We start from the raw sequence: 41,132 nt of genomic DNA on the forward strand, positions 1-41,132 counted from the left end.
AAATTGAAGGCATTACATCATTAGGTGGTAATGATCTTAATAAAACCCAATATAAGTATATATTATTACCCGAGTTTTGTTGTCCTATTGTTATTGGTAAACTAAATGAGCCAGGTATTGTTGTAGTACTCAATATTTGAGTATAATTTACTAAGAAATATGTATAACTACTAGAAAATCCAATTTCATATATTGTTGGAGCATAATTATATGTTGTACTTCCTACATTAGAAGTCCCTACGTATAAATTAAATTTACCAGTATTTCCTGAATTGGGATATGTAAATGCAGCACCATTATTATTACCACCAGCTATAAGCCCACCTCCGCCACCAATGAAGTATGTATTTTTATTATTTGCTGCACCTACACCTAAACTTATATAATCCCAACTTGTACCGCTTGTAGTTGGAACAGAAGCATAAATTTGTAATATATTATTTTGTATATTAAAGTTTACTGTTGTAGTAATACCTTCATTACCAGAAGATGAATATGGGATAATTGTATAATTTGTAGAAAAAGAAACACTATTTTGATTATTATATACATAAGTCCATGGTGAAGGTAATGAACTTAGATTTCCAAAGTTTTGATAATAATTAAATACTTTTTGTCCATTATCATATTGAGAAGTACCTAAAACTTGTATAGGTGCACCAACATATGGATAATATTGAGAATAATAATTGGCACTACTATTTCCTACATACATATATATTGTTACATTACTATTAGCAGGAATTCCTTGAGGTATGTTAACCCACCAAACATCACATGTAACTCCATTATAATTTAATTGTCCTTCATACCATGAATATAAAATATTTCCAGAACTATTTACAAAATAAACATTTTGTCCATTTGGATTTATTTGATTAAATAATGTTGCATTATTTATATATGCGAAATTAGGACCTATATTTATATTTCCATTACATATTGCTATATCTTGTTGAAATGAGGAAGGAGTTGGAATGTTTTGTGTATTTGATATCAATATAGGATATACTCCAGAATCTGATGCAGCAACACAATAATATATATTTCCTTGAGGTAATGTTATACTATTTGTTTGAGCACTATTACTTCCAACAACATTTCCTCCTATCTGTGAATATATACTAAATGTAGAAATTAATAATGGAAAACTTATTATAGTAAAGTATATTCTTTTCTTTATATCCATAAGATATTAGAAAATATTGTCCAATATAAAATTATGATTATTAATAACCTTAATCATTTATAATAATCGAACCCGGGCCCGGGGGGATTCGAACCCCCGATCTTCGGGTTAAGAGCCCGACGCTTTACCAACTAAGCTACGGGCCCAATATAAATTTTATGATAAAAAGAAATTATAAATTATTCTATATTATAATCTTTTATTTCTGGTATGAAATTTTTTATGATCTCTTTCTGTTCTTTACTTAAATTCAAATCTTTAATATTTATAGATATTTTCTTATTATTCTCATCAATATTTACATCAATATTATTTTTAGAGATATTATATGTTATACTTAATATTCCCAAAATTTTTTCTTTTAAATCTGTAACTTCTCTATTTAATTTTATTACATATAACAGATCTTTACCAGCATATGGATGGTTAAAATCTACAATAACCCTTCCACTATTTACAGATCTTATAATACCAACCATATTATCTACATTTACAACCAAATTTGGTATTGGATTTATATTTCTTTTATAAAATTCACTAATAGGTATTATTTTAATTAAACTTGGGTCTCTTTCTCCAAAAGGTCTTTTTAATAAAAAGCTATATTCTTTACCATATTCTGCATTAACCAACTTTTCTTCAATTTCTTTATTCAATATATTATATCCTAAAGGTATTATTACCGGTTCATTTGTTTTTTCTAATAATCTATTATCTTGATCATATATTGAATACTCAATCTCAACCCACTTTACCATTGATGAAAAATCTAAATAAAGTTTATATAAATTATTTAAAATTTTTGATTATCTAAAAAAGATAATTTTATTAATTTTATTTTCAAAAAAATTTAATGGTTAATGATACGGAGATTTTTGATAAAGAACTAGAAGAATATCTAGCACAAGCAACAAAGAGAATAAAAGTTATCGGATGTGGCGGTGGTGGAAGTAATACAATTTCTACATTATATAGTATGGGAATTGAAGGCCCAGAACTAATAGCAGTAAATACTGATGTTAGACATTTGTTAATAACAAAAGCACATAAAAAAATATTGGTAGGAAAACAATTAACAAAAGGTTTGGGTGCAGGAAAAGATCCTAAAGTTGGAGAGGAAGCTGCAAAAGAATCTGAGCAAGAATTGAAAAAAGCAATAGAAGGTTCTGATGTTGTATTTATAACCTGTGGTCTAGGTGGAGGAACTGGAGGTGGTGTAGCTCCAGTTGTTGCTGAAATTGCAAAAAAGATGGGAACATTGGTAATTGCTATATGTACATGGCCTTTCTCCGTAGAAGGTGCAAATATATGGGATAATGCTTTATATTCTTTAGAAAAAATGGAAAATAATGTTGATTTATTGGTAATTATTCCAAATGATAAATTACAAGCTTTATATCCAAATATTCCATTGATGCAGGCATTTAAAGTTGCAGATTCATTATTAGCAAATGCATTAAAAGATCTAACAGAATTATTAACGAAACCAGGATATATAAATGTAGATTTTGCAGATTTTAGATCAATTGTATCTGGTTCTGGATATGGTGTATTTGGAGTTGGAGAATCAAATTCAGAAAATAAAGCTACAGAAGCTGTTCAAAGAGCATTAAATAATCCATTAGTTGATGTAGATGCAACAGGAGCAAAAGCTGCATTGGTAAGAATTGTTGCATCACCAGATGTAACACCTACAGATATAAATAAAATATTAGATACAGTAAAATCTGTATTAGATCCAAAAGCAAAAATAATACAAGGTATTACATTTGAAGAAGATAAAAAGAACTATGTAAGAGTATCATTAACAATTACAAAATTAAAAGCTCCTCCATCATTTGTATTAGGAATAAAATCTGGTGAAAAAGAATTAAAACCTGAGGAACAGAAAAAGCTAGAAAGCGACCTTGGAATTGAAGTTATTTAGATTTTTCTATTAATTTTAAGCTATTTATAGGTACATTTAATTGTAAAGGAACTGGAACATCAATTAATTCTATTGTTACTTCCTTTTTCTTTTCATCTATATTTATTATTTTTCCTCTAGTTCCTTTAAATGCTCCAGATAATACTTCTACTATATCATTTATGTCATATTTAACTTTTTCTTCTTCAAAGTATTTCAATAAATCTTCTATTGGAATTTCTTGAGGTATTACTCTTTTAACATGTCTTATCCCCAATACAGCTCTCTGTAATTCTAAAGAATTCGTTGTTTCGACAAATAGATATCCTTTTACACCAGGTATTTGCATTATAGAATATATAGCATACTTTCCATTTTTTCCTTCACTTGCTAAAATATCTGCAACAAGTTCTTCTCTTCCAGATGTTACAACTATGGCGTATATTGGCATATCATTATACTATACTGTAAACTTATAAATATAGGCAATACAATAGCTGCAACTAATGCAAAGAATAATAATGTAACATAAACCAATTTCTTTACTTCATCCCAGGTAGGTTTATTAGCTGTTTCATATATTTCCTTCATTTCCCTTATACTATCAATAATACCCATCTATATAATCTTTAAAATATATTTTAAAAACAAATCTATATGGGCAAGGAAGTTATAGAATTATTAGTAGAAGGTGGAAATGCTAAACCAGGACCAAATATAGGACCAAAATTGAGTCAATTAAAATTAAACGTTGGAGAAGTAATAAGTAAGATAAATGAAGCAACGAAAGAATTCAAAGGTTTACAAGTACCTGTAAAAATAATAGTAGATACAGAAACAAGAAAATATGAAATAGAGGTAGGATTACCACCAACATCATCATTATTAAAAAGAGAAGCAAATATAGAAGTTGCAAAAAGAACAAAACCAGATGAAGTAGTTGGAAATGTTACAATGGAACAAATAATAAAAGTTGCAAAAATGAAAATGAAAGATTTAAATACTACTAATTTAAAATCTGCAGTAAAAATGGTTTTGGGGACAGCTTTATCTATGGGATTAACAGTAAATAATAGAAATCCAAAAGAATTAATAAAAGAAGTAGATCAGGGTTTGTATGATAATCTATTAAAATGATATGTTTGATATTTTAAGTTTTTTTATTGGTCTAATATCCGGGATAATTATATCATTTATTATAATCTTTTTGATTATAAGACATTATATAAAGAAATACTTCTCATCTAAAAAATCAATAAAGGATATTATAGAACTATTCGCTAAAAAATAATTTTTAAATATATTCTATATTTCTTTTTTCTATGGATGTTAAAAGTATCCAATCACTTATAGAAAAATCAAAAAAGAGAAGATTTAAACAAACAGTAGAGTTAATAATTAATTTAAAGAAAGAATATGATTTGAACAAAAGCGAAAATAGATTTACGGAATATGTTGAATTACCTAAAGGTAGAGGGAAGAAAATAAAAATTGCTGCAGTTGTTGGACCAGAATTAGAAAAACCTGCAAAAGAAATATTTGATTTTGTATTAGTTAAAGATAAAATAAAGGAAATTTCTGAAAATAAGAGGGAAGCAAAAAAATTGGTTAGAAGATATTATATTTTTGTAGCACAAGCATCAACCATGGCAGATCTAGGAAGATATTTGGGTAAATATCTATCTACAAAAAATAAAATGCCAAACCCAAAATATGGAATGATAATTCCAGATAATACAAATCAAGATTTCTTAAGATCAATTTATAATAGATTACAAAATATGGTTAGAATTGTTGTAAAGAATCATAAAACAATTGGTATACCAATTGGAACTGAAGATATGAAGTATGAAGATATATTGGAAAATGCCAATCATGTACTAGAATATTTTATTAATAGGGTTCCTGGAAATAAGAATAGTATAAAGAGTGTTTATATAAAGCTAACAATGAGCGATTCTATAAGAATAGTGTAAAATGGTATCCCAACAAAAGATATTATATGTAAACGATTTATATTCTAAATTATCAAATTCTAAGGTAATTGGAATAGCAAATATAATGGATATTCCAACAAATTCTTTACAGGTAATTAGAAAAAAGCTAAAAGAAATGGGTATTGATGTTAAAGTTGTTAAAAAGAACCTTTTCGTTAAAGCTTTAGAAAGAATTAATGATCCAAATATTAAAAAGATGATAGATATAATTGAAGAAAATAAAAGAATTACAGTTCTATTAATATTACCAAAAGAGGAAATAAATCCATTCTTATTAAACAAAATATTGGAAGAAAACAAGAGTTATAGATCAGCTAAAGAGGGAGATATATTGGAAGAGGATGTAATAATAAGAGCTGGGCCAACAAATTTAACACCTGGTCCTGTATTAACTGAATTAAAGAAATACAATATAAAAACAAAGGTTGAAAATGGAAAAATTGTTATAACTGAAGATACGGTAGTAGCAAAAAAAGGTCAAAAAGTCGATAGTGGATTGGTATCATTATTACAGAAATTTAATATAACTCCAATACCTGTAAAAATAAAATTATTATTAGTATATGATGGAAAAACATTATATACATATGATATATTATCAACTCCTTTAGAAGAATATATAAATCAATTAAGATCTGGATTTAGAAAAGCTATATTATTGGCAGTAGAAATTTCATTCCCAACAAAAGAAAATATAAAGATATTATTAACAAAAGCATATCAAAACTTAGTAAAATTATCATTAAATACTGGAATACCAACAAAAGATACAATAGAAGAACTATTAAAAATTGCAAACAGAAGATCTATAACATTAAAAGAAAAATTAAATATTAAAGAATAGTCTTTTTTAGTATTTTTTGGAATATTTGGGATTTATTTTTTAGTGGGTACATTATTAGTAAAATTCGTAAATATTTCCCTAATTATTATCATATATGATGTATATGAAACCACAAAAAAGTCGCAAATTATCTTATAAATTTACAATAAGAAACCTTGAAAGTATATTAGAACTGCTTGATGATGTAAAACCCGTATTAATAGGTAAAATAGCTATAGTTGTGTATGAACATTATTATAGTTTACCTTATAATAGAAAATTCAAATATATAGAGCTTGCAATAAGCAAACGTAAAAAGAAACATATAAAAGAAATATTATATACGCAAAAAACAAAATATAATGAATATGGCGATAATATTGAAATCGAATATAAAGAGGGTCCTAGCGTAATTATATTATTTAAAGACAAGAAAATACCGTATAATGAAATAGAAATAGAACGAAAGATAATAAAAAAGAAGAAAATAAAATTATATGTAGCTAAACTTGAATATCTATATGTAGACAAAATATTTACATATTTAAATGAAAAAAAGGACTTCTATAGTATAAAAGTACTAGGCTATTTAATGAACGAATATGGTTATGATAAAGAATTGCTTGAAAATATATTCAACGAATATTCTAAAAAATATCCAGAATACTCTTTGGAAGCTAGGAATATTATGGAAAAAATATTAAAAGAGGTAAAAAAGTCAGATATATTAGATATATTATAAAAAATATTGCAGAATTTTTATCAGCGTAGCCGTATTCATCATTTTTCAGTTTCAAGCCAACCACATCATTATTCTTCCCTACCTGGAGGAACTGGTTCATATATCCCCAGTGCATGGCAGGTAGGGATAAAATTATAATATTTTTATGATTTAAAATTTTTATATCACAAAGTTTTTGAAATATAAATGAATGAAATCATTGAGGAATATAAAGTATGGTTAGAAATACAGGGAAAATCTAAAAATACAATAAAAACATATTCTGGTGTAATAAAGAAATTTTTAGAATTTCTGATAAATAATGGAATAATTATTACAGATACAAGATCTATTAATGATTCATTAGATAAAAATCTAATTCTAAAATTTTTAGCTGAAATAAAGGTTAAGAAAAAATTGGATTCCAATTCATTAAGATTATATGTTAGAGCTATATCTTCATTCTTAAAATTCTTAGACAATGAAAGTTTAGCAAAGCAAATAAAAGCTCCAAAGGTAGATAAAAGATTGCCAAAATTTATTACATATGATGAACTAAATAAATTACTAGAAAATGCAGAAAATTATAGAGACAAACTAATTATTAAGTTTCTATTTTATACTGGAGTAAGAGTTTCTGAATTGATAAAAATAAAAAAGAATGATATAATTTTTGAAGAGGGTTTTGTAAAAGTATATGGAAAGGGTGGAAAAGAAAGGATAGTACCAATACCAAAAGATTTATTAAATGAATTGAAAGATTATATAAATAAAATAAATACTGAAAATATATTTCCATTATCATCAAGGCAAGTTGAAAGAATTATAAAAAATGTTGCAAAGAAAGCTGGGATAAATAAAAAAGTAACTCCGCATGTATTAAGACATTCTCTTGCAACAACATTATTATCAAAAGGTGTTGATATAAGATATATACAAGAAATACTAGGTCATAGTTCATTAAATATTACACAAATATATACTCACGTTGTTCCAAACCAATTAAAAGAAATATATAATAAAGTTTTTGAAAACCAGCTAGCTTAAAATTGTTTTTATTTCAAAATAATATATTCCAATTACTACTATTGTTATTATAATTGATACTATAAATTCTGCGGATAATAATGGTAAACTTTGAGATAATAATGAATTTATATTAATTGTTCCGAATATATATGGAAATAACAATGTTGCCAATATCAATGCATTTAAATAATGAGAAATTATGAATAATATTCTTTGTACAATATCCTTTAAATTCACAAATGTTAATATTAGTAATACTATTAGTGGAAAGATAAATAAATAAGATATTATATTTTCATACAAATATATATCTAATAATACTAACAAATATCCTATTAATCCATATATTTTAAACTTCTTTACATTAAATATATATCCAAGGATACCCAAAACAAATAATATTGTTGATAACAATAATAATAATGTAAAATAATTAAATATAATGGAAGGTCCCCAAACAATATTTCCATTTATAATTTTAATACCATAACCAGTAATAGCTGTAGATAATATAGAAACCAATAATATTGCCATTATTAAAGTTCCAAATATATATATCAATATATCTCTTTTACTATATTCCTTATTTATACTTTTCCCTTCAAAAAATCCTATTCCAATATTTCTAAATATGAATAAAAATAATATAATAAATATTAATGGGTAAAATGAATATGCGACTGGAATTAATAATGATGGTAATAAAGCTTCATATTGTACTACAAAGAAAACAATTGATGTACCTGTTATTTCCCACATTGATAAGAACAAATTTTCATATTTTTTGTATAAATCATTATTTATAAAGAATGATAATGCCAAGGCTATTTCTATTCCTATAAGTAATAAAATTGTTGCTGCAATTAAAAATATATATGTATAAAAGTAAAATGAATAGATCATCATAATTTATTAATAAAATATCTTTTTATAGCCCATATAGATAAAACAAATAATGCTATATATATTAATTCAAAAGTTATTGCAATAGGAACAACTCCTGGATTTAAATTTGCAGCATCAATTGTTAATAATATTCCATATATTGTCCATGGTTGTCTTCCAACTTCTGCAGCAACCCATCCAGTTTCCAAAGAAATTAAAGATAACACTGATAATAATATCAATCCATATAATAATAATTTATTCATATAAAATGTATATTTTGGATTTAAAGTAAATTTTTTATCTTTTTTATCCTCTTTTGAAATTATTAAAGAGATTAATCCATATAATGATATAAAGAATATTAAGAATCCAAATATTGCCATTATATCAAAAGAATTATGTGCTATAGTAATATCATTTGGTGAAGGTATATAGGATTCATTTGCATATATTCCAGGAACAATTGTATTTGGATTAAAACTCTCATATAACAATAAACTTTGCAAATTTGGAATTTGTATTGAATCAATTAATGTATAATTGTTTGTAACAATTCCGAATAAATTTTCTGGTGCATTAGAAATATTTCCATTCAAATTAGCTTCTAATATTGAATATTTAACTGGTTGATATTTTGCCAATGTATCTATTGAATTTATTCCAAATATTCCTAATAATAATATTGATAAGAATAATATGGGAATTACCAATTTCAAAGCTTTTCCATATATTTTTATATTTTCAATATCCTTTTCTTTCAATATTTTATATGAAATAATTAATACAAATATTGATAAACCAAATTCTAATGATGCTAAAATTCCATGGGATACTTCAATAAATTCTATTGGAGTAAAAAATATGGAATATGGATTTATATCAATATATTGACCATTCAAATATTCAATTCCTACAGGATAATTCATAAAGGCATTTAATGTTATTATTAAAAAACCAGACATAGTTGCAAATATTCCAATTAAATACATAAATATTGGATGTAATATAGAATTACTATATTTTTTAAATGAGTAGAAATATATACCAACAAATAAAGATTCCAAAAAGAATGCTAAAATTTCTATATATAATGATATAATTGCTGTATTACCCACTATTTGCATAAATTTTGGAAATAATATATACATTTCAACAGCAACAATTGTACCAGACAATGTTCCTATTGCAAATAAGACTAATATTAATGTTGATATTCTTTGAGCTAAATTTTTTATACTTTCATCTTTCTTTAATATTCCATATAATTCTAATGTTCCAACTGCAAAAGGCATTCCAATTGTAATTGATGCTATTATAATATGTATAGCAAGAGAAGATGCAAAAACAATCCTATCAATATCATATACAGATAACATAAAATATTTATAGTTTATATATTTAAAAAAATTTTATTTAAAGAATAAATATTGCTGCTGATATAACAGTAGTATATTTTTCTACCTTTGCTTTTCTAAATATTTCAAATTCCTTATCTATTTCTATATTATATATAGATTTTAACATACTTTTTGCCATGTCTTTTGCATATCCTTCTTCTTTTCCAGTATAATATCCATGATATTCTGTAAAATATCCATTATATTTTTTATCTTTAGGTAATGCTACTCCAACTGATGAAAATATTTCTTTACCCTCTTCATTAGAAGTAAATCTAGATAAAACACAAAATACAATTTGACCCGCCTTTAAATATTTTAATCCTTCATCTATATCTATAATTTTTACATTTGGTGGTGCTATACTAGATACTGGAACTAAATTAAACCTCTCTATTTTTGCATCTCTCAATGCATATTCAAAACTCAACAATGGGTCATCCGCTATACCTACACCAGAAGTAAAGAAAACCTTCTTTGGTACCAGACTCCGCGGGGTCATAAAATAAAAAATTAATTTTATTATTTATAAGTCATCTAGAAGATGATGCCAACCTTTCTAACTCTAATTTTTTCTGTATTGCAAATGATTCTACAGAATTTTTATATGCATTTATTATTTCTTTTGCCAATGCACTTGCCATATCCTTTTTATTCCTAGAACTATGATATGCTCCCCAAACAATATGTCTTATAGCTAAATCAATCCTTCTTAAAGGAGAAATATCAACTGCTTTTGGATATCTTGCACCACCCATTTCTATATTTGTTATTTCTTCTCTTGGAGCAGCATTTTCTATTGCCTTTGTCAATACCTTTATTGGATTTTGTTTTGTTTCCTTTTCAATTATTTCAAATGCCTTTATTAATATTTTTAGTACTTTATGATATTCTCCAGAAGCATAATATGATGTAAATTTATGTTTTCCACCATAATGACCTGGTGTCATTAATCTACCAATTAATCTCTCTATAATTGGAATATTTCTTCTTCCAAATCTTCTATTTTGATATCTACCATTTGTTTTTGGAACAATATATGGCTTCAAATTCATAAATGCCCTTAATGTTTCATCTTCTACATCTACTTCATATTTCCATCTTCCAAGAAATTTCAAATCATTAATATCATTCACCATTAAAAATAATATTAAAAGATAAATTAAAAAATTATTCTGATTCTCTTATTGCCTTAACTAAAACTGGTATTAATGTTAGTACAAACAATATTACAAATCCCCATGCAAATATACTTTCTACACTTGCTGAAATATTTGAATATCCAACAGTTAATACTGATAATGATGAAATAACAAATATTGAATATATAAATACTTCAATAAATGGTCTTACATTTTTATAATATGCATTTTCACTTATATTTTCTGTTATATACTTCATTACAATTAATCCAATTGATAATATTACAAATACACCTATTATATTATCAAACAATGTATATTGGAATCCTAACAATTCTAAAGAATAATATGTTATTATCCATACAAATCCTAAGAATAATAATAATTTCAATAATTCTGCTACATATGAATTATATCCTTCAATTAATATATATAGATATGATGTAAAGAATATTGAAAATATTATACCAGCTGCTATTATTAATACAACTACTGATATTAATAATAATGTTGAAGAAACTGTCATTGTCAATTGCAATATATTTGATACATAACTATATTGTGTTGCTGTTAATATATTTGGCATCAATGATAATACACTATTAAATACTAATATTCCCAATATTATTCCAGCTAAATATGATAATAAGGCTGCTACATTTATTTCTGGCATTTTGCTAAATGTTGACTTTAATTTCTCATATATATTCTCTATCTTTATATATTTCGCAAATAGCCAGCTCAATACTTTATATACTATCCATCCAACAAAATAACCTATTATACCACCTAATACTAAAAAACCAATAAAATAACCTATAGATATCAATAAGTCATATACCATTTATTTTTTATGTATTAAAATTATATAAATATTGATTTCGTTATCAAAAAATAACGACTATCTCTTTATAATTTCTTTAAAAAGCTATCTTCTGGCTTTTTCTATCTTACCCTTTCTTAATAATTCTAAGGGTTGTCCATTTACTAGTATTACCTTATATCTTACCCCCGGTATTGAACCTATAGTTCTTCCCTTTGGTCCACCTATTCCAACTATTAATACTTCATCGTGCTCATCAATATATTTTATTGCCTTATCTCCTGGAGCAAAGGCTGTAACAATTTTTCCATTTTTCTTTAATTGAACTTTTACACATTTTATCATTCCAGAATATGGCTGTCTTTTTTCAATCTGTACTTTTTCTAATACAATTCCAGATGCCATTGGACTTCCTTCCAAAGGATCATATTTCTCTTTTAACTTTAATATCCTTCTTTTCCACTCTTTCTTACTCCATCTAAACTTTTTTCTATTTTCAATTAATTTCTTAGCAGCAAACAATCCATTAGCCATTCTTTAATATAGATATAACAGAAATTTTAAATGGCTTTTTCAATAACAAACCTACCTCTTCATTTGAATAATTCAATACCTCTATTTCAAAATTTCCCAATTTCTGATAGTATTCTATATCCTTTTTTATATTTTCTGGAACATTTTTTGCTAAAAATATCTTTTCTACTTTTCCCCTTTTAATCATTTTCAAAGTTCTATTATACCCAATAACTATTTTTTTCTCATCAACAATTTTCTTTCTTAAATCATCAAATGTTACCATAAAATCTATCTATATAAAAAATATTTTTATTCCTTATCTTCCTTCCTATTTCCTACAAAATATACATCATATAAACCTGTACCTAAATATATTGGTTGATTCATTATAACATTATCTATTCCACTCAATACCTTATCAGATTGTCCCATTATTGAAGATCTAACAAATATAGAAACTGGAGTTTCAAACGCTGCCTTTGATAATGTAGATTCTTTTTCTGCATGTAGTCCATATCTATTTATACCTAAATATATTCCATACCATGTTAACATATCTGCTACCAACATAAAATGCCTTACATCTACACTAAGACCTTGTTGTTCATATAATTTAACTAATTCTTGTAATATAGCAGCTCTGGCAGCTTCTATTCCCAATACCCTTTCTATTTCTCTTATATCATTTGTATATATTTTTGTATAATCTACCTCTGGTATTTTCATAACTTCCAATAGATTAGATCCAATAGTATATATTACATATTCATTATCTTCTTTATGTATAGTTACATCCTTAATTCCCTTTATTCCTTTTATTAATATCTTCTTTATCATTTCTTTAAGCAAATATAATTCCTTTGCAGATAATTTGGGAGCAATTATATATATATTTTGTTTATCATTCTCAACCTTATATTTCTTTATTTTCTTTTTTATTATTCTAAATACTTCATCAAATGTTAATTCTTCCTTTTTCAATTTTTCTTTATCCAAAGTAATTATTATCTTATTTTCAAATACATCTATTGTTATTGATGACAATAGATCTTCTAATAATAATTCCTTTATCTTTTTTGCAACACTTTGAGCCACATTTAAATCATTTTTATATTCATCCAATAACCTTATTATCATATATTTTCTTTTCATTTTCTTTTTTGCATCTGTTATTTCTGTTAATCTAGGTAAACCTAAAGAAACCTGTTGAGCAGATATACCTACAAAGTGAAATGATCTTAATATCATCTGTGTTGTTGGCTCTGCAATTGATTGAGCAGCAACTATACCAACAGGTTCACCTGGATCTATTATAAATTTATATGAAAAATCTTCTACTTTTTTTCTTAATTTTTCATCTTCTATTTTTTCTAGATCCTTTTTTATTTTTTCCGGTAGTTCCATCTTTATTATTTTCTACATAAGGTTTTAAAATTTGGGCCAGTAAATCTACGTTTAATTTTCCATTTATTGACTTATGTACTGCAACTCCATCTCCTCCATATACAAATTGTACAATTCTATTATATGCGTCTCTAACAGTTAAATCATCATTTACATGAAGATCATATAAACTTAATACCAATCTTCTATAGAAGTATCCGGATTGAGCAGTTCTTATTGCAGTATCCATTAAAGAGTCTCTACCAGGTAATGCATGGAAGAACATTTCCCATGGTTTTAATCCCTCCCTGAAAGAACTTATTACCCAACCATGATATTTTGGATGATATATATTTCTCTCAAATATTGATAAATTTCTTCCCCTATAACCAAAGTCTATAAATCTCCCTCTAAATGCTTGAAATCCTAAAGACCCAGCCATTCTAACAGCATTTTGCCAATCACCTCTTGCACCAGTTACAGACATAATATATGTACCTGTATCTTTTTTCATATATTTTCTAAGAACGTCTTGTATTTTTGTAACACTTTCAGATACTACCTGCATAGATTTTAATTCATATGTTTCCTGTAAACTTCTACCAGCAATCCTTTCAAGGGTTCCTTCAGTATATTGTTTATATAAATCTTCTACTGCTTTTTCTGTATCATCTATTATCTTTTTTATTTCCTCTTTTGCCTCTTCTGGTAAATCAAAATCAGAAATGGACATTGTAATTCCCAAATTATATTGATAATATATTCCTAATAAACTATATTTTTCTAATAAATCATTTACATATTCTTTTCCATATAATTTATATAATATAACAAATAATCTTCCCTTTTCTGCTTTTATTAAACTTGAATCCAAATATCCTCTAACAATCATTCCATTTTCTATCTTTATTTTATCATTTTCAAAATTAAAGTCATCTGGTAAGAATACTGAAGCAATTTCTTTTCCAGTTAAATAATCTCTTCCTTCCTCTTTTGCTTTTTTAATAATATTAGACAACTTATCTAAATCTTTATCATTGGCATTTGACATATATATTAACTGTGCAGCCTGATTAATCGGTATTTTTACATCATCTTGTGTTATTAAATATAATCCTGTTATCATTTCTTGGATCATACCGACAATAAAATCTCCATATCTTGGAGTAATATAATTATTTGATATTTCTGTTAAAAATTCTGCTTCTGCTCTTGCTTCTTCGCTTCTTGGTAAGAATACATTCATTTCATCTCCATCAAAATCTGCATTATATGGTCTACATATTATTGGATTTATCCTAAAGGTATTTCCAGGAAGTACTCTAGCATAATGACCCATCATTGACAATCTATGTAAAGATGGATATCTTAATAATAATACAATGTCTCCATCCGTTAAATGTCTTTCAACAATCCATCCTGGTGCAATCATTGAAGCAAGTGTTTCTTTATTTTCTTCAGTAATTATTCTTTTTCTTCCATCTGGAGATATTACATAATTTGCGCCTGGATATTTTTCAGGTCCATTCAATATATATTCCTTCATTTTTTCAATATTCCATTCAGTAACCCTTTCAGGAACTGTCAATGTTTTTGCAACATATAATGGTATTCCAACCTCATTTGGTTTTATTTTTGTGTCTGGAGTAATAACTGCCCTTGAACTATAATTTATTCTCTTTCCAAGTAAATATCTTCTAATTATTCCTTCCTTTCCAGAGATTCTTTCAACCAATGATTTTAATGGCTTTCCAGATCTCTGTTGAGCCTTTGGAACATATGGTAAAGTATTATTAAAATACGTAAATATGTGATATTGTAATAAATTATATATATCATCTACAATAACCTGTGGAGCCCCTGTTGTTATATCTTCTTTTAATCTTTGATTTGTTCTTACAATATCAACTAATTTGTGAGTTAAATCATCTTCTGCTCTTTCACCAGTTTCCAAAACTATTGAAGGTCTCATTGTTACTGGAGGTACTGGTAAAACTGTTAATATCATCCATTCTGGTCTAGAATATGAAGGATCAAATCCAATTAATGGTAAATCTTCATTTGGTATTTTTTCAAATATTGCTCTAATTTCGACGGGATACATTCTTCTTTCATTTTCCTTATCTTTAACATAGAAGTAAAATGGTTTTCTAAATTCAACTTTTGGATTTTCATATCCGCATACAGGACATTTTGATCTTTTCTTAGCTTTGGAATATACAAACTTAGCTATAAATTTATATAATCTATTCCATCTTCTTGAATGCCTATACTTTTCTATTTTATTTAATGCAAATTCTCTTTCTTCTTTTGTTAATTTTACATGACCGCAATTATGACAAACAGCATTTACCAATTCTTTAACAATTGGTAAAAATTCCGGATGCAATACTGGTCTTGCCAGTTCAATATGACCAAAATGTCCCAAACATTTTCCTGCAGTTTTTCCGCATGTTTCACATACATAACTTGGATCTACTACTCCCAATCTTAAATCCATCAATCCACCCCTTATGGGAGTTCCATCTTCATCATATAATTCTGATACAATTATTTTTGCTGCAGACATTTTTCTTATTGCATCTGGACTCAATAAAGAATATTGAATTTCAGAAATTCTTTTGAAAAATATATCTTTCATCATTAAAACTTATAATCTAACTTAAGTCTAGGCCAAATTCCAAGAGAGATTAATTCATTTAATAATAAATGGAACGCATAAGAAACTTTAACTTTTGATATTTTTTCAGTTTCACCACAAATAGGACAATAAACCCTATTTCTTATATTATCTTCAACAGCAAGAGAACCACATTTTTCACAAACATAAATAGGTGTATCATCAGAAGAATACATTTCTCTTAATAATATAGAAGCACCATGAGCAGCAAGGACTTCATGTTCCATTTCACTAAACTTCAAACCACCCTTCTTTGATTTACCTTCCGTTGGTTGTCTTGTTAATAATGTAACAGGACCTGTTGCTCTTGCCTGTAATTTATTCTTTGCCATATGCTTTAATCTTAAATAATAAATGCTTCCAATAAATATTTTAACTTTAAATTCATCTCCGGTTAAAGGATTATACAATGTTTCTGTTCCATCTTCTCTAAATCCTAAAGATAGTAATTCTTTCCTTAATTCTTCCTCACTTTCTCCATACCATGGTGTTCCGTCAACATATCTTCCATTTAAACTTCCAACCTTTCCAGCAAGCAATTCTAATAATAAACCGAAAGTTTCTCTTGAAGGAATTCCAGCGGGAGAGAATATTATATCTGGAACAAGACCTGAAGATGACCATGGCATATCTGATGGATCAACAATCATTCCCAAAACACCTTTCTGTCCATGTCTTACAGAAAATTTATCTCCAAGTTCTGGGATTCTTAAGTCTCTTAATTTTATCCTAACAAGTAAATTTCCATCATCAGATTCTGTTATTACAACCCTATCTACCCATCCTTCCTCCCCACCACCAGTAGTTAATGAAGAATCTTTCTTTCTTAAACCTGTTACAATAGATTCAGAAGTTAAACCAATAAATCTTGGAGGTGATACCCTACCAACAAGTACTTCTTCTGGTTTTACAAATGATTCGACAGCAACAATCCCATCTTCTTCTAAATTTTTATATTTATCCTTTCCTCTATATAATTCTACAGAAGGATCTGGAATTGTAATTTCATCTTGTAATCCTCCAGAATATCTTAATCTTTCTATTTCATAAGATCTAAAATATACAGATCTAAATAAACCCCTATCTATTGAACCTTTATTCATGATAATTGCATCTTCAATATTATATCCTTCCTGTGTCATTACGGCAACAATTACATTTTGTCCTATTGCATAATCATCCTTAAATATATTAAAAGAAAATGTCCTAGTAATCGGGTATTGTGGATAATATAATATTGATATATCAGTATCAAATCTATTATGGAAGTTTAAAGAATATATAGCATGAGCCTGCCTCTGTGGTCTAACACCTCTATTTAATCTTGCAGATTGATTTCTATTTGAAAATGGAACTAAAGATGTAGCTATACTAAATATTACTAAAGAAGATAATTCTAAGTGAGTTGTATTTTCCTTTATATCTTCAGGATATAACGCAACATTTAAATTTTCTTCTTCTGCAGGATCAACCCATTCAATTATACCTTCCTTTTCTAAATCTGACCATTTTATTTCTCCTTTCTTTAATTTTTCAATATGTTCTTTTGTTAATAATGGTTTTCCATCTTTTACAACAATTAAAGGTCTTAAAATTCTTCCCTTTCTAGTTAATATTTCTACAACATTTCTTGTTTCATCAAAATATATGTTTACAAAATATGGGATAATACCTTTTCTTCTTTTTTCCTTAAATTCTTCGATAAATTTATTAGCATCATCCACATATCCAACAAAAATACCATCTATATAAACCTCATATGCCATTTTTATTTTTTATCTGAAACATTTTTAACTATTGGCCTTAATCCTATATCCTCTAACTTTCTAATCAATTCATTTTTATCAACCTCTTCAAAACTTATCTTTGATAATATTGTTTTATTTTTTCTCAATCCAGTTTCATGACCTTCGGGTGTTTCTATTAAATCCAATCTACCCCAATGAGTACCATGAGCCATTCTTGCTTCTAACAATTCAGCTTCGCCAGATATTGAAGAAACAACCCTTGTTAAATGAGATAAAACAGAAATCTTGTTTGTTCTATCAAGAGCCTGTGAAATTCCTGTTCTATTTCTTGTCCATTTTCCAATAGCCATTACATTTTCAAATCTTTCAGTAAATATTTTTGATCTAAATATAGAGGTATATGAAGGTATTTTTCCTCTTTTTACTAACCTTTCATATTGATACATTGCATCTGTCATCAATGTTCTTAAAGTAACAAGGAAATATTCCCTAATTAATTCCCCAGGCGTTCTAACTATTTTATTTGCAAAGTGATCCTTTATATCTTCATCAATTTTTTCATGGGCTAATAATAATAATTTTCTTGCCATCTTTAATAAATTGTATGCTTTTAATAATCTATCATTTGGTGATGTTCCAATATTGGGTAATAATAAGTTATCTAATATTGATAATAATTTTTCTCTTTTAACTTCTGGAGAGCCTGATAATTTTAATTTATCAGCTAAATATCTTATTGCATCTTCAGAAGTTTTTATATTTTGGAATTCCAATAAATTAATATATACTTCTTCAAATTCTTCCCCTTCAGAAATTAATTGATTTATTTCAACATCCTTTTCTAAACCTAGAGCCCTTACCAAAGGTATTAACGGAACCTTTTTATATTTCTCAAATGATAAATATAATAAACCATCTTTTGTCATCTCCATTCTATGAGCCTTTAATTGAGTTAAAGATTCTGATAATAAATATCCACTATATTTTATAGAACCAGTTTCCCTTTGAACATAAAATTTATTTGTACCAAGTTCCTCAGATAATATAATTAATTTTTCATTTCCGTTAATAATAAAGTATCCACCTCTATCTGTCGGATCTTCACCAATTCTTATTAATTCTTCTTCAGATAATCCATAAGTATTACAATATTTTGATCTAACCATTATTGGCAATCTACCAATTGGTACCTGATATTTACTCTTAAATGTTTCATTTTCATATACAGAAAATTCCATAAATACTGATCCAGAATATGTAAGTTTTCTAATTCTAGCTTCTATCGGATATATTAATCTAGAAACTCCCTCCTTCTCCATAAAATCTGCTTTTTCCAACCATAATTTTTCTATTTTAAATTGCAAATCCCTTAATCCTGGAGCTAATAATCTTGGAGAAAATGTTCCCAATTCTCTTCCAATCTTTGTCATTTCTACATCAACAAAATATTCAAAAGATCTCAGTTGTACTCCTAACAGATCATTTTCCTCCAAATATTTATAAAATAAGATATAATTGTCTGTATTATTATTAGCCACTTTTTATTTATATATATGATATCTTTATAAGCTTAATCTTCTACAACAACTCTATAATATATTTCTTCTCCAATCCATGGATTATTTCTTATGATCTTAACAATATCTCCTGGTTTAGCATTTAAATTCTTTAATGCTGGATCTGAGATTTTAATCTTTGGTAAATCTGATAAGGATACTTTATACTTTTCTAACAATTCTTTCTTTTCTTCTTCAGATAATATTATATCTTTTGGTACTAAATAATGTTTTGTTATATCAATTTCAGATAATTCTCTTAAACTTTCTTTAGGTTTATTATCCTTAGAAACTTTTTTAGATTTAGACTTTTTAGTAGATTTAGCCATTTATTTATTTTTTATAAAAAACTTATAACTTTACCTCTTAGATATTAGGAATGGGTAGAATAGCTATATTCACAAAAACAAATTTACAAGATTATAGAATAATAAAATTAAAGGAGGAAATAAAAAATTATAATAACATTAGCATTATTGATATAGAAAAAGAAAATATATTTCCATATAATGAAAAAATATTAAACTATGATCTATATTATTTTTTCGTTGGATCAAATTTTTTATCTGATATCCACTTTCTAGCAAAATATCTTGAACAAAATGGGAAAGAAGTAATAAATAAAATACATGTCAAAGAATCTATAATATCAAAAACTCTATTTTATAGTATCTTAAATAAATATGTAAAAATTCCAGAATTTGTAAAAATATATTCAATAGATAATATAGAATATGTAATAAATAAGATTGGATTTCCAATGATAATAAAGCACCAATTTATTCATAGAGGGGAATTTGTACATAAAATAGATAATGAAAAAGAATTATATAATTTTTTAGAAAAATATTTATTAGAAAAAAGAATAAATATAAAAAATTTAATATTTCAAAAATATATACCTTATGAGAAAGATATAAGGATAATTTTCATAGGAAAACCGATTGGCGCAATGGAAAGGATTAATAAAAATAGTTTTAAGGCAAATATTAGTCAGGGAGGATATGGAAAGCAATATAAATTGGATCAAGAAATAATAGATATTGGATATAAAATTATGGAAAAATGTGATTTACAAATATTTGCATTTGATCTATTATTAAAAGATAATCAATATTATTTGATAGATTTACATCATATATTCCAGTATGAGGGATTTGATAAGTATTTAAATAAAAATATTACAAAAGAAATATTAAATTACTTAAATGAAATTAGTAATAAAAGCTAAAGGGAACAAATTAATAAAGGCAACACATAAAAGTACTTTAGAAATTACTAAAGATAATTATTTAACTGAAAGAGGAGATTGTATAATTGGTATAAGTGCAAATTACTCTGTAAAAGATTTACCAGAAGATCTTAAAGATCATTTATTAAATGAAGGAAAGATAAAGATTGTAATTAAAGTTGATGATTTAATAGATAATATAATTGCATATGGTTCTAAAAAATTATTGTTAACAAATGATAGAAGTATTGTTATAAGAAAAAGCAATTATATTGATGATAGAACTTTAGCAATAAATTCAAACAAGAGTGCTATTGATATTGATAGAAGATTAATAGAAAGATTGAAGAATGAGAGAGATATGGAATTTATTATATACTACTAAAATATTTATAAAGAATAAAATGTTTATCCTTAATTATAAAAAGAAGAGTATAAATATGGCTGTACAATTAATATTTATAATAATATAGTGGTAGTTATTGTAATTAAGTTATTTCAGCTACAAACATCAGAGATCGGTCAAATATCAAATACATAAATACAATAGGCAGTTTTAGATTGTTCAAGTTATTGTTCAAGCCCATATACATTTTGTACAAATTATGAAAATACTTCAAACAGACTTTTTTATTTTTATTTCCAACAAATTTGTCTGGAAATATAACATGTACAGAAAATACCAACGTAGATATTATATGTAATTATATAACATGCTATTCAGTAAATAATATTATGTTTTATCAACTTGTAACAGTATATTTAGAAAGAGTTAATCAAACATATTTTAGAATTGCATAAAAGTTTTAATGGATTTTTATATATAATGGGTGAAACTATTATAGATAAATTAATTGACGAAAACAAAAATATCAATAAACACATACTTATATTATATTTAATAATATTTCCAATATCTATATTATTTTTTACAAATTTATATTATATCTTATTTGGAATATTTTACTTCTTTGCTTTATATTATTTCTTGAAAAATACAAAATTCAATATGATAAAAATTTTATATTTATTAATTTTTATATTGCCTATATTAAATATTTTTAATAATATTTTATTTAAATATTTTGTTTATGTATTTTTTTCATTTATTTTATTTTATTTCTTTGGAAATTTTGTCGCAGAGAATAAATTATCTATAAATAGAAAGCAAATAATAATATTGATAATTTCCCTAATTTATGTTTTATTTATAACATCATATAATATTATAAATATTTATTCTTTATTTTTTATATCTCTCCTAGGTTTTTTATTCAATTTAGATGATAAAAAAATATATCATTTAACTTCATTAAATTTTTTAAACAAATATAGCCAAATTATCTTCTCCATAATTTCTATTTTTTTATCTATACAGTTAATACTTTCCTTAATTGTTCAAAATATTTTAATATTATTTAATATATCTTCATCTTCAATATCAGAACCTATTTTAATGTTAATATTATTTACTATATCCTCATTTTCAATATTAGAATTTATTTTAATGCTGATGATTAAAAAAATATTTAATAAACCAGAGGGATTCACAATGTATATTTTAATATTAATAATATTTTTATTTATCTTCTTCACAATCCTATTTTTCTTAATAAAAAATAATATAATTTACATTATTCAAAATATTATAATTATGTTTTTATTTTTCTTTACCGCAATTCACGCTTATTTGTATCATAGGTTTCCAGACAGTAAAAAAATAATTTTGGGAATTGTTTCAGGAATACCATTTATATTAATGAATTTCGTAAATTATTTCTACTATATTAATCCAGGAACTCTATTTAATTTTCCCTTATTTATAATTTTATTTTCAATAAACTTACTAATATTGGCAATTATAGGATTAGTATTAATTTATATACATTCAATATATAAAAAGCATATCTAAATTTCCCAAAGATAACTATACTTTATTATTAAACATTGCAATAGTTTCTATTACTATTTTTGATGCTAAATTATCACATACTTCATTTGAAAATAATTCTACTAAATCAAAACCAATTAGATTAATATTTCTTAATTCCTTTATAATCTTAAAATAATGATATGGTCTAATTCCAATACCTTCTAACCAATGTCCACATCCAGTATCAAATACATCTATATCAATTGAAATATATAAATTCTTATTTTTCAATATATCTGATATTTCTTTTGAAATTTCCTTTATATTATCCCAAACATCCAAAGGATTATAATATTTTATTCCCCATTCTTTTATTATATTCTTTTCTTCAAATGATAGATTAGATATACCAACAAAAATAATCTTTTCAGGTTCAATATAATTTTCCTTTATTAAATGATAAATAAGGCTTTGATAATTTGGATATGGATCTGGATGAATATCAGGATGAGCATCAAAATATAATAAATAAAAATCCCTCCAATTTTCTTTAATAATTTTTAATATTGGATATGTTATTGAATGATCTCCTCCCAAAAATATATATTTTTTATCTTTCCTATATATTTTTTTAATTTCATTATATATTTTTTCATATAATTTATCTAGATCTTTTATATCTTCTAAATCTATATCACCATAATCATATATTTCTTCCATATTTATTTCTCCAAATATTGGAGAAAATATTCTATAAGATGCATCTCTAATTGATTCAGGTCCTTCAATATAATTTTTTATATGAGATAAACTACCAATTTCGGATGGGATTCCTACTATTATCCATTTTGATTTATCATATTCACCCTGAGCATGTGCAAACATTAAACTAAAATAATTATCATACTTATATTTTTAATGGATAAAGAAAAAATGATTGAAGAATTAAATAATCAAATATCAAAATGTACAAGATGTCCTTTATATAAATTTAAAACAAATTATGTTCCAGGTGATGGTAATCCAAATTCAAAGATATTATTTATAGGGGAAGCACCTGGTAGAGAAGAGGATAAACAGGGAAAACCTTTTGTTGGAAAAGCTGGACAAGTATTAACTGAAAATATAAAAAATATATTAAATATGGATAGAAAAGATGTATATATAACAAATGTTGTTAAATGCAGACCACCAGAAAATAGAGAACCTGAAGAAGAAGAAATAAAAGCATGTTCCATTTGGCTAGAAAAGCAATTAGAAATAATTCAACCAGATATAATAGTAACTCTAGGTCATTATTCGACAAAATGGATTTTTGATTACTTTAAATTAAAATTTTCTTCAATAACAAAATTGAGAGGAAAAATATTTAAAGTAAATAAATGGGGAAAAATTATTACAATAATTCCAACATTACATCCAGCATCTACATTATATCATAAAGAATGGAGAGAATATTTTGATCAAGATTTTAAAACAATAAAAGAAATATTAAATAAAGATAAAAGGGAGGGAATATTAAAATTTATATGATGATGTTGCGCGCGACTGAATAAATGATGAATACACCTCCTCCCTGAAAAAATATAAAATAGTTAAAATATTAATTAATTATGGATAACATTCAAGATTTAGAAAACCAATTATTAACTCAAATAAGAAATTTATTATCACAAATAAATAACTATGTTTTACAATTACAAAGTTTAAATGAATATGAAAAAAATATTAGTGGAAATCCATATATTTTATATAATTATCAAATGCAAGAAATTAATAATTTAATAAATTTAATGAAATTGTTAATAAGTATTCTAGAAAGTATAAAAGATTATATAACTTTATATTATAAAGAAATAAGTGGAAATACATATATAACACCAAATATAAAAGTTGAAATAATTGGACAAATAAATAATGGAATAAAAGAAATAAAAAGCATGATTGATAAATTATTTGTAGAAATAGAAATATTAACTAATAATTTACAGAGATTTTAAATATTCTATTGTATAATTCAACATATCCTCATTTATATCTAAACCCTCAATTATATACCTAAATTTTTTCTTTGGAATTATAATCTTAAATGGTTTTAACTTTTTATGATATTGAATCAATTCAAAATTTGAATTATATAGATAAATATCCAATGGTTTTAAACAAAAAAATGTATGAACAAATCCATCTTCAACATCCTTTTTTAAATCTAAAATATATATTGTATTTTCTTTTGGTAATTGAAACATTAAACCAATAAAAGATCTAAGAGGACCAAAATATTTTATATTATACTTGTATTCCAATTTCTTTTATGTATCTTTTTTCTATATTTTGCTTAAATTCTGTATATCCACAATATCCACAATGATACCTATCTTTATGTTCTGCCATAAATCTTCCACATTTTGGACATATCTTTTTTAATCTAACTACCTTATTATCTTCAACCTTATATAATCTTAATATTTTCAAATCTTTCTTTTCGCTCATTGTATAATTTTATTCCTTTTTAATATATGTTTTGGCTCTAATTTTTTCATATCTTCCTCATTCTGATATACATTTATAAATGCTTTTGATCTCTGTTTTCCAAATTCTGTCAATATTTTTTCTACTACAATTAAATTCTTGTCTTTTCCAATCATTGCTGAAATTTTTTCCCTTATATCATCCCTCTTTGGTGTTGGTTCATTTTTATGATCTATTAAAACAATAATTTCTTCTCTATTTAATAATTGATTATTTTCCCTATTTATTATTTTTAGATCCATGTAAATAATTTATATGATATAATTTTTTAAAATGATGAATAGAAATAGTATAAAATGAACGATATCACTATAATGACTTATGGTCTATCATTCATAATAGGATATTTCTCAGCAGAATACATAATTAAGAAATTTTCACCAGAATTCTTTATTGAAATTAGAACAAAGACAAGGGAATATAGAGCAAAAATTCATCATTTATATTTATCAATATTTGGAATAGTATCAATAATAATTGGAACAATTACATATTTATATGAATTATATATATTAACAACATTATTTTTAGGTGCAGCAATTCATGATGCGGTATTGGAAATAAGAAAAAGATTAAAAAAATTAGATTATATTAAACAAAGCAAGTAATCCTACTATTAAACCTCCAATTCCAATTAAATCTGTTGGAGATACCTTTTCAGATACTACTATTTGAGATTGTGTATAGTTTGCTATTACATTGTTTGGTCCTAATACATATATTGGGACTTGAGTACTAAATGATGAAGAACCATATGTAGAATTACATATTATACCATATAATAAACTACTTATACCACTAGAAGCTCCTAGAATATTTATATCTAATTCTGCAGATCCATAAGAATAAAATAAATGATAATAAGTATATTTTTCTCATAAAAATTCATTCATAAAAACTTTTTAAATCTTATTACCAGTTGCAATTTCTATAACTTCATCTATTGTTTTTACAGGTGTTATCTTTATCTTATCAAATAAGTCTTCAGGTATATCATTATAATTACCCTCTGGTACTATAACTTCTTTTAATTTAGATTCAATTGCAGCTTCCACTTTTGCTATTATACCTCCAACAGGTAATACTTCTCCCCTTATTGATAAAGAACCTGTCATTGCTAGATCTTGTCTTACTGGCCAATTCTTTAATGCGGATATTATTGCAGTTGCAACAGTTATTGAAGCTGAATCTCCTTCTACACCTTCATATGTTTGTAAAAATTGAACATGAACCTTATATTTCTTCAAATCTTCTCCAAATTTCTTTTTTACTACTGCAGATACATTTACTATTGCCTCTTTTGCAATTTTTCCTAAATTTCCGGTAGCAGTAATTTCTCTACCACCCTTTCCAGGTACAACCTCTGCCTCTACAGGTAATACCAATCCTGAATAATATAACCTTGATCCAATTACTGCCAATCCATTTACCCTTCCAATTTCATATCCCTCAGTTTTTATTATTTGATATTCTTTCCTTCTTTCAATATAATATTTAGATATTTGTTCTTCAATTGTTAATGCCTTTTCCTTTGCTTCTATAACATCTTCAGGTTCTACATATTTTTTTCCTTTTGATTTTGCAATATCTCCAGCTAATCTTACCAATCCTCCCAAATCTCTTAATCTTAATGTTAAATAACTTTTTCTTCCAGATCTCCTTTGAGCTTCTCTAATAATTTCTATTACAGCTTCTTTTGTAAAATGCGGTATATTACCCGTTTTCTTAATTTCCTGTGCAACAAATTGAGCAAATTTATTTGCAGTTTCTTCTGTAAATAATATTTCAGAATTCATAAATACTTCATATCCATACCCTCTTATTCTTGATCTAAATGCTGGATGCAATTTTTCTAATGTTTCTAAATTTCCAGCTGCTACTAATACAAAATCGGCAGGAGCTGGTGTAGTTCTTACCATTGCACCAGCAGATCTCTCAGATCTTCCAAATATTGGATATTTCTTTTCTTGTAAAACGGATAATAATTCTATCTGAACCTCTGGTCTTAATGTTCCAATTTCATCTATAAACAATACCCCTTTATTTGCCTTATGTATTGCACCTGCAATTACCCTTTGATGTGGTGGAGTTTCAAGACCTCCAGATTGAAATGGATCATGTAATACATCCCCAAATAACATACCTTCAAATGCACCTGTAGCATCTACAAATGGTACAGAAGTTCTATTTGAATTATCTACCAATAATTTTGGTATATTTTTCATTATTTGCTTCTGCATTACCTGGAAAGAAAATGATAAACTAGCCATTAAAATCATAAATCCAATAAATGTTGCACCGGCCATTATATAATTTCCTACATAGTAAAAGTACATTGGAGTAAATGCTGATATAAGTAATAATAAAATATAGAAATATTGGAAAACTTTTGTTTGTTCCAATACTTTCTTTCTCATTTCTTCTACAATTTTTTTACCAGTTCCCATTGGTACTGTCTTTATTATTGGTTGATATTCATCATTTGGATTTGGGAATACCAATATATCTTCTAAATTTCTGACTTGTTCTTTATCTTCTGATAATATTTCTGCCAATGCCTGTGCTAGCATAGATTTACCAGTACCAGGATCTCCTATCAATAAAACATGTCTCCTCTGTTTAGCAGCTTTTTTAATTATATCCAACGCTTTATCTTGTCCAATAATTTGATCTGATATCTTTTCAGGTACATTTATTTCTTCCGTAGTCTTAAATTTGAATATATTATATAGATCTTTTATTGATATTATTGTATTTTCGGGCATAATACATTTTATAAAATTAAAAAATATAAAGATGAAATATGTTTGAATATATAAAAATAGATAGAAGAGTAATATATTATTTAATGATTATAGGTTTTTTCCTATCCTTTAATCATTGGGATAATTTATTTATTGGATTGGCTAATTTATTTTTCTCAATAATTTATACAATAATTTCATACTTTATACTTTTATTTATATTTAATTTAGTTTCATCATTTTATGGTTTATATATTTATCTAGATAATGTTATTGCAGAATTAAAAATATTATTTTATAAAAAGAGATCTTATGCATTTTTTTATTATTTATTAATTATTTTAGAAATAATACTATTCTTTATATTTAGAAATAACCTGTTTTTATATGTTATGATATCTCTTTTTATAATATTATTCTTTTATAATTATATAAAACAATTAAAGATAAAAAGTTCAAAGAGTGAACAATTAAACTTTACATACATACATAGATATAATTTAAGTTATATAATTACAATTATAGTATCAATAATTACACTTGGTTTATTTGTTCCAGTAATATTTTCTATGAAGCCAATAGTAATAGAATATAAAAGGCTTGGAAGAAGTAAAAATATAGAAGTAAGAAATGACGAATTATTAAGGATATTTTTCATTTCTACAATAATATTATGGATAATATATTCATCAATAAAATATATATCATCTTATTCAACAATATTGTATGGTTTTGTTTATTATTTCTTTAATTTCTTATTTTTCTTTACATATTCATCAATAATACCAATAGGGATATTATTATCCCCATACTTATCAATTAGAAAGGGATATGTATATTCAAATAAATTTATTGGAGATACATTAATATTATCAAATACACCATTTTATCTTGCATCTATTGTAACTATCGCTCTATTGCCAATATTTTCAATAATATTTAGCCCAATAGAAGTAATAATATTTTCTCTAGCTATATTTTCTATAATATGGATTAGAAAGCAATTTGACGTTCTAACAAAATGATATAAAAATTATTAAGGTCCATATTCATTGATTAATAGTAAAAAATTAATAATATTTAAAAGGTTAACTTTATAAACATAATATTTAAAAATTTATTATGGTCCAAAAGCTTATAAAAAATCCAGAATTAAAATGTCCAGTATGTGGAAGTACAGAATTTATATACAATGAAAAGACAGCAGAGCTAGTATGTGCAAAATGTGGTTATGTAATTGAGGAAGTTCCATATCTAGGAAAGGAATACAGGACAATAAATTCAGAAGATGCAGAAAAATTATCAAGAACTGGTAGTGCAATGAGGTATACAAATATACCAAGTATGATATCAACAGAAATTGGAAAGGCAGAATCAAAAGATGAAGATACAACATTATCAAGAAAATTAAAGAAATGGCAACAAAGATCCACAAGTTCTTATGAAAGAAATTTAAAATTAGCACAACAAGAATTAAGAAGAATTTCTTCATTCTTACAATTGCCAAAACAAGTAGAAGAAACAGCATTGAAATTATATTTAGATGCTGTTGAAAAAGGATTAATTAGAGGAAGATCTGTAGAAACAGTCATTGCTGCATGTACATATATAGCATGTAGAATACATGATGTTGCAAGAACAATAGATGAAATAGTTAAAGCATCAAATATACATAAAAAAGAATTAGGAAGGACATATAAACATCTATTACAAGCATTAAAGATAAAAATACAACCAATAGATGTTACAGAATATGTACATAGATTTTCATCATTATTGGGTTTACCACCAGAAGTTGTATCTACAGCAATAGAAATTGTTAATAAAGCAAAAGAATCTGATATAACTGCTGGTAGAGGTCCAGCAGGAGTTGCAGCAGCTGCAATATATTTGGCATGTGTAAAGCATGGAATACAAAAGACACAAAAAGATATAGCAGAAGTTGCTGGAATAACTGAAGTTACAATAAGAAATAGATATAAGGAAATGTTAGAAAAATTAAATCTTAAAGATATTGAAGCAAAAATGAATAGCGCTGAGGAATGGTAATACTACCAAAGGCTCTAAAAATTAAAAATAGATATATTTTGATAGATTTTTTTGATGAAGAAAAATTAAAAAATGATTTTATTAAATATTTTGGATATATAAATTATTATGATTTACATTTAAATAAAATAGAAATAAATAAGAGGATAATCTTGTCAATAAACAAAAAACATTTGTATAAAATTATTTTTTTATTATATTTACAAAATATAAAAAATTTTAAAATATTTAAAACATTAAAAGGTGCAAAATCTTTTTTAAATATATCTTAAACTTTATCTTTATGGAAACTGATATTGGACAATTTGGACCAATGGATAGAGGATGGGCAATATTCTCACCAGAAGGAAAATTAATATTAGTAGAATACGCAAAACAAGCTGCAAAAGCTGGATCAACAGCAATTGGAATATGTACAACAGATGGTGTATTAATAATTGCAGATAAAAAAATACCAAGCAAATTAATTATAACAGATTCTATTGAAAAGATTATGGAAATTGATGATAATATAATTGGAACATTCTCCGGATTTATACCAGATGGTAGGGTATTAATAGATTATGCAAGGGAAATTGCTCAACAACATAAATTACAATACGGAAAACAAATAGATATAGAATTATTAGTAAGGGAAATAAGCGATATAATGCAATCTTATACAAGATTTGGTGGAGTAAGACCTTTTGCCGTATCATTAATAATTGGTGGAATAGATAAAGATGGTGAACCAAAGTTATTTTCATTAGACCCATCCGGAATATTTTATAGATATAAGGCTGTTGTAATTGGAGAGGGTGAGGATAAAATTACACCAATATTGGAAGAAAGATATAAAGAGATGGACTTAAATGAAGCAATTAAATTTGGAATAGATGTATTAAAAGAATATTTGGGAAATAATTTTGCATATGAGAGATTAATATTATCATATGTAAAGAAAGGTGAAAAAGTTAAAACACTTGAAAATCATGAAGTAAAAGAATTGTATGAAGGATAAAGATACAGAAATAAGTATAAAATATAAAAAGGAAGGCTATAATTTTGAAATAATTGTATATTTAAAAAAGGCTTTCGAATATAAAGAAGGAAAAATAAAAGATATAAGGGAAGTATTGGCTGTAGAAGAAATTTTTAAGGATTCTAAAAAGGGAGAAAGGGCATCAACTGAATCTTTAAAGAAGGCTTTTGGAACTACGGATGTTCTTGAAGTTGCTAAACAAATATTAGAAAATTCTGAGATTCCATTACCAACAGAATATAAGAGAGAATTAATTGAAGAAAAGAAAAAACAGATTATTGAATATATAAGAAGAATAGCATACGATAGTAAAAATAACATGCCATTAACATATGAAAGAGCAAAAGAATTATTTGAAATGGTAAAATATAATGTAGATATAAACAAACCAGTAGAAAAACAGGCTGAAGAAGTTTTAAAGGAAATAAGAAAGAAATATCCATTAAAGATAGAATATAAAAATATAAAACTTATAGTATATCCAAATAAATTCAGGATAATTGGAATAATAAAAAATAAATATAAAATTATAAAAGAGAATTGGGGAGAAAATTATGAAGCAATATTGGAAATACCAATTGGATTATTATCAGAATTTTATTCAGATATAGGAAAATTATGTGGGGAAGATTGTATAGTTGAGGAAATAAAAAAGTAATTATTGGGATTTTCCTTTATCTCCGCCCTGTTTTTCAGATCCTTTTCCACCTTCAGAACCAACACTAGTACCGGAAAATATCAAAAATATTCCTATTAAAATAAAGAATATCATTGCAAACAATATATAAGGATTAAAGGTTATTATATAATTTTGTGCCTGTGGAGATGTACCTAAAGTTATTGATAAAAAGTAACTTTGATATGCATAATACATAGATAGTAAAGCAAATAGAATAATAAATACTACTATTATTATTGGTAAATATCTAGCACCACTTGGTCTTCCTTCACTTGAAAATAATCTTTTTTCTATTACTTCAAATATTTTACCATTTGTTAAGAAAGATCCTATAATTATGAAGAAAAAGAATACCAAAATCATTGATACTGTAAAAGCTACAAAATATTGAGTATATAATACAAAACCAGTAAATGTTGTTAACAATATTGATGCAGAAACCGATATAATAAATGCTAATATACTATATATATCTTTCTTTGATCCCCCTTCATCTTTCTTTTCCCCTTTTTCACCTGCTTTTACCATACTATCCATTAAAAATTTTATTAGAAAATATAATATTCCAAAATAGAATAGAAAAACAAATATTAAATTTATTCCCAATACATTTACTACATTTATTATAAAATCTGCAAATGATGTCATATATAAAAATTTGCTTTTATTACTTTTAAATTATTACATAGAATCATAAATATTTATATATTCGTTTATATTATTTTTCCAATCAAATTTTTTAGATATTTCATACATTTGCTTTTTTATTTCCATTTTATCATATAAATCCAAATTATAATATTGTAAAAATTTATTATATATAAGTTCTTTATCCAAATTATTTGGATCTACATTAATTATATATTCATGATTTATGTTTTTACTTATTAGATTTCTATAAAATCCTGTTTTATTAGATAAAACAATTGGAACAAAATTGTTCAATGCTTCTAATGGTGTATATCCATAAGGTTCGTATCTTGATAAAAATACACCAAAATCAAATGCTGGTAATATATATTCTGGATCTAAACTAAATAAAATATCATTTCCAAGATAAACTGGAACATATATAACTTTTACATAATTATTTTTATCATTATTTAAATTGTTTTCCTTCAATTTTTCAATTATAATATTATTTTCTACATCATGAGTACATATTGGAGGGCTTCTATTCTTTATTCTATCTAATTTATCCAATACATTTTTTCCGTTATATAAAGATCTAATAATTAAATGTATATTTTCCTCTATATTTTCCTTCAATTTAATATACTCTTTATAAGATCTTATTATATCACTATTTTGTCCTTTAATATTATAGGGAACAAAAATAAATGCAATAGTATTTAATCTCTTTTCATCTAAATATTTTAATAAATCAATAAATAAATCTAAACCCTTATTATATGGTTCATATCTTCCAATAGTATATATTAGTAAATATTTTTCTGGTAAATCATAATATGGATGAAAATACCATGTTAAAAATTCATCTATCCATTTCTTCGAAATTTTATAATAATTAAATAATTCTTTTTCTTTTACATTTATATAATTGTATGTTATATAATCTGGTTTTCTTTTGTATATTTTATATGCTTCCTCTCCTAAATTATCTGATACTACTGTAAATATATCAGAATTTAATATTGCCTGTTTTTCCAATTGATATTTTGAATTTATTCCCAATCTATATGAATCTTTATCTGGATCTATTATATTCAATGCATTTTCTACATTTACATTTTTTTCAGATAATGTTCTTCCAATAACTGTTCCATGGATTGTTAATATTGTTTTATAATTTAGATTATTTTTCTTTATATATAATATTGTACCGCCAGATAACCATTCATGTGCATGTAATATTTTCTTCTCATTAAAATATTTATCCAATTTTTCTAAAAATATACCAACAGCAACAGACCATAATAATGGTTCATCAAAAGTAAAATCAGAATTTAAAGAATCTATTTTATACCATTCCCAATATTTATATTTCCATAAATTTCTTTCTTTATTAAAAAATTCATCAAATTCTATTAAAAATACATTTGGCTTTGATTCAATATTCCAATATCCATAATGTACTTTAATTCCATCCAATTGATAATTTATTTCTTTTATATAATCGGGAGGATCTAATTCAATAAATTCTGAACTATTTTTATATGGACCAATCAAAAAATATTTATCCTTATATCTTTCTTTTATATATTTTGCTTTAGTAGATATTACAGTATATATTCCTCCTACTTTATTGCATACTTCCCAAGATTGTTCAAATAATATCATCTGAATAAAATATCAAATATGCTTCTTCTCTTTCTATTACCAGTTATACAATATGCTAGCTCATCTATATATTTCAATGCCTTTGATTTTTCATTATAAAATGCGATTGGTTGATATTGAAATTGATAATTAATAAAATCTTTAATTACTGGAATAACTACATATACTTCTTTATTATATACATCCTCTATAAAATCTATTTCAATACTCTTATCATATTTATTTAATACTATTTTAACTTTATTTTTATCTAAGAGATCGTATAATTTTTTATTTACATATAAAGAATAGAAATCTGGATTTATTACTAAAAAATTTATATCAGATACTTTTTCAATATTTAATATATAATTTATATTCGGAAGTACATCAAAAATAATTACATCATAATACCTTTTCAAATAATTTAAATCATTAATATTAAAATCTAAATTATCTATAATTTTTAAATGGAAGTATGGTAATACCTTTATTCCTTGATATATTTTATTTCCAAATAATTTTTCATTATTTAGAAATATTAGATTCGAAGAATAAATTCCATTTGTATCTATTATCAATACTTTATAATTATATTCCTTTTTTAAATATGCTGCAAGATTATTTGCTAATGTAGTTTTTCCAACCCCGCCCTTTAATGATATAAAAGATACTATCATAATCCTAATAATTTTGAAAATTTTATTTCAGCTTCTTCTTTTGAAATTTTTTTCTTTACATATATTTCATGAATTTTTAAGAAATTTCCTATAATTTTTATATATTCATCCTTATCTTTTGCTTCCTTTATTTTTTCATATAAACTTTCCTCCTTTAATGAATTTTTTATCCATTCTGGAAAATGATTTTTATGATAATTAAATTTATCTTGATCTGCATTGTATAACCAAATTAACAAATCTTGAAGACCATATAATTTTTGTCCATCAATAGTAATAAATGCTTGTTTTTCATCATCAACTTCAATCATATTAAATTTTATATTGTTATATCTTTAAAAGATATTTATGACAGGCATTGTATTTTATTTCCATGCACATCAACCAAGAAGAATAAGATATTATTCTTTTTTTGATATTGGATCAAAAAATTATTTCAACGATGATTTAAATAAAAGAATATTAGATAGGGTTGTATATAAATGTTATAAGCCAGCATTAGAAATGATATATGATAATATTACAAAATATGATATAAAAGTATCATTTTCAATTTCTGGAACATTAATTGAGCAATTAGAATTATACCATCCAGAAATTTTGGAATTATGGAAAAAATTGGTAGATACTGGAAATGTAGAAATTGTATCTGAAACTTACTACCATTCATTGGCATATTTAATTGATAAAGATGAATTTATTAACCAAATAAAATTGCATAGAAAGAAAATAAAAGAAATATTTAATTATAAATCTAAAAGCTTTAGAAATTTTGAGCTTGTATTTAATAATGAAATAGGAGAAATTGTATATTCTTTAGGATATAAAGTTGCATTAACTGAAGGAACTGAAAAAATTTTAGGAAATAGAAGTCCAAATTATGTTTATAAATTAAAAATAAATAATCTAAGATTATTATTAAGAAACTATAGATTATCTGATGATATAGGATTTAGATTTACAAATAAGAATTGGTCGGAATATCCATTAACTGCGGATAAATATTATTTATGGCTAAAGAGTACTCCGGGAGATATAATAAATATATTCATGGATTTTGAAACAATTGGGGAACATATATGGAAAGAATCTGGAATATTTGAATTTTGGAATAAGTTATTTGAATATATTGGAAAAGAAAGATATTTTGAAACATATAATATAACTGAAGCTGCAGAAGAATTTGATTATAAAGGTGAATTAGATATTCCAGAATTAATATCATGGGCTGATATTGAGAGAGACTTGTCTGCATGGATTGGGGATAGTATACAAAGAGAAGCTTTAGATTATTTAAGAGAATTATATAAAAAATATAAGAATGATGAAAAGATACTAAATATATTAAGATATTTATCAACTTCAGATAATTTCTATTATATGAGTTTAAAATATAATAGCGATGGAGATGTACATAAATATTTTAGGGAAGAAGCTTTTGCAACCCCATATGATTCTTTTATATCATATATGAATATTCTAAAAGATATAGAATTAAATGAGGCTATTGAAAATAGAAATTAATTTTTCTACAGAATCTTTCCAAGATAAATTTTTTATATCATCTAAACATAGTTTTATCTCATATTCTCCCAATTTTGGATAAGATAACAATGCCAATATATAATCTGCCATTTTATTTACATCCCAAAAATCAACTGCCATTGCATTTTTTAATACTTCATATACACCCGTTTGTTTTGATATTATAATAAAGTCTTTATATTTTAAAGCTTCGAAGGGAGTTAAACCAAAAGGTTCTGATACGGATGGCAAAACAAATATATCTGCTATTGAATATAAATATTCTGCTAAATCATCATCAACCCATCCAGTAAATATTACATTTTTTGATATATTTAAATCTGCAGCCATTTTTATTAATTGTTCCAACATTTCTCCAGTTCCTGCAAATATAAATAATACATCCTTTCTTTTTTCTAAAACTCTTTTAGCTGCTCTTAATAAATAATCTGGACCTTTATGCATTGTCATTCTCCCAAGATATAATACTATTTTATATTTCTCCTTTATTTTACTATTTATTTTTTCTTTTATACTAAAATCATCATCTGGGGCGTTATATATTACATCAATCTTCTTTTCATCACAATTATAATATTTTACCAATATATCCTTTTCCCTTTTACTTACTACTATAACCTTATCAGCATATTTACAAGCTTCCAACTCTATTCCATAATCATAATCAAATAAATATTTTAATATATCTGGATTTCCTCCAACTCTATCATATACTAAAGAATGAAAATGAATAACCAATGGTTTTTTATATATTTTCTTTATTTCTATACCTGCTAAAGCTGTTAACCAATCATATGCATATATAATATCAAAATCCAATTTCATATTCTTCAACACATCTAATATTCTATCTTTATATTCAATTACCGCTCTTTTATAATCTATAATTTTTCTTTTATATAATGTAAAAGACTCATATTTAAAATAATCTATATATGATTGATATACTTTCATATTTAATCCGAAGATTTTTGAATTCTTTAATTTATTATTCCAAAAAGATTTTACATCATCAGTCAAGTTTAAAATAAATAAATAAACATTGTTATTAAAATAATCAAGATATTTTAAATAATAATATGTTACTTTTTCCAATCCGCCACCTTTTTGAGGAAACACTCCCCATGATAAAAAGAGTATTTTCATAATTAAAAGATAAATAAAAATAATTATAAATCTTTTAACAAAAATATTTGTATGGAAAATGTAATTGAATTGGATATTTTTGATTATGCTATTATAAATAATAAAGGTTCCTTTTTGTTTTTACCTTTACTATATAACAGTAGATATTTTGGTTTATTACAATATTATAATAACAATTTTATCAAAATAATAGAAAAAATAGAAAATAGGGAGATAAATTATAATGAAATTGAAAAAGTAATATTAAAAGATTATAATGATTTAAAAATAATTTATAAAAATGGATGGGAAGAATATAAATTAATAGACAATAAATTAATATATAAAACAAATAAATATTCTACTTTGAATGTTTATTTCGATATAAGATATTTATATGATATAGATGAATGGGGAAGGATATATAATAATGAAAAAAATAAAGATTATGTAAAGATAAAATTTAATAAAGGTGATTTAAACTATGAAGTAATAATAAAGGGATTTGAAGTTTATCAAGAATTAAATAAATGGATAAAGGTAAATTATAATTATGATTTATATAGAAAATCTCCTCCATTTGAAAGATATATATATTTACCATTTTCCTTTTATGCAAAAGAATTGGAAATAATATATAAAAATGATAAGGAAAATTTAAATGGAAAGAATTTAATTGAAAATAGGTTATTATCCTTTATTTATGATAATAATATCTCTGCAGGTTTTCCATGGTATTTTCAAGAATGGAGTAGAGATATATTAATTTCATTAAAGGGATTATATTATATTAATAAAGATATTGTAAAGAATAAGTTAATTGAATATTCAAATTATTTTTTACTAGATGGAAGATTAAAAAATATAAAAAATGAAAATGTTGGAAATTCTGATGGAATTGGATTATATATTTTTAGATTATTTCAATTTAAAGATTTGTTTGAAAAAGAAATATTTGATAAATTAATAGATAATATAATTGAAAAGTTAAAATTATTTGAAGAAAATTATTTAGATGAAAAATTATTCTTATTTAAAGCATATCCAAATGAAACATGGATGGATACATTAAATAGAATTTATCCAATAGAAATACAATTCTTAATGGCAAATGCATATGATAACTTATATAATTATACAAAAAAAGATGAATATAAAGAAAAATTGGAAAAAATAAAGAATTCAATTAGAAAAAATTATTTATCAGATTATTCTTTATATGATGATATAAAAAATAAAAAGATAAGATGTAATATATTTTTATCCTATTATTTTTATCCGAAGATATTTTCAAATTATGAGTGGGAAAATATTTTTGATTATTCATTAACTCATTTATATCTAAAATGGGGAGGAATTAGTAGTTTATCTATATTTGATAAAGAATTTATTCCATATAGTAATGAGGATAATTATTTTAAAAATGAGGGAAAGTCAATGCATAATGGAGATTCATGGATTTTTATAAATAACATTGCTGCTATTGATTTATATAATTTAAATAAGGAAAAATACGGAAATATAATAAATAGTATTTTAAAATCTAATGAAAGATTGATAAAAATGATAGGAACATTACCAGAAAGATCCAGCGCATATGAATTAAAACCAGCAGGGGCTTTACATCAACTATGGTCAATATCAACTTATATAGAATTATTAAATAATATAAAATAAGATGTGGTGGAAAAAATATGGGTTCTTTAAGAATCCCTTGGATATAAGACCAAATGAAGATTTGGTAGGAGTAGATGATATAATAAAAAAGGTAAAAGATTCTATAATAAATGGTGAAATATTTCTATTATATGGTCCAATTGGTTCAGGGAAAACATCTTTAGCATTTAAAATTAAAAAAGATCTATCAGATGATTATAATGTAATATATATAAATGGAGAATATGAAAAGGATAAAGACATAAATTATATAATTGAAAAAAATAAGTATATTAAGTTTTTATTTTTTAAATTTGAAAATAAATTACCCATAGTATTAATATTAGATGAATTTTATAATTTTCCAGAAGATGTATCTAAAAAACTAAAATATTTATATGATAATAGAATTGTTCATTCAATAATGTTAATTCAACCATCCCCACAAATAATGAATGCTTCTTTATCTTTCTTGAATAGATTATATAGAAAGATTGAAATGAAATTCCCTCCAGAAGATGAAATATTAAAATTAATAAATAAGAAATTAAAGGGAAGAGTAAATATAGATGAAAAAATATTGAGAAATTTAATAAGAAAAAATAATAATAATGTTAGACAGATATTTATTGAATTAAATAATTTATTGGAGGAGGGAATAAATAATATAAATAAGGAATTAGAAGAAATAAAGAATTTTGAAGGCGATATAAAATTATCAAATACACAAATAAAAATTCTAGAAGTATTATATAAAAATAAGATGTCTTCAAGAGAAATATCAAGAATATTAGATCTTCCAAGAAATACTGTATCAAAATATTTGAATAAAATGTATAAAAAAGGTATATTAATAAGAGAAGTAAATAACAATGAATATATTTATAGTATAAATCCACAATATATAAATATTATATCAAAGAAGATTGGAAAATAGCCACCGTAGCTCAGCTGGTAGAGCGCTACCCTGGTAAGGTAGAGGCCCCGGGTTCAAATCCCGGCGGTGGCACTGGCTTTTCATTTAATTTTTCAAAAGATATACTTAAAATTTAATAAATTATAATTATTTAATGTGGAATAAAATTGTTAATAATGGTTATTTAAACAATAAAGATAATACTTTATCTATTATTATTAATATTACTAATTTAATTAGCAATAAATACTTAATAAGAGGAAATTATTTACAAATAATTGTAAAAAACTTTAATATGCTAATAATCAAAATATTCTTAAGTATTAGAAAAATAATTAAATCATTAATAATTATTTATATGAGACATAGGCATCATAGAAATCATAATGGATTTCGAAGACATAAACACTGGTATAACAATTATTATTATGATATTTATAAATATAATAATGTAAGTAGAAGCAAACCTAGAAGAAGTAGAATTATTAAAAATATTGTTCGTATAATAATAATTTTATTAATAATATTTGTAGTCTTTGATAATCTATCATATATAAAACAAATTCTAAAAACCCTACAAACAAGTATTAATAACATTTCAACAACTATACAATCAATAACCACATCTACACAACCCACAATAAATTCAACATGGGTTTTTCAATTCTTTAGCATTGTAAATCAATATAGACAATCAATTGGTGCTCCACCATTGCAATATTGTCCTTGGCTAGACAACTTTGCCTATATTAGATTTGAAACAATGATTCAAAATCCCGCAATAAGTCACTATGGTTTTGATCAAGACTTTAATGAATACTTTAGTCAATATCAAAATTACTTATCTCTGTCAATTGGAGAAGAGGTTCTGCATCCAGATGGTTATACACCAGATGAATATGTACAAGATATGCAATCAAGCGCACCAATCCATTGGGAGGGATTGATAGATGCTAATTATACATATTATGGATATTACATTGGTTACGGACCAGATTACGTA

At 24.7% G+C, this 41,132-nt stretch carries 48 protein-coding genes and 2 tRNA genes; 23 read left to right on the forward strand and 27 right to left on the reverse strand.

Translation table 11 applies throughout. The features are described 5' to 3' along the window. The 3 genes from DDW03_RS01155 to DDW03_RS01165 all read right to left on the reverse strand — a co-directional run. Positions 1–1,189: DUF2341 domain-containing protein (locus DDW03_RS01155; protein WP_228615236.1), on the reverse strand; the 1,189-nt coding region annotated here is incomplete at its 3' end. A gap of 73 nt (positions 1,190–1,262) precedes the next feature. Then, a tRNA-Lys gene (locus DDW03_RS01160) sits at positions 1,263–1,335 on the reverse strand. A 33-nt stretch (positions 1,336–1,368) separates the two neighbouring features. Then, positions 1,369–1,947 carry an FKBP-type peptidyl-prolyl cis-trans isomerase gene (locus DDW03_RS01165; protein WP_228615237.1) on the reverse strand — a complete coding sequence of 193 codons (579 nt, stop codon included), beginning with the start codon at positions 1,945–1,947 and terminating at the stop codon, positions 1,369–1,371. A gap of 95 nt (positions 1,948–2,042) precedes the next feature. On the opposite strand from DDW03_RS01165, the gene ftsZ reads away from it, so the two are divergent. Further along, on the forward strand, positions 2,043–3,116 hold the full coding sequence (gene ftsZ / locus DDW03_RS01170) for a cell division protein FtsZ (protein ID WP_228615238.1): 1,074 nt from the start codon (positions 2,043–2,045) through the stop codon (positions 3,114–3,116). Here the strand turns inward: ftsZ and DDW03_RS01175 are convergent. Together DDW03_RS01175 and DDW03_RS01180 are read right to left on the reverse strand one after the other, a co-directional pair. Continuing rightward, positions 3,109–3,546 carry a transcription elongation factor Spt5 gene (locus DDW03_RS01175; RefSeq protein WP_228615239.1) on the reverse strand — a complete coding sequence of 146 codons (438 nt, stop codon included), beginning with the start codon at positions 3,544–3,546 and terminating at the stop codon, positions 3,109–3,111. The two genes, ftsZ and DDW03_RS01175, sit on opposite strands and share 8 nt — an antisense overlap. Further along, positions 3,528–3,713: a hypothetical protein gene (locus DDW03_RS01180; protein WP_228615240.1), complete on the reverse strand. Its 186-nt coding sequence runs from the start codon at positions 3,711–3,713 to the stop codon at positions 3,528–3,530. Before DDW03_RS01180 ends, DDW03_RS01175 begins: the two co-directional genes overlap by 19 nt. A 39-nt stretch (positions 3,714–3,752) precedes the next feature. Between DDW03_RS01180 and DDW03_RS01185 the strand changes: the two genes are divergently transcribed. The 5 genes from DDW03_RS01185 to xerA all read left to right on the forward strand — a co-directional run bounded on the left by DDW03_RS01185 (position 3,753) and on the right by xerA (position 7,683). Continuing rightward, entirely contained in the window at positions 3,753–4,232 is a 480-nt protein-coding gene (locus DDW03_RS01185) for a 50S ribosomal protein L11 (protein WP_228615241.1), read from the forward strand. A gap of 185 nt (positions 4,233–4,417) precedes the next feature. Beyond that, positions 4,418–5,071 carry an uL1 family ribosomal protein gene (locus DDW03_RS01190; protein WP_228615242.1) on the forward strand — a complete coding sequence of 218 codons (654 nt, stop codon included), beginning with the start codon at positions 4,418–4,420 and terminating at the stop codon, positions 5,069–5,071. 1 nt (position 5,072) lies between these two features. Continuing rightward, positions 5,073–5,936 carry a 50S ribosomal protein L10 gene (rplJ, locus tag DDW03_RS01195; protein ID WP_228615243.1) on the forward strand — a complete coding sequence of 288 codons (864 nt, stop codon included), beginning with the start codon at positions 5,073–5,075 and terminating at the stop codon, positions 5,934–5,936. A 94-nt stretch (positions 5,937–6,030) separates the two neighbouring features. Beyond that, positions 6,031–6,657, forward strand: coding sequence for a hypothetical protein (locus DDW03_RS01200; RefSeq protein WP_228615244.1), 627 nt, complete (start codon positions 6,031–6,033; stop codon positions 6,655–6,657). Positions 6,658–6,843: 186 nt separating this feature from the next. Further along, on the forward strand, positions 6,844–7,683 hold the full coding sequence (gene xerA, locus DDW03_RS01205) for a site-specific tyrosine recombinase/integron integrase (RefSeq protein WP_228615245.1): 840 nt from the start codon (positions 6,844–6,846) through the stop codon (positions 7,681–7,683). Here the strand turns inward: xerA and DDW03_RS01210 are convergent. From DDW03_RS01210 to DDW03_RS01265, 12 genes are all read right to left on the reverse strand, one after another. Then, positions 7,675–8,568 carry a hypothetical protein gene (locus DDW03_RS01210; RefSeq protein ID WP_228615246.1) on the reverse strand — a complete coding sequence of 298 codons (894 nt, stop codon included), beginning with the start codon at positions 8,566–8,568 and terminating at the stop codon, positions 7,675–7,677. The two genes, xerA and DDW03_RS01210, sit on opposite strands and share 9 nt — an antisense overlap. Continuing rightward, positions 8,568–9,929: a cytochrome ubiquinol oxidase subunit I gene (locus DDW03_RS01215; protein ID WP_228615247.1), complete on the reverse strand. Its 1,362-nt coding sequence runs from the start codon at positions 9,927–9,929 to the stop codon at positions 8,568–8,570. The genes DDW03_RS01210 and DDW03_RS01215 overlap by 1 nt, the downstream gene beginning before the upstream one ends. Positions 9,930–9,966: 37 nt before the next feature. Beyond that, positions 9,967–10,452 carry a pyruvoyl-dependent arginine decarboxylase gene (locus tag DDW03_RS01220; RefSeq protein ID WP_228615248.1) on the reverse strand — a complete coding sequence of 162 codons (486 nt, stop codon included), beginning with the start codon at positions 10,450–10,452 and terminating at the stop codon, positions 9,967–9,969. Between the two features lie 31 nt (positions 10,453–10,483). Further along, entirely contained in the window at positions 10,484–11,089 is a 606-nt protein-coding gene (locus tag DDW03_RS01225) for a 30S ribosomal protein S7 (protein ID WP_228615249.1), read from the reverse strand. A 31-nt stretch (positions 11,090–11,120) separates the two neighbouring features. Next, entirely contained in the window at positions 11,121–11,936 is an 816-nt protein-coding gene (locus DDW03_RS01230) for a hypothetical protein (RefSeq protein WP_228615250.1), read from the reverse strand. Between the two features lie 84 nt (positions 11,937–12,020). After that, positions 12,021–12,449, reverse strand: a complete 429-nt coding sequence (locus DDW03_RS01235) for a 30S ribosomal protein S12 (protein WP_228615251.1) — start codon at positions 12,447–12,449, stop codon at positions 12,021–12,023. Continuing rightward, on the reverse strand, positions 12,442–12,714 hold the full coding sequence (locus tag DDW03_RS01240) for a ribosomal L7Ae/L30e/S12e/Gadd45 family protein (protein ID WP_228615252.1): 273 nt from the start codon (positions 12,712–12,714) through the stop codon (positions 12,442–12,444). Before DDW03_RS01240 ends, DDW03_RS01235 begins: the two co-directional genes overlap by 8 nt. Before the next feature lie 26 nt (positions 12,715–12,740). Then, entirely contained in the window at positions 12,741–13,835 is a 1,095-nt protein-coding gene (locus DDW03_RS01245) for a hypothetical protein (protein WP_228615253.1), read from the reverse strand. Beyond that, positions 13,786–16,455 (reverse strand): DNA-directed RNA polymerase subunit A', encoded by a 2,670-nt coding sequence (locus DDW03_RS01250; protein WP_228615254.1) that lies wholly within the window; start codon positions 16,453–16,455, stop codon positions 13,786–13,788. Before DDW03_RS01250 ends, DDW03_RS01245 begins: the two co-directional genes overlap by 50 nt. Positions 16,456–16,457: 2 nt before the next feature. Next, complete coding sequence (locus tag DDW03_RS01255) at positions 16,458–18,260, reverse strand: DNA-directed RNA polymerase subunit beta (protein WP_228615255.1); 1,803 nt, start codon at positions 18,258–18,260, stop codon at positions 16,458–16,460. Between the two features lie 2 nt (positions 18,261–18,262). Further along, positions 18,263–19,780: a DNA-directed RNA polymerase subunit B'' gene (locus DDW03_RS01260; protein WP_228615256.1), complete on the reverse strand. Its 1,518-nt coding sequence runs from the start codon at positions 19,778–19,780 to the stop codon at positions 18,263–18,265. Between the two features lie 32 nt (positions 19,781–19,812). Beyond that, positions 19,813–20,043, reverse strand: coding sequence for a DNA-directed RNA polymerase subunit H (locus tag DDW03_RS01265; RefSeq protein WP_420887679.1), 231 nt, complete (start codon positions 20,041–20,043; stop codon positions 19,813–19,815). Between the two features lie 134 nt (positions 20,044–20,177). On the opposite strand from DDW03_RS01265, the gene DDW03_RS01270 reads away from it, so the two are divergent. From DDW03_RS01270 to DDW03_RS01285, 4 genes are all read left to right on the forward strand, one after another. Further along, positions 20,178–21,029: an ATP-grasp domain-containing protein gene (locus DDW03_RS01270; protein WP_228615258.1), complete on the forward strand. Its 852-nt coding sequence runs from the start codon at positions 20,178–20,180 to the stop codon at positions 21,027–21,029. Beyond that, positions 21,007–21,414 (forward strand): DUF371 domain-containing protein, encoded by a 408-nt coding sequence (locus tag DDW03_RS01275; protein WP_228615259.1) that lies wholly within the window; start codon positions 21,007–21,009, stop codon positions 21,412–21,414. Before DDW03_RS01270 ends, DDW03_RS01275 begins: the two co-directional genes overlap by 23 nt. Positions 21,415–21,680: 266 nt before the next feature. Then, positions 21,681–21,830: a hypothetical protein gene (locus DDW03_RS01280; protein ID WP_228615260.1), complete on the forward strand. Its 150-nt coding sequence runs from the start codon at positions 21,681–21,683 to the stop codon at positions 21,828–21,830. A gap of 25 nt (positions 21,831–21,855) precedes the next feature. Continuing rightward, positions 21,856–22,941, forward strand: coding sequence for a hypothetical protein (locus DDW03_RS01285; RefSeq protein WP_228615261.1), 1,086 nt, complete (start codon positions 21,856–21,858; stop codon positions 22,939–22,941). A gap of 15 nt (positions 22,942–22,956) precedes the next feature. Here DDW03_RS01285 and DDW03_RS01290 read toward each other — a convergent pair whose 3' ends face one another. Beyond that, positions 22,957–23,787 carry an arginase family protein gene (locus tag DDW03_RS01290; RefSeq protein WP_228615262.1) on the reverse strand — a complete coding sequence of 277 codons (831 nt, stop codon included), beginning with the start codon at positions 23,785–23,787 and terminating at the stop codon, positions 22,957–22,959. A gap of 33 nt (positions 23,788–23,820) precedes the next feature. Here DDW03_RS01290 and udg point away from each other — a divergent pair, with 33 nt between their 5' ends. Further along, complete coding sequence (gene udg, locus DDW03_RS01295) at positions 23,821–24,435, forward strand: type-4 uracil-DNA glycosylase (protein ID WP_228615263.1); 615 nt, start codon at positions 23,821–23,823, stop codon at positions 24,433–24,435. An 80-nt stretch (positions 24,436–24,515) separates the two neighbouring features. Continuing rightward, positions 24,516–24,902, forward strand: a complete 387-nt coding sequence (locus DDW03_RS01300; RefSeq protein ID WP_228615264.1) for a hypothetical protein — start codon at positions 24,516–24,518, stop codon at positions 24,900–24,902. Here the strand turns inward: DDW03_RS01300 and DDW03_RS01305 are convergent. Genes DDW03_RS01305 through DDW03_RS01315 form a run of 3 tightly spaced genes read right to left on the reverse strand, consistent with a single transcriptional unit; the run spans position 24,888 to position 25,676 of the window. Beyond that, positions 24,888–25,208, reverse strand: a complete 321-nt coding sequence (locus DDW03_RS01305; RefSeq protein WP_228615265.1) for a DUF192 domain-containing protein — start codon at positions 25,206–25,208, stop codon at positions 24,888–24,890. The genes DDW03_RS01300 and DDW03_RS01305 overlap by 15 nt on opposite strands. Then, positions 25,192–25,395 carry a 30S ribosomal protein S27ae gene (locus tag DDW03_RS01310; protein ID WP_228615266.1) on the reverse strand — a complete coding sequence of 68 codons (204 nt, stop codon included), beginning with the start codon at positions 25,393–25,395 and terminating at the stop codon, positions 25,192–25,194. Before DDW03_RS01310 ends, DDW03_RS01305 begins: the two co-directional genes overlap by 17 nt. Continuing rightward, entirely contained in the window at positions 25,392–25,676 is a 285-nt protein-coding gene (locus DDW03_RS01315; RefSeq protein WP_228615267.1) for a 30S ribosomal protein S24e, read from the reverse strand. The genes DDW03_RS01310 and DDW03_RS01315 overlap by 4 nt, the downstream gene beginning before the upstream one ends. 54 nt (positions 25,677–25,730) lie before the next feature. On the opposite strand from DDW03_RS01315, the gene DDW03_RS01320 reads away from it, so the two are divergent. Then, positions 25,731–26,042, forward strand: a complete 312-nt coding sequence (locus tag DDW03_RS01320) for a hypothetical protein (RefSeq protein ID WP_228615268.1) — start codon at positions 25,731–25,733, stop codon at positions 26,040–26,042. Positions 26,043–26,336: 294 nt separating this feature from the next. Here DDW03_RS01320 and lonB read toward each other — a convergent pair whose 3' ends face one another. After that, on the reverse strand, positions 26,337–28,199 hold the full coding sequence (lonB, locus tag DDW03_RS01325; protein ID WP_228615269.1) for an ATP-dependent protease LonB: 1,863 nt from the start codon (positions 28,197–28,199) through the stop codon (positions 26,337–26,339). Between the two features lie 38 nt (positions 28,200–28,237). Between lonB and DDW03_RS01330 the strand changes: the two genes are divergently transcribed. The 5 genes from DDW03_RS01330 (at position 28,238) to DDW03_RS01350 (ending at position 31,906) form a co-directional block, all read left to right on the forward strand. Continuing rightward, the gene (locus DDW03_RS01330) at positions 28,238–29,203 is read left to right on the forward strand and encodes a hypothetical protein (RefSeq protein WP_228615270.1); all 966 of its coding nucleotides are present in this window, start codon (positions 28,238–28,240) and stop codon (positions 29,201–29,203) included. Positions 29,204–29,300: 97 nt separating this feature from the next. Beyond that, on the forward strand, positions 29,301–30,227 hold the full coding sequence (locus DDW03_RS01335; protein ID WP_228615271.1) for a transcription initiation factor IIB: 927 nt from the start codon (positions 29,301–29,303) through the stop codon (positions 30,225–30,227). Continuing rightward, positions 30,221–30,499 carry a hypothetical protein gene (locus tag DDW03_RS01340; protein WP_228615272.1) on the forward strand — a complete coding sequence of 93 codons (279 nt, stop codon included), beginning with the start codon at positions 30,221–30,223 and terminating at the stop codon, positions 30,497–30,499. The genes DDW03_RS01335 and DDW03_RS01340 overlap by 7 nt, the downstream gene beginning before the upstream one ends. An 11-nt stretch (positions 30,500–30,510) precedes the next feature. Then, positions 30,511–31,227, forward strand: coding sequence for an archaeal proteasome endopeptidase complex subunit alpha (locus DDW03_RS01345; RefSeq protein ID WP_228615273.1), 717 nt, complete (start codon positions 30,511–30,513; stop codon positions 31,225–31,227). Then, positions 31,217–31,906: a ribosome assembly factor SBDS gene (locus DDW03_RS01350; protein WP_228615274.1), complete on the forward strand. Its 690-nt coding sequence runs from the start codon at positions 31,217–31,219 to the stop codon at positions 31,904–31,906. The genes DDW03_RS01345 and DDW03_RS01350 overlap by 11 nt, the downstream gene beginning before the upstream one ends. On the opposite strand, the gene DDW03_RS01355 is transcribed toward DDW03_RS01350, so the two are convergent. From DDW03_RS01355 to DDW03_RS01370, 4 genes are read right to left on the reverse strand one after another with little or no spacing between them, the layout of a single operon-like run. Beyond that, a complete protein-coding gene (locus tag DDW03_RS01355; RefSeq protein ID WP_228615275.1) occupies positions 31,907–32,575 on the reverse strand; it encodes a hypothetical protein in 669 nt (222 codons plus the stop codon). Between the two features lie 33 nt (positions 32,576–32,608). Further along, positions 32,609–34,228, reverse strand: a complete 1,620-nt coding sequence (locus DDW03_RS01360) for a glycosyltransferase (protein WP_228615276.1) — start codon at positions 34,226–34,228, stop codon at positions 32,609–32,611. Beyond that, on the reverse strand, positions 34,225–34,887 hold the full coding sequence (locus tag DDW03_RS01365; protein ID WP_228615277.1) for a CpaE/TadZ family protein: 663 nt from the start codon (positions 34,885–34,887) through the stop codon (positions 34,225–34,227). The genes DDW03_RS01360 and DDW03_RS01365 overlap by 4 nt, the downstream gene beginning before the upstream one ends. Beyond that, positions 34,884–35,198, reverse strand: coding sequence for a hypothetical protein (locus DDW03_RS01370; RefSeq protein ID WP_228615278.1), 315 nt, complete (start codon positions 35,196–35,198; stop codon positions 34,884–34,886). Before DDW03_RS01370 ends, DDW03_RS01365 begins: the two co-directional genes overlap by 4 nt. Positions 35,199–35,235: 37 nt before the next feature. Here DDW03_RS01370 and DDW03_RS01375 point away from each other — a divergent pair, with 37 nt between their 5' ends. Continuing rightward, complete coding sequence (locus DDW03_RS01375) at positions 35,236–36,411, forward strand: glycoside hydrolase family 57 protein (protein ID WP_228615279.1); 1,176 nt, start codon at positions 35,236–35,238, stop codon at positions 36,409–36,411. Here DDW03_RS01375 and DDW03_RS01380 read toward each other — a convergent pair. After that, a complete protein-coding gene (locus DDW03_RS01380) occupies positions 36,382–37,578 on the reverse strand; it encodes a glycosyltransferase family 4 protein (RefSeq protein ID WP_228615280.1) in 1,197 nt (398 codons plus the stop codon). The genes DDW03_RS01375 and DDW03_RS01380 overlap by 30 nt on opposite strands. A gap of 51 nt (positions 37,579–37,629) precedes the next feature. Here DDW03_RS01380 and DDW03_RS01385 point away from each other — a divergent pair, with 51 nt between their 5' ends. From DDW03_RS01385 to DDW03_RS01400, 4 genes are all read left to right on the forward strand, one after another. Further along, the gene (locus tag DDW03_RS01385; protein ID WP_228615281.1) at positions 37,630–39,234 is read left to right on the forward strand and encodes an amylo-alpha-1,6-glucosidase; all 1,605 of its coding nucleotides are present in this window, start codon (positions 37,630–37,632) and stop codon (positions 39,232–39,234) included. Position 39,235: 1 nt separating this feature from the next. Beyond that, positions 39,236–40,150: an AAA family ATPase gene (locus DDW03_RS01390; RefSeq protein ID WP_228615282.1), complete on the forward strand. Its 915-nt coding sequence runs from the start codon at positions 39,236–39,238 to the stop codon at positions 40,148–40,150. Further along, positions 40,150–40,222, forward strand: a tRNA-Thr gene (locus tag DDW03_RS01395). Before DDW03_RS01390 ends, DDW03_RS01395 begins: the two co-directional genes overlap by 1 nt. 61 nt (positions 40,223–40,283) lie before the next feature. Next, positions 40,284–41,132: CAP domain-containing protein (locus DDW03_RS01400; RefSeq protein ID WP_228615283.1), on the forward strand; the 849-nt coding region annotated here is incomplete at its 3' end.

The sequence above is a fragment of the Candidatus Nanobsidianus stetteri genome (genome assembly GCF_003086415.1).
In the GTDB taxonomy this organism is placed as follows: domain Archaea; phylum Nanobdellota; class Nanobdellia; order Nanobdellales; family Nanobdellaceae; genus Nanobdella; species Nanobdella stetteri_A.

Bases quoted from the DNA above. Each gene is read 5' to 3' on its own strand.
- DDW03_RS01165 (WP_228615237.1), bottom strand. From the start codon at position 1,947: ATGGTAAAGTGGGTTGAGATTGAGTATTCAATATATGATCAAGATAAT.
- ftsZ (WP_228615238.1), top strand. From the start codon at position 2,043: ATGGTTAATGATACGGAGATTTTTGATAAAGAACTAGAAGAATATCTA.
- DDW03_RS01175 (WP_228615239.1), bottom strand. From the start codon at position 3,546: ATGCCAATATACGCCATAGTTGTAACATCTGGAAGAGAAGAACTTGTT.
- DDW03_RS01180 (WP_228615240.1), bottom strand. From the start codon at position 3,713: ATGGGTATTATTGATAGTATAAGGGAAATGAAGGAAATATATGAAACA.
- DDW03_RS01185 (WP_228615241.1), top strand. From the start codon at position 3,753: ATGGGCAAGGAAGTTATAGAATTATTAGTAGAAGGTGGAAATGCTAAA.
- DDW03_RS01190 (WP_228615242.1), top strand. From the start codon at position 4,418: ATGGATGTTAAAAGTATCCAATCACTTATAGAAAAATCAAAAAAGAGA.
- rplJ (WP_228615243.1), top strand. From the start codon at position 5,073: ATGGTATCCCAACAAAAGATATTATATGTAAACGATTTATATTCTAAA.
- DDW03_RS01200 (WP_228615244.1), top strand. From the start codon at position 6,031: ATGATGTATATGAAACCACAAAAAAGTCGCAAATTATCTTATAAATTT.
- xerA (WP_228615245.1), top strand. From the start codon at position 6,844: ATGAATGAAATCATTGAGGAATATAAAGTATGGTTAGAAATACAGGGA.
- DDW03_RS01210 (WP_228615246.1), bottom strand. From the start codon at position 8,568: ATGATCTATTCATTTTACTTTTATACATATATATTTTTAATTGCAGCA.
- DDW03_RS01215 (WP_228615247.1), bottom strand. From the start codon at position 9,929: ATGTTATCTGTATATGATATTGATAGGATTGTTTTTGCATCTTCTCTT.
- DDW03_RS01220 (WP_228615248.1), bottom strand. From the start codon at position 10,452: ATGACCCCGCGGAGTCTGGTACCAAAGAAGGTTTTCTTTACTTCTGGT.
- DDW03_RS01225 (WP_228615249.1), bottom strand. From the start codon at position 11,089: ATGGTGAATGATATTAATGATTTGAAATTTCTTGGAAGATGGAAATAT.
- DDW03_RS01230 (WP_228615250.1), bottom strand. From the start codon at position 11,936: ATGGTATATGACTTATTGATATCTATAGGTTATTTTATTGGTTTTTTA.
- DDW03_RS01235 (WP_228615251.1), bottom strand. From the start codon at position 12,449: ATGGCTAATGGATTGTTTGCTGCTAAGAAATTAATTGAAAATAGAAAA.
- DDW03_RS01240 (WP_228615252.1), bottom strand. From the start codon at position 12,714: ATGGTAACATTTGATGATTTAAGAAAGAAAATTGTTGATGAGAAAAAA.
- DDW03_RS01245 (WP_228615253.1), bottom strand. From the start codon at position 13,835: ATGGAACTACCGGAAAAAATAAAAAAGGATCTAGAAAAAATAGAAGAT.
- DDW03_RS01250 (WP_228615254.1), bottom strand. From the start codon at position 16,455: ATGAAAGATATATTTTTCAAAAGAATTTCTGAAATTCAATATTCTTTA.
- DDW03_RS01255 (WP_228615255.1), bottom strand. From the start codon at position 18,260: ATGGCATATGAGGTTTATATAGATGGTATTTTTGTTGGATATGTGGAT.
- DDW03_RS01270 (WP_228615258.1), top strand. From the start codon at position 20,178: ATGGGTAGAATAGCTATATTCACAAAAACAAATTTACAAGATTATAGA.
- DDW03_RS01275 (WP_228615259.1), top strand. From the start codon at position 21,007: ATGAAATTAGTAATAAAAGCTAAAGGGAACAAATTAATAAAGGCAACA.
- DDW03_RS01285 (WP_228615261.1), top strand. From the start codon at position 21,856: ATGGGTGAAACTATTATAGATAAATTAATTGACGAAAACAAAAATATC.
- DDW03_RS01290 (WP_228615262.1), bottom strand. From the start codon at position 23,787: ATGTTTGCACATGCTCAGGGTGAATATGATAAATCAAAATGGATAATA.
- udg (WP_228615263.1), top strand. From the start codon at position 23,821: ATGGATAAAGAAAAAATGATTGAAGAATTAAATAATCAAATATCAAAA.
- DDW03_RS01300 (WP_228615264.1), top strand. From the start codon at position 24,516: ATGGATAACATTCAAGATTTAGAAAACCAATTATTAACTCAAATAAGA.
- DDW03_RS01310 (WP_228615266.1), bottom strand. From the start codon at position 25,395: ATGAGCGAAAAGAAAGATTTGAAAATATTAAGATTATATAAGGTTGAA.
- DDW03_RS01315 (WP_228615267.1), bottom strand. From the start codon at position 25,676: ATGGATCTAAAAATAATAAATAGGGAAAATAATCAATTATTAAATAGA.
- DDW03_RS01320 (WP_228615268.1), top strand. From the start codon at position 25,731: ATGAACGATATCACTATAATGACTTATGGTCTATCATTCATAATAGGA.
- lonB (WP_228615269.1), bottom strand. From the start codon at position 28,199: ATGCCCGAAAATACAATAATATCAATAAAAGATCTATATAATATATTC.
- DDW03_RS01330 (WP_228615270.1), top strand. From the start codon at position 28,238: ATGTTTGAATATATAAAAATAGATAGAAGAGTAATATATTATTTAATG.
- DDW03_RS01335 (WP_228615271.1), top strand. From the start codon at position 29,301: ATGGTCCAAAAGCTTATAAAAAATCCAGAATTAAAATGTCCAGTATGT.
- DDW03_RS01340 (WP_228615272.1), top strand. From the start codon at position 30,221: ATGGTAATACTACCAAAGGCTCTAAAAATTAAAAATAGATATATTTTG.
- DDW03_RS01345 (WP_228615273.1), top strand. From the start codon at position 30,511: ATGGAAACTGATATTGGACAATTTGGACCAATGGATAGAGGATGGGCA.
- DDW03_RS01350 (WP_228615274.1), top strand. From the start codon at position 31,217: ATGAAGGATAAAGATACAGAAATAAGTATAAAATATAAAAAGGAAGGC.
- DDW03_RS01355 (WP_228615275.1), bottom strand. From the start codon at position 32,575: ATGACATCATTTGCAGATTTTATAATAAATGTAGTAAATGTATTGGGA.
- DDW03_RS01360 (WP_228615276.1), bottom strand. From the start codon at position 34,228: ATGATATTATTTGAACAATCTTGGGAAGTATGCAATAAAGTAGGAGGA.
- DDW03_RS01365 (WP_228615277.1), bottom strand. From the start codon at position 34,887: ATGATAGTATCTTTTATATCATTAAAGGGCGGGGTTGGAAAAACTACA.
- DDW03_RS01370 (WP_228615278.1), bottom strand. From the start codon at position 35,198: ATGATTGAAGTTGATGATGAAAAACAAGCATTTATTACTATTGATGGA.
- DDW03_RS01375 (WP_228615279.1), top strand. From the start codon at position 35,236: ATGACAGGCATTGTATTTTATTTCCATGCACATCAACCAAGAAGAATA.
- DDW03_RS01380 (WP_228615280.1), bottom strand. From the start codon at position 37,578: ATGAAAATACTCTTTTTATCATGGGGAGTGTTTCCTCAAAAAGGTGGC.
- DDW03_RS01385 (WP_228615281.1), top strand. From the start codon at position 37,630: ATGGAAAATGTAATTGAATTGGATATTTTTGATTATGCTATTATAAAT.
- DDW03_RS01390 (WP_228615282.1), top strand. From the start codon at position 39,236: ATGTGGTGGAAAAAATATGGGTTCTTTAAGAATCCCTTGGATATAAGA.